This window comes from Brevibacterium linens ATCC 9172, from assembly GCF_900169165.1.
In the GTDB taxonomy this organism is placed as follows: domain Bacteria; phylum Actinomycetota; class Actinomycetes; order Actinomycetales; family Brevibacteriaceae; genus Brevibacterium; species Brevibacterium linens.
This window is the reverse complement of record NZ_FXYY01000010.1, coordinates 1-57,671: the sequence shown is the minus strand read 5'-3', so window position 1 is coordinate 57,671 and position 57,671 is coordinate 1. Positions and strand designations below refer to the sequence as shown.

At 63.2% G+C, this 57,671-nt stretch carries 46 protein-coding genes (1 of these 46 running past the window's edge); 19 read left to right on the top strand and 27 right to left on the bottom strand.

The genetic code is table 11. The features are described from left to right. From dnaB to BLIN9172_RS09555, 5 genes are all read right to left on the bottom strand, one after another. Nucleotides 1-1,283 carry the 5' portion of a replicative DNA helicase gene (gene dnaB / locus BLIN9172_RS09575; RefSeq protein ID WP_025779630.1) on the bottom strand. Its footprint begins 55 nt before the window's first position, so the window shows 1,283 of its 1,338 coding nt (coding positions 1-1,283); the start codon lies at nt 1,281-1,283; the stop codon falls past the left edge of the window. A 131-nt stretch (nt 1,284-1,414) separates the two neighbouring features. Further along, entirely contained in the window at nt 1,415-2,797 is a 1,383-nt protein-coding gene (locus tag BLIN9172_RS09570; RefSeq protein ID WP_101554863.1) for an FtsX-like permease family protein, read from the bottom strand. Nucleotides 2,798-2,808: 11 nt separating this feature from the next. After that, entirely contained in the window at nt 2,809-4,227 is a 1,419-nt protein-coding gene (locus BLIN9172_RS09565; protein ID WP_101554862.1) for an FtsX-like permease family protein, read from the bottom strand. Further along, on the bottom strand, nt 4,227-4,958 hold the full coding sequence (locus tag BLIN9172_RS09560; RefSeq protein WP_101554936.1) for an ABC transporter ATP-binding protein: 732 nt from the start codon (nt 4,956-4,958) through the stop codon (nt 4,227-4,229). Before BLIN9172_RS09560 ends, BLIN9172_RS09565 begins: the two co-directional genes overlap by 1 nt. A gap of 214 nt (nt 4,959-5,172) precedes the next feature. Then, nucleotides 5,173-6,489 carry a DUF445 domain-containing protein gene (locus BLIN9172_RS09555; protein WP_101554861.1) on the bottom strand — a complete coding sequence of 439 codons (1,317 nt, stop codon included), beginning with the start codon at nt 6,487-6,489 and terminating at the stop codon, nt 5,173-5,175. A 228-nt stretch (nt 6,490-6,717) separates the two neighbouring features. Between BLIN9172_RS09555 and BLIN9172_RS09550 the strand changes: the two genes are divergently transcribed. The 3 genes from BLIN9172_RS09550 to argE all read left to right on the top strand — a co-directional run bounded on the left by BLIN9172_RS09550 (nt 6,718) and on the right by argE (nt 9,620). Further along, nucleotides 6,718-7,158 carry a hypothetical protein gene (locus BLIN9172_RS09550; RefSeq protein ID WP_101554860.1) on the top strand — a complete coding sequence of 147 codons (441 nt, stop codon included), beginning with the start codon at nt 6,718-6,720 and terminating at the stop codon, nt 7,156-7,158. 59 nt (nt 7,159-7,217) lie between these two features. Next, nucleotides 7,218-8,078: a class I SAM-dependent DNA methyltransferase gene (locus BLIN9172_RS09545; RefSeq protein ID WP_101554859.1), complete on the top strand. Its 861-nt coding sequence runs from the start codon at nt 7,218-7,220 to the stop codon at nt 8,076-8,078. 366 nt (nt 8,079-8,444) lie between these two features. Continuing rightward, nucleotides 8,445-9,620, top strand: a complete 1,176-nt coding sequence (gene argE / locus BLIN9172_RS09540) for an acetylornithine deacetylase (RefSeq protein WP_240812035.1) — start codon at nt 8,445-8,447, stop codon at nt 9,618-9,620. A gap of 23 nt (nt 9,621-9,643) precedes the next feature. Here the strand turns inward: argE and BLIN9172_RS09535 are convergent, their stop codons facing one another. Then, nucleotides 9,644-10,279, bottom strand: coding sequence for a DUF1345 domain-containing protein (locus BLIN9172_RS09535; protein ID WP_101554857.1), 636 nt, complete (start codon nt 10,277-10,279; stop codon nt 9,644-9,646). Between the two features lie 216 nt (nt 10,280-10,495). On the opposite strand from BLIN9172_RS09535, the gene BLIN9172_RS09530 reads away from it, so the two are divergent. Beyond that, nucleotides 10,496-11,047 (top strand): DUF488 domain-containing protein, encoded by a 552-nt coding sequence (locus BLIN9172_RS09530; protein WP_240812034.1) that lies wholly within the window; start codon nt 10,496-10,498, stop codon nt 11,045-11,047. A gap of 40 nt (nt 11,048-11,087) precedes the next feature. Here the strand turns inward: BLIN9172_RS09530 and BLIN9172_RS09525 are convergent, their stop codons facing one another. From BLIN9172_RS09525 to BLIN9172_RS09465, 13 genes are all read right to left on the bottom strand, one after another. Beyond that, on the bottom strand, nt 11,088-12,893 hold the full coding sequence (locus BLIN9172_RS09525; protein ID WP_101554935.1) for an ABC transporter family substrate-binding protein: 1,806 nt from the start codon (nt 12,891-12,893) through the stop codon (nt 11,088-11,090). Between the two features lie 52 nt (nt 12,894-12,945). Beyond that, nucleotides 12,946-13,803 carry a PfkB family carbohydrate kinase gene (locus BLIN9172_RS09520; RefSeq protein WP_101554855.1) on the bottom strand — a complete coding sequence of 286 codons (858 nt, stop codon included), beginning with the start codon at nt 13,801-13,803 and terminating at the stop codon, nt 12,946-12,948. A gap of 93 nt (nt 13,804-13,896) precedes the next feature. Beyond that, nucleotides 13,897-14,901 carry an SIS domain-containing protein gene (locus BLIN9172_RS09515; RefSeq protein ID WP_170286884.1) on the bottom strand — a complete coding sequence of 335 codons (1,005 nt, stop codon included), beginning with the start codon at nt 14,899-14,901 and terminating at the stop codon, nt 13,897-13,899. A 231-nt stretch (nt 14,902-15,132) separates the two neighbouring features. Beyond that, entirely contained in the window at nt 15,133-15,846 is a 714-nt protein-coding gene (locus tag BLIN9172_RS09510; RefSeq protein WP_170286883.1) for a GntR family transcriptional regulator, read from the bottom strand. Nucleotides 15,847-16,131: 285 nt separating this feature from the next. Continuing rightward, nucleotides 16,132-16,590: a 50S ribosomal protein L9 gene (rplI, locus tag BLIN9172_RS09505; RefSeq protein WP_025779605.1), complete on the bottom strand. Its 459-nt coding sequence runs from the start codon at nt 16,588-16,590 to the stop codon at nt 16,132-16,134. Between the two features lie 16 nt (nt 16,591-16,606). Next, complete coding sequence (gene rpsR / locus BLIN9172_RS09500) at nt 16,607-16,846, bottom strand: 30S ribosomal protein S18 (RefSeq protein WP_025779604.1); 240 nt, start codon at nt 16,844-16,846, stop codon at nt 16,607-16,609. Nucleotides 16,847-16,893: 47 nt separating this feature from the next. Continuing rightward, a complete protein-coding gene (locus BLIN9172_RS09495; protein WP_101554852.1) occupies nt 16,894-17,511 on the bottom strand; it encodes a single-stranded DNA-binding protein in 618 nt (205 codons plus the stop codon). Nucleotides 17,512-17,545: 34 nt separating this feature from the next. Then, nucleotides 17,546-17,836, bottom strand: coding sequence for a 30S ribosomal protein S6 (rpsF, locus tag BLIN9172_RS09490; RefSeq protein ID WP_025779601.1), 291 nt, complete (start codon nt 17,834-17,836; stop codon nt 17,546-17,548). 108 nt (nt 17,837-17,944) lie between these two features. After that, nucleotides 17,945-19,399 carry a glycosyltransferase family protein gene (locus BLIN9172_RS09485; protein WP_180956962.1) on the bottom strand — a complete coding sequence of 485 codons (1,455 nt, stop codon included), beginning with the start codon at nt 19,397-19,399 and terminating at the stop codon, nt 17,945-17,947. A gap of 12 nt (nt 19,400-19,411) precedes the next feature. Next, complete coding sequence (locus tag BLIN9172_RS09480; protein WP_240812032.1) at nt 19,412-21,775, bottom strand: transglycosylase domain-containing protein; 2,364 nt, start codon at nt 21,773-21,775, stop codon at nt 19,412-19,414. 281 nt (nt 21,776-22,056) lie between these two features. Continuing rightward, on the bottom strand, nt 22,057-23,763 hold the full coding sequence (locus tag BLIN9172_RS09475) for an AMP-binding protein (RefSeq protein ID WP_101554851.1): 1,707 nt from the start codon (nt 23,761-23,763) through the stop codon (nt 22,057-22,059). Between the two features lie 232 nt (nt 23,764-23,995). Continuing rightward, nucleotides 23,996-25,357 carry a choice-of-anchor L domain-containing protein gene (locus BLIN9172_RS09470; protein WP_101554850.1) on the bottom strand — a complete coding sequence of 454 codons (1,362 nt, stop codon included), beginning with the start codon at nt 25,355-25,357 and terminating at the stop codon, nt 23,996-23,998. A gap of 242 nt (nt 25,358-25,599) precedes the next feature. Next, nucleotides 25,600-27,075 carry a CCA tRNA nucleotidyltransferase gene (locus BLIN9172_RS09465; protein WP_101554849.1) on the bottom strand — a complete coding sequence of 492 codons (1,476 nt, stop codon included), beginning with the start codon at nt 27,073-27,075 and terminating at the stop codon, nt 25,600-25,602. A 140-nt stretch (nt 27,076-27,215) separates the two neighbouring features. Between BLIN9172_RS09465 and BLIN9172_RS09460 the strand changes: the two genes are divergently transcribed. The 7 genes from BLIN9172_RS09460 to BLIN9172_RS09430 all read left to right on the top strand — a co-directional run bounded on the left by BLIN9172_RS09460 (nt 27,216) and on the right by BLIN9172_RS09430 (nt 36,946). After that, a complete protein-coding gene (locus BLIN9172_RS09460) occupies nt 27,216-27,704 on the top strand; it encodes an NUDIX domain-containing protein (protein ID WP_101554848.1) in 489 nt (162 codons plus the stop codon). Then, nucleotides 27,701-29,995: a DUF6049 family protein gene (locus tag BLIN9172_RS09455; protein WP_240812031.1), complete on the top strand. Its 2,295-nt coding sequence runs from the start codon at nt 27,701-27,703 to the stop codon at nt 29,993-29,995. The genes BLIN9172_RS09460 and BLIN9172_RS09455 overlap by 4 nt, the downstream gene beginning before the upstream one ends. 3 nt (nt 29,996-29,998) lie before the next feature. Continuing rightward, nucleotides 29,999-31,618 (top strand): murein biosynthesis integral membrane protein MurJ, encoded by a 1,620-nt coding sequence (gene murJ, locus BLIN9172_RS09450; RefSeq protein ID WP_101554847.1) that lies wholly within the window; start codon nt 29,999-30,001, stop codon nt 31,616-31,618. Nucleotides 31,619-31,640: 22 nt separating this feature from the next. Continuing rightward, a complete protein-coding gene (locus BLIN9172_RS18110; RefSeq protein ID WP_170286882.1) occupies nt 31,641-34,163 on the top strand; it encodes a protein kinase family protein in 2,523 nt (840 codons plus the stop codon). Between the two features lie 113 nt (nt 34,164-34,276). After that, entirely contained in the window at nt 34,277-35,263 is a 987-nt protein-coding gene (gene trxB, locus BLIN9172_RS09440; RefSeq protein ID WP_101554846.1) for a thioredoxin-disulfide reductase, read from the top strand. Nucleotides 35,264-35,387: 124 nt separating this feature from the next. Then, entirely contained in the window at nt 35,388-35,705 is a 318-nt protein-coding gene (trxA, locus tag BLIN9172_RS09435) for a thioredoxin (RefSeq protein WP_025779581.1), read from the top strand. A gap of 152 nt (nt 35,706-35,857) precedes the next feature. Then, nucleotides 35,858-36,946: an N-acetylmuramoyl-L-alanine amidase gene (locus tag BLIN9172_RS09430; protein ID WP_025779579.1), complete on the top strand. Its 1,089-nt coding sequence runs from the start codon at nt 35,858-35,860 to the stop codon at nt 36,944-36,946. Between the two features lie 3,117 nt (nt 36,947-40,063). On the opposite strand, the gene BLIN9172_RS09420 is transcribed toward BLIN9172_RS09430, so the two are convergent. Further along, nucleotides 40,064-41,350, bottom strand: a complete 1,287-nt coding sequence (locus BLIN9172_RS09420; protein ID WP_240812030.1) for a ParB/RepB/Spo0J family partition protein — start codon at nt 41,348-41,350, stop codon at nt 40,064-40,066. A gap of 52 nt (nt 41,351-41,402) precedes the next feature. Between BLIN9172_RS09420 and BLIN9172_RS18535 the strand changes: the two genes are divergently transcribed. Further along, the gene (locus BLIN9172_RS18535) at nt 41,403-42,077 is read left to right on the top strand and encodes a hypothetical protein (protein WP_240812029.1); all 675 of its coding nucleotides are present in this window, start codon (nt 41,403-41,405) and stop codon (nt 42,075-42,077) included. On the opposite strand, the gene BLIN9172_RS09415 is transcribed toward BLIN9172_RS18535, so the two are convergent. The 7 genes from BLIN9172_RS09415 to rpmH all read right to left on the bottom strand — a co-directional run bounded on the left by BLIN9172_RS09415 (nt 41,994) and on the right by rpmH (nt 46,147). Further along, complete coding sequence (locus BLIN9172_RS09415) at nt 41,994-42,890, bottom strand: ParA family protein (protein WP_025779575.1); 897 nt, start codon at nt 42,888-42,890, stop codon at nt 41,994-41,996. The two genes, BLIN9172_RS18535 and BLIN9172_RS09415, sit on opposite strands and share 84 nt — an antisense overlap. Nucleotides 42,891-42,957: 67 nt before the next feature. Next, nucleotides 42,958-43,656 (bottom strand): 16S rRNA (guanine(527)-N(7))-methyltransferase RsmG, encoded by a 699-nt coding sequence (gene rsmG, locus BLIN9172_RS09410; protein ID WP_101554844.1) that lies wholly within the window; start codon nt 43,654-43,656, stop codon nt 42,958-42,960. Next, on the bottom strand, nt 43,649-44,206 hold the full coding sequence (locus BLIN9172_RS09405; protein ID WP_025779572.1) for a Jag family protein: 558 nt from the start codon (nt 44,204-44,206) through the stop codon (nt 43,649-43,651). The genes rsmG and BLIN9172_RS09405 overlap by 8 nt, the downstream gene beginning before the upstream one ends. Before the next feature lie 8 nt (nt 44,207-44,214). Beyond that, the gene (gene yidC, locus BLIN9172_RS09400; RefSeq protein ID WP_101554843.1) at nt 44,215-45,168 is read right to left on the bottom strand and encodes a membrane protein insertase YidC; all 954 of its coding nucleotides are present in this window, start codon (nt 45,166-45,168) and stop codon (nt 44,215-44,217) included. Nucleotides 45,169-45,301: 133 nt separating this feature from the next. Further along, nucleotides 45,302-45,658 (bottom strand): membrane protein insertion efficiency factor YidD, encoded by a 357-nt coding sequence (gene yidD, locus BLIN9172_RS09395; RefSeq protein WP_240812028.1) that lies wholly within the window; start codon nt 45,656-45,658, stop codon nt 45,302-45,304. Continuing rightward, nucleotides 45,642-46,007 (bottom strand): ribonuclease P protein component, encoded by a 366-nt coding sequence (gene rnpA, locus BLIN9172_RS09390; RefSeq protein ID WP_101554842.1) that lies wholly within the window; start codon nt 46,005-46,007, stop codon nt 45,642-45,644. The genes yidD and rnpA overlap by 17 nt, the downstream gene beginning before the upstream one ends. A 2-nt stretch (nt 46,008-46,009) precedes the next feature. Further along, nucleotides 46,010-46,147 carry a 50S ribosomal protein L34 gene (gene rpmH / locus BLIN9172_RS09385; protein ID WP_039211706.1) on the bottom strand — a complete coding sequence of 46 codons (138 nt, stop codon included), beginning with the start codon at nt 46,145-46,147 and terminating at the stop codon, nt 46,010-46,012. 415 nt (nt 46,148-46,562) lie between these two features. Here rpmH and dnaA point away from each other — a divergent pair, with 415 nt between their 5' ends. The 7 genes from dnaA to BLIN9172_RS18530 all read left to right on the top strand — a co-directional run bounded on the left by dnaA (nt 46,563) and on the right by BLIN9172_RS18530 (nt 57,437). After that, entirely contained in the window at nt 46,563-48,266 is a 1,704-nt protein-coding gene (gene dnaA, locus BLIN9172_RS09380) for a chromosomal replication initiator protein DnaA (protein WP_101554930.1), read from the top strand. Nucleotides 48,267-48,823: 557 nt separating this feature from the next. After that, a complete protein-coding gene (gene dnaN, locus BLIN9172_RS09375) occupies nt 48,824-49,963 on the top strand; it encodes a DNA polymerase III subunit beta (RefSeq protein ID WP_180956961.1) in 1,140 nt (379 codons plus the stop codon). Next, a complete protein-coding gene (gene recF, locus BLIN9172_RS09370; RefSeq protein WP_101554841.1) occupies nt 49,964-51,100 on the top strand; it encodes a DNA replication/repair protein RecF in 1,137 nt (378 codons plus the stop codon). After that, on the top strand, nt 51,097-51,609 hold the full coding sequence (locus BLIN9172_RS09365) for a DciA family protein (protein ID WP_101554840.1): 513 nt from the start codon (nt 51,097-51,099) through the stop codon (nt 51,607-51,609). The genes recF and BLIN9172_RS09365 overlap by 4 nt, the downstream gene beginning before the upstream one ends. 241 nt (nt 51,610-51,850) lie before the next feature. Continuing rightward, entirely contained in the window at nt 51,851-53,848 is a 1,998-nt protein-coding gene (gyrB, locus tag BLIN9172_RS09360; RefSeq protein WP_101554839.1) for a DNA topoisomerase (ATP-hydrolyzing) subunit B, read from the top strand. A 140-nt stretch (nt 53,849-53,988) separates the two neighbouring features. After that, nucleotides 53,989-56,556: a DNA gyrase subunit A gene (gene gyrA / locus BLIN9172_RS09355; RefSeq protein ID WP_101554838.1), complete on the top strand. Its 2,568-nt coding sequence runs from the start codon at nt 53,989-53,991 to the stop codon at nt 56,554-56,556. After that, nucleotides 56,553-57,437, top strand: coding sequence for a DUF3566 domain-containing protein (locus tag BLIN9172_RS18530; protein ID WP_240812027.1), 885 nt, complete (start codon nt 56,553-56,555; stop codon nt 57,435-57,437). Before gyrA ends, BLIN9172_RS18530 begins: the two co-directional genes overlap by 4 nt. Nucleotides 57,438-57,671: the final 234 nt, after the last annotated feature.

Here is a 57,671-nt window from a genome sequence, read left to right as displayed (position 1 = left end):
TCCATCGTCGGACCGGCACGGTGCTTGGCGACGATGATGTCGGCCTCACCGGCGCGTTCGTGTTCCTTGTCGTACATGTCCTCACGGTGGATGAGGAGGACCATATCCGCGTCCTGCTCGATCGAACCGGACTCACGCAGATCCGAGATCATCGGCCGCTTGTCCGTGCGCTGCTCGCTGCCGCGGTTGAGCTGAGACAGTGCGATGACCGGAACCTCGAGCTCCTTGGCCAGCAGCTTGAGCGAACGGGAGAACTCAGAGACCTCCTGCTGACGGGACTCGACGCGCTTACCCGAGGACATCAGCTGCAGGTAGTCGACGCAGACCATCTGCAGATTGTGCTGCTGCTTGAGCCGTCGGCACTTCGCGCGGATCTCGGTCAGCGCCATGTTCGGCGAATCGTCGACGAACAGCGGCGCATTGTTGATCCGGGCCTCCGTCGCGGCCAGCGTCGTCCAGTCGTGCGGACTGAGCTCGCCGCGGCGCAGGTTCTGCAGCGGAATCTCCGACTCGGCCGAGAGCAGACGCATGACGAGTTCGTTCTTGCCCATCTCGAGCGAGAAGAACACAGCGGCCGCATCATTGTGGATCGCAGCCGAACGGATGAAGTCGAGCGCCAGAGTCGACTTGCCGACACCGGGACGCGCGGCGATGACGATCATCGTGCCCGGATGCAGACCGTTGGTGAGGTTGTCGAACTCGGTGAAACCGGTGGGCACACCCGCGGTCTGCCCATCGGTGTTGCCGTTGCGTTCGATCTCCTGGGCCACCTCGCCGAGGATGTCGGAGAGGATGACGTAATCCTCTGTCGTATGGCGTTCGGTGACCTTGTAGATCTCCGCCTGAGCGGAGTTCACGACGTCATCGGTGTCGCCTTCGGCGTCGTAGCCCATCTGCACGATGCGGGTGCCGGCCTCGACGAGGCGGCGCAGCACGGCCTGTTCGCTGACGATCGCGGCATAGTATCCGGCGTTGGCGGCGGTCGGGACCGACGAGATGAGGGTGTGCAGGTAGGCGGCACCGCCGACGCGGGCGAGGTCGCCGGTCTTCGTCAGGTAGTTCGCCACCGTCACCGAGTCCGCGGGCTCACCCCGGGAATAGAGGTCGAGGACCGCCTCGTAGATGGTTTCGTGAGCGGGCTTGTAGAAGTCATCGCCATTCATCGTCTCGACGCAGTCGGCGATGGCGTCCTTCGACAGAAGCATCGCACCGAGCACGCTCTGCTCGGCCTCGACGTCCTGCGGAGGGGTCCTCAGACCGTCATAGCCCTGGTCGTTGCTCACTCGATTTCCACTTCCTCACAGCATCGGATCGCCCACCCTCATGTGGTGCGCTCCAACTGTACCCGGAGACCCGGGGAGGGTCCCATCGGCTCGACACCTGCCATCGTAGAATGCGGCACTGACACCGAATCTCAGTCCCGAGACCTCCCGGCCGTGGCCACGGAGTGCAGAATCGGCTTCGTCAGCTGCAGTCCACCGCGGATGATTCCGATGCCGACGACCACGGTGAGCAGGATCGTGAGGAAGGTGACCGGCTTGAACACGAGCGCGGCTCCGGCCAGGGGCAGGACTAGCAGCAGCCCGAGGCCTCCGGCCAGCAGGGACACCCAGATCGCCGGGGCCATGACGGCGCGGACCAGCGCACGGTGCAGAAGCCTGGGATCGGCGCCGGCGGCATAGAGATCGGAGAAGGTGTCGGCTCGGTCGTAGATGTCGGCGACCTGGTTGATCACCGCCGAGACACCGATGAGCACGATCGCGATGCCCATGACGAGCAGCACCCCGGTGAACATGTCGTGGAAGAGGTGGGTCTCGGCCTCGCTCACTCCCACTTCAGAGTCCTCGGCGGCGTCGATTCCGAGCTGGGACAGGGCGACCCCGGACCCGCAGACGGCTGCGGTGAAGGCCGCCATCGCCAGGCCGGAGACCCGGCGCCAGAACCGTTTCGGTTCGTCGGAGACCAGGCGGGCCGCGATGAGGCGCTCCGGGGTGGCGGCCCGCCGACCGGACAGGTGGGCGAACCAGCGGACGAGGAGCCCGCCCAGGAGGTCGACGACGACCAGCCCGAGAGCGAAGAATCCGACCATCGCGCCGAGCACGATCCCCACGCCGAGACCGCCGCTCTGGGTGAGCGCGTACACGACTGGCAGCAGGCAGATCACGAGCACCGTGACGATGACCTTGGCCACGGGGAACTTCCGCTCCAGACTCTTCGTCCGCACCCCCAACGGAGAGACCGCGACCTTGCGCAGACCCAGCAGGGCCGAGCCCGCGCAGACCAGGGCGAGGAAGACGACCACGACGAGGATGAGCCACGCGGGCATGAGCATGTTCTGGTACCCGATGGGTTCACCCATGAAGTGGATGAAGCTGACCGGCAGGGCCAGCCCCAGGTAGCCGAGAACCCCGAGGACGATGCCGGCCAGGGCCGGGATGAGCGGTTCGGTCACGGCGAGCGCAGTGATCTGGGAGCGTCGGGCCCCGAGCAGCGACATCGTCGACAGCCGTTCGTCCTGGCGACGTGCCGACAGGGTCGCCGAGGCCGATGCCAGGGTGGAGGCGGGGATGATCAGCAGAGCCGTGGACAGGGCCGCGAGGGTCTTGTACATGATGTCGAGACCCTCGTCCGCGGGATCGGGACTCGGTGGGATCTGGAAGAACATCCAGGTCCCGGCCGCCACGGTGAGGAACAGCGTGGCACACGCGAAGAACGCGGCGGCCACGAGCACGGAGCTCGCCGAAGTCAGCGATCTCCGGCCGAGGACGAGGGGAACGGCTGTCAACGACGTGGACATCGGGTCTCCTCTCAGGCCATGGTCGCCTCGGCGGTGGCCCGGTTCTCGGGTGCCGCCTCGGCGAGGGTGCGGTTGTCGGGATCGATCTCGGTGACCCGGCGGACGAGCGGGCGGGTGACCTGCAGCCCCAGCCACACCATCGCAACCCCGGCCACGAGGACGGCGGCGACGGTTCCGATGGTGAAGGGATCGCCGAGGTCGCTCACCGAAGCCATGAGCCAGGCGAGGATTCCGCCGAGGAACAGGGAGACGACGGTGACCAGCAGGATCGGCGACATCACGGCGTTGACGGTCACTCGGTGCATCATCTGCTGGGTCATTCCGGCGGCGTGGAGCTCGCGGTAGGTCTGAGCACGGTCGAGGATGTCTGCGGCCTGGTTGATTGTGGCCGAGACGATGACGAGGACGAAGGCGATGACCAGGGTGAGGATGAGTCCGGTGAAGATATCGTCGCCGAGGTGGACGTACGGACCCATGACCGCGCGGTCCTCGGCGGAGAAGTCCTCCTGACCGCTGCGCATCATCGCCGTTCCCGCCCCGCCGACGACGGCGATGAAGGTGATCATCGCCAGCCCGGCGACCCGGCGCCAGTACTGTCCGGGAGCGTCGGCGATCATTCCCGCCGCCATCACCGAGGCGGGACCGCGGGCGATTCTGCCGGCGATGCCGGCGTGGACGCGGATGCACAGGACGCCGAGGACGCTGATGAGCAGGAGGGTGATGCCGATCGTGGCGATGCTGTACATGATCGTCACCGCCATCGGCAGCTCCATCTGGGTGGAGACATAGGTCGCGATGGCCACGATGAGGATGAGCACGATGACCGTGATGATGCGGGCCAGGGGGAATCTCCGGGGCAGCGACCGGGTGCGCACGCCCAGCGGGGAGACCTGGATCTTGCGCAGGCCGATGAGCGAGGCGATCAGACAGACGGCAAGGAGGCCGGCGACGACCGCGGCGAGCAGCCAGACCGGCATGAGCAGTGCCTGGTAGCCCAAAGGTTCGCCGACGAACGTGATGAAGCTCAGCGGCCACGCCACCAGCAGGTAGCCGCCGATTCCGGCGAGGATGCCCGCCGAGGCGGGGATGAAGGGTTCGGCGACGGCGACGAGGCGGATCGTGCTGCGTTGCGCCCCGAGCAGGGACAGGGTCGAGAGTCGTTCGTCCTGACGGCGGGCGCTCAGTTTCGCCGAGGCGGCCCCGAGGCTGGTCGCGGGCACGATGAGGAAGACCGTGGCGAGGACGGCGAGGAGCTGGTAGAGCTCGGCCACCTCGGCGTATCCGGTGACCTCGGGGCGGTCGATGAACGCCCAGGCGCCGGCGGCCACGGTGAGGAAGATCGTCGAGCAGGAGAAGAACGCGATCCCGACGAGCCGCGACGTCGTCGAGGTCAGGGACTGCTTGGACAGGAGGAGGGGAAGGAGATTCATCACTGTGCGGCTTCCTGCAGTGCGGAGTCGGCGACAATGCGACCGTCGGCGAGTCGGACGACACGGGAGCAGCGGGCGGCGACGTTCTCATCGTGGGTGACGACAACGAGAGTGGATCCGCGTCCGACGGTGGAGCCCAGCAGCTCGGTGAGGACTTCATTCGAGGTGCGGGAGTCGAGGGCACCGGTCGGTTCGTCGGCGAAGGTGACGACGGGCTGGGTGACCTGGGCGCGGGCGATCGCCACTCTCTGTGCCTGACCGCCGGAGAGCTGTCCGATCCGTTTGTGTCCGTGCTCGCTCAGACCGAGACGGTCGAGCCAGGCCCGGGCGTGCTGGGTGGCGTCCGAGCGGTTCATGCCTGCGAGCATGGCGGCGAGCGCGACGTTGTCGATGGCGGTGAGTTCGGGCAGGAGCAGCCCTTGCTGGAAGACGAAGCCGAAGACCTCGCGGCGCAGAGCGGTGCGGCCGGATTCTTTGAGGGAGGTGATCTCGGCGGCGGCGCTGCGGTCGGTCGGCGAGAGTCGGATGCGGCCGCTGTCGGGACTGATGATGCCGGCCAGGCAGTGCAGAAGAGTCGTCTTGCCGGAACCGGAGGGTCCCATGATCGCCAGGGATTCGCCGAGGCCGATCGTCAGATCGACTCCGGCGAGAGCATACGTCTGGTTGAAGTGCTTCGTGACGGTGCCGGCTGTGATGATGGCGGGGTGCTGGGGCGAAGAGTTCTGGGTCATCGGGTGCTGAGATGCTGACTGCTGCGCTGCGGCAGGATGCTGTGAAGAAGTCATGTCTCCATGGTTTCTCGCAGTCTGCGCTCCGGCCATGAAGTCAGCCCACAGGTGGGGAGAGGAAAACCCAACTTCTGTTGCGGGAAAGCCGCGGTTCGGCAGTGATCTTGATCGTCTCCGCCGCAGAGGACCGGGCAACCTCGGTGCGGGTCTGCCGATCTCACCCCGGCAGGAGCACGATGACGGTGTGGATCACGAGGCCGACCAGCGCGCCGATGACGGTGCCGTTGATGCGGATGTACTGGAGGTCGCGGCCGACGTAGAGTTCGATGCGCTCGGCGGCTTCCTTCGCGTCCCAGCGTTCGATGGTGTCGGAGATGACGCTGGCGATCTCTGGGCCGAAGCTCTCGGCCAGGTCACCGGCAGTGGTGGCGATCCGGTCATCGATGCGGCGGGAGAAGTCCGAGTCCGCCTGCAGCCGTTCGGCGAATTCGCCGATGAGCTGCCAGATGCGGGCACGGACTTCGCCGCTTTCGTCGATGATGGCTTCGCGCAGCAGCTGTTTGAGTGATACCCAGATCTCGAGCACCGAATCGACGACCCCGTCCTGACTGAGCAGGTCGTTGATGATCTCCTCGGCACGCTGGGACAGAGATGAGTCGGATTCGAGGTCGTCGGAGAGGTCGACCAGCCAGGCGTCGAGGGCCTGACGGGCCTTGTGGTATTCGTTGTCGCGGACGTCGGCGACCCAGCCGAGGACTTCGCGCTGCAGCCGGTTCGCAAGCTGTTCGTTGACGAAATCGGGCACCCAGGACGGGGCCCGATTGTGGACGATCTCGTCGATCACCTGCGGGTTGTCACGCAGCCAGGAATAGGCCTCGGCGACGATGAGGTCGACGAGCTTGTGGTGGGCACCGTCGAGCACGATCTGGCGCAGCAGCTGCGCGAGCACGGGCGTCTTCCTTGTGGCTACGAGCCGCGGGATGATGACGTTCCTGGTCAGCGCCTTGATGGAATCGTCATCGATGCGCGCGAGCACATATTCGAGGCCTCCTGCGGCACGGTCGACGACGATGTCTCGGTTGGCGGGTTTGGCCAGCCAACTCCCGGCTCGGTGGGAGATCTCGGCGGATCGGATCTTCGTCGACACCGCCTCGGCGTGGAGGAAGTTCGCGGCCACGAAGGCCGACAGACTCGCACCGAGCGTGTCCTTCTTGCGCGGGATGATCGCGGTGTGCGGGATCGGCAGCCCGAGAGGGTGCCGGAAGAGGGCGGTGACGGCGAACCAGTCGGCGATCGCGCCGATCATCGCCGCCTCCGAGGCGCGGGAGACGAACCCCCAGACGCCGGTGTTGTCGGTGAACAGGTGGGTGGAGAGGAAGATGAGGGTGGCGAGGATGAGCAGTGAGAGCGCGAGCGTGCGCATCTTCTTCAGCCCGCGAGCGCGTTCTTGATCCTCCGGCGTCAGCTCGGCCGGCCCGCCGGTTCCGCCGCCGGCGCCGAAGCGCGGCACGGATGGTGTCTTCTCGATCGACATCGTTACCCCCTGCTCCACGACTTTAGCGAAACCCTGCGGCTGCACACGCATCCGCAGACGGGTTCGCACCTGGGAATTCGGCGGGGAGTCCGAGCGCCGGCCACATAACGCACCGTTGACCGCACAACGCCCCGTTACCGACATAGCGCCCCGTTGCACCGGGTGGTTGAGCCGCTGCCTGTAGGAGAAGAGCTCCCCGCGCGCCGTCAATCGGGTTAAAGTGCCACCATGGCCCGCCCCTTGACCGCCCGAGAACACAGTGTCGCGCTGTTCATCATCCGTTGTGCCACGACCTCTCCCGACGAATCGGACTACGCGAACTTCACTTCTCAGCAGCGAGACGCCTGGGACCCGCCGGTGCCGATCACGGCCGAACAGAGACGGACCTGGGAGAACAGTCTCGGCGAGGTGCTGGTGACGAGTGAATGTGGTTGCGGCATCTGCCCGAGCATCGGCATGCGCCCCAGACATCGCACCGACGATGACAAACGCAACGACCAAGGCGGCGACGGGGACTGGTCGGATCGCATCGTCCTCACTGCCGGTGTATCCGGGGCGATGCTCCTGCTCTTCATCGACGACGACATTCCCAGCTATCTCGAGTTGGCCCCGATCGATGACGATGCGAGCTTCGCGGAGTTCCCCGAGCCTGAGTCGATCAGTATCTGATCAGAATCTCCAACTCGCCGAGGCGGCTCCGAGCCGCCGATGAACGCTAGGCTCGGTGGATGGAGTATTTCGAGGATCGTGAGCGGGCGGAATCCTTCGGCGAGGTGGCCCGAGACTACGACGCCTACCGGCCGAAGTATCCTGCCCCACTCATCACGGAGATCATGCAGGCGGCCAGGGCGACCGCCGAGTCTCGCACGGGCGACCCGCGCATCCTCGACGTCGGTTCGGGCACCGGCATCCTCGCCTCTCAGCTCAGGGACGCAGGGGCTGAGATCCTCGCGGTCGAACCGGTCACCGCGATGGCACAGGTCGCCAGGTCCAAGGGCCTCGAAGTGGAGATCTCGACGTTCGAGGAGTGGGAGGCACACGGCCGCATGTTCGACCTCATCAGCTTCGGACAGTCCTTCCACTGGGTGGACCCGATTGCTGCTCTACCGCGAATCCGCACCTTGCTCGAACCCGCGGGAAAACTGGCCCTGGCCTGGAACGATATCGAACCGAAGGGTGAGTTCCGCGACCGGCTCGATGCGATCTCCGCTCGTTTCCACGCCGAGGGCACGACCGCGAGTCTGGGTGCTGCACCGAATCCGAGGACTGCTGCGGACCCGAGCACGCCAGCGGATCCGAGCACGCCAGCGGGCCCGGGCACGGCAGAGACCGCGGGCAACTTCGAAGCTGTCGAGCATCCGGCCCTCACACAGCTGCGCGCCTCCGGTTTCACGCCGCACGAATCCGTTTTCGCCGAAGACCTCTGGTATTCGAGGCACAATTGGCTGTCGATGCTGTTCACCTACTCGGCTCAGCTGACGATGGATCCGGTGAAGCGAGCGGTCATGCGCGAAGAGCTGTCGGCCGAAATCCCTGACGACGGACTCGAAGCACGAAATGAAGCCCTGGTGATCCTCGCTGGGGTCTGAAGGTCTCCCGCTCGCACGCCCGACACACCCCCTGCCAGGGGCTGAGCATCCCTCACCGTTCCCGCCACGCCGGACTCTTACCGCCACAACGCACCGGTGCAACGGGAGGCTGTGCGGCTGCCGAGGCGTTGTGGGGCTGGCGGGAGGTTGTGACGCTGGCGGTCCAGCATGCTCCGCGTCCAGGCACCGGGCCGGGGTGCTCCGCGTCCAGGCACTGGGCCGGTGGCGCGGTGGCGAAGCCCGACCCGTAGAGTGAGAGGGGTCTGGTCACCGCTGTCCTGCGCCGGGGGCCGCACGGGCTCTGCGCCACAGACTCAGCGAGACGACCGGATCGACGCCATCAGCATCCGACCGTCAGGAGCAGTCGTGCCAGCTCAGCCCGCCGAGGCCACCATCTCCGAGATCACCGATCTCATCACGTTCGACACGACGAGCCGGGACTCGAACCTCCCGCTCATCGAGCACGTCGAAGCCCGCCTCGAAGCCGCCGGCATCACCTTCCTGCGGATCCCGAATCCCGAGGGCACGAAGGCCAACCTGCTCGCCACCATCCCGGCGGGCGACGGCACGAAGACCGGCGGAGTCGTCCTCTCCGGTCACACCGATGTCGTCCCCGTCGACGGCCAGGACTGGTCGAGCGATCCCTTCACCCCTGAGATCCGCGACGGGAAGCTCTATGCGCGCGGCAGTGCGGACATGAAGTCCTTCGTCGGCGTCATCCTCTCCCGCCTCGAGACCCTGGCGGCCGCGAAGCTGCGCGAACCAATCCACCTCGCCTTCTCCTATGACGAAGAGATCGGATGCGTCGGTGCGGTGTCCCTCGTCGAAGCGATCACCGAGGCGCAGCTGGCACCTCGCGGCTGCGTCGTCGGCGAACCCACGAGCATGCGCGTCATCCGCGGTCACAAGTCGATGAACGTCTTCCGCGTCGACTTCCACGGTGTGGCCGCTCACTCCTCGCTCACTCCCGAAGGCGTCAACGCCATCGCCTACGCCTCCGAGTTCGTCGCCTTCGTCCACGCGGTCGCCGCCGAATTCCGCACCGAGGGACCCTTCGACGAGGCCTATGTCGTGCCGTTCACCTCGATCACGGCGAACACGTTCAGCGGCGGCATCGCCGTCAATACGATCCCCGCCGAGGCGAGCGTGCAGTTCGAGTTCAGATCCCTGGGCTCGGTCGATCGGGAAGAGCTCATCACCCGTTTCCGCGCCGAAGCCGAGCGCCTGGGTCGCCAGATGGCGGCCGAGAACGACACCGCCGGCGTCGACTTCACCATCGAAGCCGGTGCCCCCGGCTGCGAGACCCCCGCCGATGCCGACATCGTCGACCTCGCCGCGAACTGGGGCGGCATCGCCACCGATGACAAGGTCACCTACGGCACCGAGGCGGGGCTGTTCTCGAACGCGGGCATCCCGACCGTCGTCTGCGGGCCCGGAGACATCGCCCAGGCGCACGCTCCCGATGAGTTCATCGAACTCGAGCAGATCGCCGCCTGCGAATCCTTCATCGACGCCCTCATCGCCGATCTCAGCACCGACTGAGCTCCCCGACGCCTCCCGCGGACTCAGTCGATGAACACTCCCACGACGAGGTTGATCGCCGTGGCGAGGATGACGGCGTTGAAGATGTAGGACAGGAGGCTGTGGCGCAGCACCACGGCCCGGATCTCGGTGGTCGACACACTCGTATCGGGCACTCCGAGGGACATGCCCACGGAGAACCCGAAGTAGAGGAAGTCCTGATATCTCGGCGGGACATCCGTGTTGAAGTCGATGCCCGCCGGCTCGTCACCGTCGAAGTATAAGAAGGCGTACCGGGCGGAGTAGAGCAGCTGCAGGCCGGCCCAGGACATGAACACACCGAGGAGGGCGATCGCCGCCGGCAGGGGTCCGGCATCGGATCCTCCCATGATGAGCAGACCGACGATGCCGCCGATGCCCAGCAGCTGGGCGACGGTGACGACGACCTCGTCGATGATGGGCCGGAAGTCCTCCCGCTTCGCATTCGCTTGAGTCGCCTCGGCGTCCATGGGCCACAGCACTGCCGTGCCCGGGATGACGAAGGTCGTGGTGACAACGGTGATCCCGACGAGTGTCGCGAATGCGGCGGCTTCGACCAGCGCGATGACGACGCCGACGACGAGACCGAGGACGATCGAGGCGACCAATCGGTTGCCAGCGCTGATGAACAGCCTGTTCATGGACTCTCCGTTCGCTCATGCCGGTGATCGGCGGGCCACCCTTCCACTGTTGCACACCGGCCCGTCGGTCGGAAGCGAGGACCCCGAGGTACCTGGTTCCCTTCGGTCGACCTTCGTGTTTGGATGGGAACACAGCCATCGAAGTCGAGGAGGCAGCATGGGATCCGAATTCAACGTCGGTGATCACGTGGGATGGAACTCGGAAGCGGGCAAGAAGTGACGGTCGAGCCCAAGGCCGCGCAGTTCCTCACCATCGGGCATTCCAACCGTTCACTGAACGAGTTCACCGAGCTGCTCGACGAGGCCGGAGCCGAGGTCGTCGTCGACGTCCGCAAACTGCCAGGGTCGAACAGGAACCCCCAGTTCAACGCGGATGCCCTGGCCACTGAACTCTTTGAAGCAGGTATCGACCTGCGTCGCCTCGAGAACCTGACGGGACGTCGACCGGTCAGCCGCACCGTGCCCTTCGAGGTCAACGGGTGGTGGCAGAACCGCAGCTTCCATAACTATGCCGATCACTGCCTCTCACCCGGCTTCCACACCGATGTCGAGACACTCATCGGCTGGGGCGAGTCCGCGCGCTGCGTGCTCATGTGCTCCGAGGCGGTCTGGTGGCGCTGCCATCGCCGGATCATCGCCGACCATCTGCTCGCCCGCGGGCTCGAGGTTGCCCATGTGCTCGGCCCGGGCCACATTGATGAAGCGAGGCTCAGTGCGGGGGCGGTGGTCGATGAGGATGCGCGCGTGACCTACCCGAGCAGCGGTTAAGAGGCCGCGTCCAAGCGGTGATCCTCACTTCGCCTTGAGGCTACTGAACCGTCCAGTCCCAATAGTTCCAGAACATCGTCGGCGAGACCGCTGTGTTCTCCACCCCGCTCACCCGATCGGAGTAGATCGTCATCTCCGGATGCTGGAACAGCGGAAGCCCGAAACCGTCGTCGAGCAGCTGTCGCTCGACCTGGCCCAGGATCTCCTCCTGTTTCGCCGGATCGAGTTCGGCCTGGAGACTGTCGAGCAGAGAGTCGATCCGCGGACTGCTGTAGTGCCCGTAGTTGTTCTGTTGACCCGTGCGATAGTTCTGATCGGGGTCGGTGACGCCCTTGGTCGTCGGCTGCCAGGCGAAGATGGCAGTATCGTAGCTGCCGTCGCCCATCCGTGTTCCCCAGTTGGCATCCGCCTCGTCGATGATCTCGAATCCGGCCTTCTCCGCCTGTTCCTTGATCAGCGTGAACTCCTGCTCGCGGCGCTGGTTGACTTCATCGTAGAGGATCCGCACCTTCGGTGAGGAGACGCCGGCCTCATCGAGCAGCTTCTTGGCGGACTCGATATCAGCACCGGAGTACTCATCACTGCCGTTGGCTGCGGCGACGCCCTCGTACATCGGGGAGCCCGGCACCTGGGTGTAGGAGTTGCGGACCACGGCGGACTCCTGCTGCGGCTTGATGATCGTGTCGACGATCTGCTGTCGCGGCACCGTTTTGAGGAAGGCCTGTCGCACCTTGAGTGCTGTGTCCTCGTCACCGCCGTAGGAGGCCGGGTCGAAGGCACCATTGTTGCCATAGCTCAGGTCAATGTGTTCGTCGGAGGCACCGTCTCCCATGTCGACCGTGACACCGTCGAGTGCCTCAGCCGCCTTGCGCACGTCCGTTGTGGCCTGCGGCTGTATGACATCGACTTCGCCGTTCTCGACTCCCTGCACCGCCCCCATCGCGTCGGCGATATAGCGGACGGTCACCCGATCGACTCCCACCTCGGTCGGACCGGTGTAGTTCTCATCCTTCTCCAGGGTGAGGAACTGCCCCTCGGTGTAGTCGGTCATCGCATAGGGCCCGTTGTGGACGAGCAGATCCTCGTCCTCGGGCATCGAGGTGAAGTCGAAGCCGGTGTTGTAGACGTTGGAGATCTTCGACAGTGCGGCCGTGTCCTCTGACTTCAACGCCGCCAGGAGAGCCTGCTTCGCCTCTTGGGGATCCTCGATCCCCAGGGCCTTCTTCGCGGTGATATGGGCGGGCACGCCGACGCCTTCGGTTCCGAAGCCGAGTTCCAATCGCCAATCGGCGTACTGCTTCGAATAGGTGAAGGTCACTTCCTTCCCGTCGTCGGAGATCTCCGGAAAGTCTTCGATGAGAGCGGCCCCCGGGCGCGCTGCGTCGAAATAGACGGTGGACTCGTCGTTCTCGGCGACCTCGCCCTCTTCGTTCGCGTTCTCATCGACCGTGTTGAAGTGGGTGGATTTCGCCGCCCACTGCAGGACGAGATCGGCGGCATCGACCGGAGTCCCATCCGACCAGTCGGCATCCTCACTGAACGTGTACTTGACCTTGAGCGGATCATCGGAGATCTTCTCGACCGTTCCGAGGTGTCCGTCCTGGACGGCGAGTTCGTCGTCGTAGTATCCGAAATTGTCATTCATCATGTAGATGATGATCGAGTTGGCCACGGCGGCTCCATTGGCCGTGGAGTTGTTCATGCTTCTCAGCGGCTCATTCCACCCGATGTTGAGCATGCTCTGCTCGGAAGCGCTGTCGCCGCCACCGCCGGGAGGCGTGCACGCAGTGAGGACGATCGCCAGCGCTGTGGCTGCGGCACCGATCGCCGGGACTCGTCTGTTCATGTTGATCACCTGGTTCTCCATTAAAGTCGTCGGTCAACGTCGTGCTGAGGTTTCAGACGGGGTTGCGCAGGAGTGCGGCCATCTCGTCTCGGGTCGCCGGCAGTGGATGGCCGAAGGCACCGCGGAAGCCGCACGCCTCGGCGCCCGACCGAGCGCCCGAACGCAGTGCCGTCCGAAGGTCCGATTCGCGCTGCCAGGAATGGAGGAATCCGGAGATGAATCCGTCACCGGCACCGAGGGCGTCGACCAGTTCCGCTTCATCGCTCGGCTGATGATGCGCCTCCTCCCTGGTATAGCCGTAGGCCCCTTCGACCCCGGCAGTGAGGATGACTGTCGTCGCACCGAAGTCGAAGCACGTCCGGACGAACTCCTCGCGCTGGGGCTCCGACATGTCACTGGCGGAGAAGAATGCGCATTCGATGTGTTCGAGGATGGACAGGTCGACGTCACGGGTGCCGGGCGCAGAGAAGTCGTAGGCCACTCGCGTCCGCGCCGCCAGGGCCGGAATCTGAGGATCCAGTCCTGCGTAGACCGAGGTGTGGACGAAGTCGTAGTCATCGACGAGTTCGAGATCATCCTCGTTGAGGCGAAGACTCACCTCGGCCTGGACGCCTCCCCGGTTCGTCGCCGCGAACACGCGATCTCCGTCCGCGGAAATATCGACCAGGGTCCGTCCGGTCTCTCCGACGACTCGGCGTGACCGAGAGACGTCCACGCCCAGTGCCGAAGAGACATCGGTGATGTGATCGCTGTAGCGATCGGTACCCAGCAGTCCGATGAATCCCGCCGGCGAAGAGTGCAGCAGCCGGTGGTAGACGGCCACATTGAGCGCATTTCCACCCGGATACGCCAGCAGGTCATCTCGGTAGACGTCGACGACCACATTGCCTATTCCCAGTAGTCCCGGCATGATTGGCTGCTCCTCTTCCCGGCGATGACGGCGGACTCGCCGTGGTTCGCCTGATGTGTCCGGCGCCGAACCTCTGCCCGGCCCCTCAAGGGTTCAGTATTCGGTCCTCCACATATAGCGGCGCACCGTCATCGGGTGCCCCCGGTGGTCGGACAGGGCGTCGGCATACACCCTCAGCAGCGGCCCGAAGACCAATTGCGTGTAGGAGGGTCGGAGTGCTGCGTCGATTCGCGACAGATCCCACTCCTCGGCGTCGAGGGTGAGCACGTGCTCGGAGGTCCGAGTCACGAAGTCGTGTGCCCGCTGATCGATCTCACGGCTGGGCCCCAGACCCAGAAGTTCGATGAAGGGCACGTCGTCTTCGGTGATCTCGAACGGTCCATGGAAGTATTCGGCCGAATGGATGGCCTGGGAGTGCACCCACAGCATCTCCTGCAGGAAGCAGATGGCGAAAGCATAGGACTGGCCGTAGTTCGGCCCTGAGCCGAGGGTGTAGATGAGCGCTTCTCGACGATGGGCCTTGGCCCAGACATCTGCCGGTCCGCCGTGTTCCTTCTGGAGCTGCGCGACGATCCCGTCGAGTTCGGCGGCTGCCGCGGAGGCACGGGCAGACCATTCTGTTCCTTCCAGCTCATCGATGATCGCCCAGGACAGTCGGTAGAGCAGCGGGGAGGCCGAATACGCGTACAGCCTGCCCTCCCCGTGCTGATAGTAGATGGCGAATTCGGCCGCCTCGTCGAGTGGGGACCCGCCGAGGTTCGTCAGGGCGATCGTCGTCGCCCCCGCTTCTCGCGCAACCGATGTGGCCCTCACCGTCTCCGGAGTATCGCCCGAATGGGAGCAGGAGATCACCAGGCTGTGTTCGCCGAGCGCCTTCGGCATCCGGGTGGTGAACTCCCGCGCGTTGAGTGCGTGGACGGCCACCCGACCGGTCTCGGTCTCCAACAGGTGTTCGATCGGAAGCATGTTCGCAAAGGATCCCCCACATGCCACGAGATAGACGTTGGCGAAACGGTCCTTGGCCTTCACAGCCTCGATGGCGCTGGCGAGCTGAGCTTCGATCGTATCGACACTGTTCCTGTTGACGTCGGCCGTCATGTGATCCTCATTCGTTGTTGACATCCGTGATGCGTTTAAAACTACCACCTCTCTATGACGTCTGCATACGTCTCTATGATGTTTGTGACCGTTTCGTGACCTAATGAGGTTTCTGGGCTCGCGGTTCTCAGGTTCTGCGCGACGTCGGCATGGCGGTGGGCGCCGCGGATGGACGTGAAGGAGCTTGAAAGTGCTCATGGGAATCTCCCGATGGGAGGCTCGATTCGGAAGTCAGTCCGTGCTGAAGGAGATGTGGACGAGGGAGGGATCGACCAACAGAGTCGACAGCGCGATCGGCGTTCCGGCCTCGGCGAGGATGACCTTGTCGATCACGATCAGCGGGTCACCGGGCGACACCTTGAGGATCCGTGCCTCCTCCGTCGCCGCGCTCCGAGCGCTGATGGTTCCGGTCGACGTGATCGGACCGTGGCCATAGACCTCCTGCAGTACGCCGAAGGTGGAGACATCATCGTCGATGTGGTCGAGAAATCCTGGAAGCAGGTCCAGCGGATACCGTGTCGTGTCATAGGCGATGGCCGTATCCCCATCGAGGAGAAGCCTGCGCAGACCGATGATGGGGCCTCCGGGACCGATCCGCAGCTGTTCGGCCACCTCAGCTGTGGCGTCCTCGGAGAACTTCTCCAACACTCTGCGACGCGGGGCATCCTTGAACTTGCCGGCATCGGATCCGAAACTGCCCAGGGTCATCAGCGTTGCGTCGTACGCCGTGCGAGTGACGAAGGTCCCACGCCCGGGCACCTTGGTCACGAATCCCGACTGAGCCAGCTCTTCGACTGCCCGTCGCAGGGTGATGCGGGAGACCTCGTATTCCGTCTGCAGCTCCGGTTCGGGCGGCAGAGGCTCACCATCCGTGAACTCACCGGACTGGATTCGCGAGCGAAGGTCGTTGCGGACCTTCGCATACAGCGGAAGCGACGATCTCACCCACATACCTCCGTGACTCGATTCCGCCGTGCGCCGACTTCGGCGCCACCGATCAGTATATCGACACGAACCGATTCTTCACCGAGGTCGGATCACACCGAGCCGAACGGTTCGACGTCGATGAGCGGTTCTCTCATCCGCTCCTCGCGACCGACCTCGCGAATCTCAGGTCCTGACAGACGCCTCGAGGCGGCACCTGTCTCAGGTACCGCCTCGGCGGTGGTGTGCTGTTGCGGTCCCTCAGGGTCCGCTCAGCACGTCCGAATCATCCGGACAAGGCGTGGATCAGGCCTTGCCGATGACCTCGAACTTGATCTTCGCGGTGATCTCGTCGCCGACGCGCACAACAGCGTTGTAGCTGCCGGGGGTCTTGACGTGACCGGTCAGGGCGACCTGACGGCGATCGAAGTCGCGTCCGGTCGCGGTCTGCAGGGCCTCGGCCACGAGGGCGGGGGTGACGGCGCCGAAGAGGCGACCGTTCTTACCGGCCTTCATGTCGATGCGAGCCGTGGTCGACTCGAGTTCGCCCTTGACCTTGATGGCTTCATCGTGATCAGCGATCTGCTTGGCCTGACGGGCCTTGCGCAGAGACTCGATGTGCTTCTCAGCGCCGGCGGACCAGGCCGAAGCCCAGCCACGAGGCAGAAGCAGGTTGCGTGCGTATCCGGCACGAACCTCGACGACATCGCCGGCGGCACCGAGTCCGTCGACTTCCTGGTTCAGAATCACTTTGCGGTTAGGCATTATTCTTTCCCTCCGATCAGCGAGCTGAGCTCGAGTAGGGCAGAAGTGCCATCTCGCGGGCGTTCTTGACGGCCTTTGCGATGACGCGCTGTTCCTGCACGGTCACACCGGTGACGCGACGTGCACGGATCTTGCCGCGGTCGGAAATGAACTTACGGAGCGTAGCGGTGTCCTTGTAGTGGATGTTCGCCGCTTCGCCCTTCTTGAGCGGATTAGCCTTCTTCTTGATAGGCTTCCGGATCTCTGGCTTTGCCATGAGTATCTCCTGTTGACGATTGTCTCGAAATGTCTTGACGACGTGGATCAGAACGGTGGTTCATCGGCGCCGGGGTTGCCCCAGCCGCCGTTCCCGCTCTGCGGGTTCGATGATGCCCACGGGTCATTGGCGGGTGCGTTGTTGCCGCCCTGGCTGTAACCGCCCTGGCGCTGTCCACCCTGCTGAGGGTTGTTGCCCCAACCGGAGGACTGCTGGTTGCCGAAGCCGCCCTGCTGGCCGCCTCCGCCCTGGCCTCCTCCACCGAAGCCGCCGCCACCGCCGAAATTTCCTCCGCCGCTGGGGTTGTTCTTCGTCACCTGAGCGGTGGCGCGTCGCAGGCTGGGGCCGACTTCGTCGACGTCCAGCTCCATGACCGTGCGCTTCTCGCCTTCCTTGGTTTCGAAGGACCGGGACTTCAGTCGGCCCTGAACGATGACCCGCGTACCGCGCTGCAGAGATTCGGCGACGTTCTCTCCCATTTCACGCCATACCGAGCAGCGCAGGAACAGGGTCTCCCCGTCCTTGAACTCGTTGGCCTGACGGTCGAAGATACGCGGCGTCGAGGCCACGGTGAAGTTAGCGACTGCCGCACCGTTAGGTGTGAAGCGCAGTTCGGGATCGCTGGTGAGGTTCCCGACGACCGTGATGACTGTTTCGCCTGCCATTGAATCTCCTAGAAGCGAGGTAGCTTAAGATGCCTTACTTGGCGTCCGGGCGGAGGATCTTCGTGCGCAGAACGGACTCGTTGAGTCCGAGCTGACGATCGAGTTCCTTGGTCGTTGCAGGCTCGGCGTGGAAATCAACCACGACGTAGTAGCCTTCGGACTTCTTCTGGATCTCGTACGCGAAGCGACGACGTCCCCAGATATCCACGTTGTCGACGGTGCCGTTCTCAGCCGGGACAACCTTGATCAGGTTGTTCACGGTGTCAGCCAGCGTCCGCTCTTCGAGGTCGTTATCAAGAATGAGCATGAGCTCGTACTTGCGCATAGGTCACCCACCTCCTCTGGTCTTTGCGGCCATGGTCGGTCCATGGCAGGAGGGTATATGCATGTCCGTCCCGAATACGTGATGGTCACGAAATGGGAACAGACCTCACTAGTCTAATCGACCGGTGCGCTGGCTGTCATGTCCGAATCCGTGCTCTTCCTTACGTCCCACGGCCTGATCATCCGGGTACCCCACATTGGAACCATCCGTGGCCGAGTTCCCGGGTTCGTCCCCTCGCCGAGGGAGCTGTCCCCAATCGTCGACAGCGCCGTCGTCGACTGCGCCGTCGTCGCCTCGCCGGGGCGGCGCTGCAGTGACCGTGACACCGCGGATACCACGGCGGTAGAGGTTCTCACCGGCCATGATCACGACGAGGACGAGGGCCAGCAGCCGCAGCAGGGTGAACAGGGCGACGAAAGTGGAGTCGAGCCCCTCGTCGGCTTCGAACCCGGACACATCACCGAGTTGGATGGCGATGGCGAAGACCGCCTCGGCCAGGGTCCAGACGATGAGCACCCACCAGCGGCGGACCGACAGGGCGATGAAGGGCAGCAGCCACAGACTGTCCCAAGGCATGAGGCCCGGTGCCAGCAGCAGGCAGCCGCCGATGAGCAGGCAGGCGGCCACTGCCGGGTCGAGGCCGGTGCGGCGGACCATGTAGAGGGAGACGGTGACGGCGAGGACCACTCCGGCGCTGACGATGATCCACAGCGGTGCCCAGACGGAGCCGTCGCCGAGTTCGGCCATGACCAGGATCGAGGCGAAGGATCCGCCGTCGACGGCATCGGAGTACCAATGGATGATCCGGTCGATCGCGGTCAGGTCGACAACGAGCAGCAGCGCCGAGGTGATCGTGGCCGCGGCGAGCATCATCCGCGGATTGCGGGATTTGAGTCCCCGGGCCGGATTCGGTCCGGCCAGGGTCAGCGCCAGGAGGACGAGGAGGGCGAGCGGATTGATGAACGTCGGGATGCCCAGCAGCACACCGGCCAACCACCCGCGCGGGCGCAGCGGAGGCGTTCCGACGAAGAGGACCACAGCCCACACCGCCAGGGCCAGGGCGAGCGGGTCGAGAGTCGAGCCGAGCGTGAAGAGGATGAGCGGGGAAGCGAAGACCGCGACCAGCCACCCGCGGAAGCGGGCGAGAACGAGGAGTCCGGCGCCGAGTGCCGCGATGCCTGCGGTATTGAGCAGGAGCACGCCGACCATGAACACGGAGACGTCGTCGGTGAACAGGTGGAACAGGTCGACCAGGCGAGCTTCCAGCGGGGCCAAGGCCGCCGCTCCGCCGTGTGCCCGGCCGAGCACCTCGGGGTTGGTGTCACCGAGGAACGCCGTGGACAGGGGTCCTGCGCACATCCTCGCCGAGGCGGACGGCTGTTCGTATCCCGAGCTCAGACACGGGCCCTGCAGCGCCAGGGCGAGGAAGGTGGTGATGCCCAGGACCGCAGCCAGCGCTGTGGCCTGCGCACTGGCGAACCGGCGGCCGGCGGCACCGAGGTGAATGCCGACCGGACCGCCGAGCAGAGGCTTGGCGATCCGGGTGCTGGACTTCGAGGGCATGACTCGAGATTACTAGCCGTTGTCACCAGGCGACTTCGTTGGCTTGACGGGGACGTTAGGAGTGTCCTCGTCTTTCGAGTCTTCATTGTCGTTGTCAGTGCTGTTGTCATCATCGGGGTTCGAGCTTCCCGAAACACCGGGAGTTTCGTCGTCTCCGGAGCCGCTGTCATCAGCGTCGGCTTCAGACTCGGTGCCGTCGGTGTCGGCCTCGGCGTCCTCTTCCTTGCCCTTGTCGGCTTCGTCGTCCGGTTCCTTGGTCGGCTCCTCGATCGGAGCCTTGGTCTTCGGAGACTCGTCCTCACCATCGCTGCCGTCGTTGCTGCCCGACGGTGCCTTCGGTTCGGGCTTCGGAGCGACCGGCTCGTTCGTGTTCGTCGGCTTGGGCTTGTCAGGCAGCTCACCGCGGGCCGGGAACTGCTCGACCTCCTCGCCCTGAAGAGCACTCTGCATGTAGTTCGTCCAGACCTGCACGGGGAACGAACCACCCGTGACTTCGCCGCGGCCGCCGTAGGGCCCGATGGCAACAGATTTGCCATCGACCTCACGGTAGAGGACTACCGAGGTCGCGAGGTTCGGCGTGTAGCCGGAGAACCAGGCCGCCTTGTTGTTGTCAGTGGTTCCCGTCTTTCCCGCCGCAGGACGACCGAGGTTCTGCGCATAGCTGCCTGAACCGCCGTTGACGACCTGCTGCAGAGCGTATGAGGTCTCTGCGGCAACTGCCTTGTCGAAGACGCGCTTGCCCTTGTTCTCGGCTTTGTACACCTCCTCGTCATCTGAACCCTGAGTGATCTTCTTGATCGAATGAGATTCGTGATGCACACCGTTGGAGGCGAAGGTCGCGTAGGCGTTGGCCATGTCCAAAGGTTTGACACTGGCCGTTCCGAGCACGATAGAGGGGTGAGCCTCATCAAGTCCCAATGAACACTGACCAGTGTTCCCGGAATTCTTCTGCTCGTCCGTGCAGTTCTGACTCACACCTGCTCGCGTCGCCACGTCGATGACCTTGTCATTGCCGACCTGCAGATCGAGCGCGGCATAGGCCGTGTTGATCGACGACTGTGTGGCCTTGAGCAGGTTGACCGGCCCGTAACTGGTGTTGGCGAAGTTATGCACGTTCCATGGCGAACCGTTGTTGTCCAGAGTCGTGGGACTCGATCCCGGATATGTATCGGTCAGCCGCACTCCGTTCTCCAGCCCGGCGACGAGTGCGAAGGGCTTGAAGGTCGATCCGGGCTGGACGTGGCTCTGCGTCGAGGCATTGAACGCCTGGTCCAGGTAGTTCTTGCCCCCGTAGAAGGCTTCGATTCCGCCGTTGTCCGGATCGATCGAGACAAGCCCGGCCTGCATGCCTTCGGGCTGATCCTGCGGGAGGGTCTTGATGGCCTGCTCGGCCGCCTTCATCCGGTCTTTGTCGAAGGTGGTGACGATGTTGTAGCCACCGCGGTCGAGCTGAGCCTCATCGATGTCGAGCTTCGACAGCGCCTCACGGCGGACGAAGTCCCACATGTAGCCCTTCTGGCCCGACAGCGAAGACTCCTTGTTCTGCTTCTGCACCTTCGGCATCTCGACCTTGGCGGCCTGCTCCTCGGTGATGAAGCCCTCGTCGACCATCGACTTGACCACGTAGTCGAAGCGGTCCTCGTAAGCCTCGGGGTTCTCCGAGGGATCGGCGGCACCGGGACGCTGGATCATCGCGGCCAGCAGAGCGGATTCGCTGACGTTGAGTTCCGAGGCCGGCTTGTCGAAGTAGTTCTGCGCTGCCACTTCGACACCGTAGGAACGACGGCCGAGATAGATCGTGTTGAGGTAGTTCGCGAGGATCTCGTCCTTCGACTGCTGCTGGTCGATCTTGAGCGAGATGAACATCTCCTTGATCTTGCGATCAAGCGAGTGCTCGTTCGTGAGATAGAAGTTCTTCACGTACTGCTGGGTGATCGTCGAACCGCCACCCGCGTACTGGTTCGTGACCACACCGACGACGGCGCGGGAGAGACCCTTGATCGAGATGCCGCGGTTCTCGTAGAACGAGGTGTCCTCGGCGGCGATCGCGGCCTTCTGCATCGGTTCGGAGATCTCGTCGATGTCCACGGACTTGCGGTCCTCGACCTTGTACTGGCCGATCGGCGTCTTGCCGTCGCTGTAGTAGATCGTCGAGGTCTGACCGGTGGCCTCGAGGTTGGGCTCGGGGATGTCCGTTGCGGCATACCCGACGGCGAATGCCACGCACAGGGCGATGACGAGGCTGAGCCCGCCGACGACGAGTATGCGAATGCTCGGCAGGAAGCGAGTCCATCCGCTCACACCCGCTCTGGGGTAGTTGAGCAGATTCTTCGTATTCCTGCCGATGTTCTTGGCTGTGTGTTGTCCCTTAGCCACCCAAGGTCCTCCAGGTCAGTCAGCCTGCCGCAATGCGTGGCGACGAGGTCCGAAAAAGGTCAAAGACGCCAATCAGTCTCGCACGCATTCATTAGTAGAGGTTGAAAAAGTGCTGAGCCTGAGGCCCTGCAGACTTGCCGGGTTACCGAATAGTTCTCCGACTAACCCTGCATTCGGCATCTCACCAGGAATTTTAATTCACGACTTGAGAATCAACTATGACGGATGCGTGTTTGCTCACATTCAACAGTCCACCGGCTTGAACGAGCGCAGCCTCGCCCTCAGCCCTTGAGGTCGAAGTCCGTATCGGCGTACTCGTTGCCCTCGACGACGGGTTTGCCGCTGAACGGATGCAGCTGGTCTTCGCGGGCCCGCAGCTCGACGCGACGGATCTTGCCGGAGATCGTCTTCGGCAGCTCGGCGAACTCTAGGCGTCGGATGCGCTTGTACGGTGCCAGGTGCTCACGGCAGTAGGCGAGGATCGACCGTGCAGTATCGGCATCGGCAGCGAACTTGCTCGACACGACGACATACGCCTTGGGCACAGCCAGTCGCACCGGATCCGGCGAGGGCACAACAGCCGCCTCGGCGACGGCCTCGTGTTCGATGAGCACGCTTTCGAGCTCGAAGGGGGAGAGTCGGTAGTCGCTGGCCTTGAACACATCGTCGGCGCGACCGACATACGTGATGTAGCCGTCCTCATCGCGGGAAGCCACGTCGCCGGTGTGGTAGACACCGCCTTCGAAGGCCTCGGCGGTCTTCTCCGGATTGCTCCAGTACCCGGTGGTCAGACCGATGGGCCGAGGATCGAGGCGCAGGCAGATCTCACCCTCGTCGCCTTCCTCACCGGTCGCCGGGTCGATGAGCACGACATCGAAACCGGGCAGCACCTTGCCCATCGAACCGTATTTGAGCTCCTGATCGGGAGAGTTGCCGATCTGCAGCGTCGACTCGGTCTGGCCGAACCCGTCGCGGATGAGCACGCCCCACTCGCTGTGGACGCGATCGATGATCTCGGGGTTGAGGGGTTCGCCGGCACCGAGGGCCTTCGACGGGGGATTCTTCAAATGGCCCAGGTCGGCCTGGATGAGCATGCGCCACACGGTCGGCGGGGCGCAGAAGCTCGTCACTCCCACGCGGTCCATCGTCTCCATGAGAGCGTTGGCGTCGAAGCGCGAGTAGTTGTACAGGAAGACGCAGGCCTCGGCGATCCACGGGGTGAAGATGTTCGACCAGGCGTGCTTGGCCCACCCGGGCGAGGCGACGTTGAGGTGGACGTCGCCGGGCGTCAGGCCCATCCAGTACATCGTCGAGAGGTGACCCACCGGGTAGGAGACATGCGTGTGGGCGACCATCTTCGCCTTCGAGGTGGTGCCCGAGGTGAAGTAGAGGAGCATCAGGTCATCGGCGCGCGAGCTGCCCTGGGGGTCGAATTCGGTGCTCTCGTCATCGGCGTCGGCATAGCTGTAGTCCTGCTGGCGGGTGGGCTCCCCGCCGACGACGATGCGGACGACTTCGACATCGACGTCATCGAACTTCGCGGCATCCTCGGCGCCGGCGACGACGAACTCGGCCCGACCGCGCTCGGCCCGGTCGGTGAGGTCGATGGGGCCCAGCTGTGTCGTGGCGGGCATGAGCACGGCACCGAGCTTGATGCCGGCGAGCATCGTCTCCCACAGCTCGACCTGGTTGTTCAGCATGACCATGACGTGGTCGCCGCGCTTGACCCCGGCTCGACGGAGATGATTCGCCACCTGGTTCGACCGGGCGGACAGTTCTGCGAAGCTCCACTTGCCCTCGGTTCCGTCCTGCTCGACGATCCACAGGGCGGGCTTGTCGTTGTTCACGGCGATCTTGTCGAACCAGTCGAGCGCGAAGTTGAAGTGCGTGAGACGCGGCCATTCGAACTGTTCGCGGGCGGCATCGTAGTCGCTGCGGAGCTCGATCAGCTGATCTCGGGCTGCCCTGAACTCGTCGGTCACTGTCATTGTGATCTCCTCACGTCATCGGCCACGCCACCGACTGTGTCGTCATGTGATGTCTGGCACATTCGTCTGTGGTGTCGAATCTACCAGTCGGTCTGATCCGACTTCCGCCGGGGTGGGATTTCTTCGGCCGCACACAGATGACAAGGGCATCGGCTCCCGGATTCGTCCGGGGCCGATGCCCTTGTCAGTGACCGTAATGGAGGTCGCTCAGTTCGCTGCCGAGGTCACTCGGTCAGCTCCGACGGTTCCTGCGGGTGAGGAACACTGCAGCACCGCCGAGGAGCAGCAGCAGGCCGGCCGCTCCCATCGTCACCGCGGCGTCCACACCGGTGCGCGGGAGCTCACCGCCGGGAGTCGGTTCGTCCGTGGGCTCATCGCTGGGCTCGTCACTCGGAGTCTCGGTCGGCTCATCGCTGGGTTCATCGCTCGGAGCTTCGGTGGGTTCGTCGGTGGGTTCATCCGTCGGAGCCTCGGTGGGCTCCTCGGCGACCGTGACCGTGACCGTGGCCAGGTTCGAATCGGCGGCTCCATCATTGGCCCGGAAGGTGAAACTCGTCTCGCCGAGGAAGCCCGAGTCGGGGGTGAAGGTGAGATCGGCCCCGGTGCCGGTGAGCGTGCCGTTCGCAGGTTCATCGACGACGGTGTAGCTCAGGGCGTCGCCGTCGACGTCACTGGCATCCAGCGGCGTTTCCACGGGAGTGTCGAGCGTCGTCGTGAAGTCGCTGTCCTCGGCCACCGGAGCAGTGTTCGCCTTGAACGTGCCCTGTTCGATCACGACAGCGGAGTCAAGGATCTCGTCGGAGGTATCGGCGATGGCGAGCTTGATGTGGTTGGCTTCACCGGCCGTGACCGCAGCTGCGCAGACGAGCGGATCGGTGAATCCGTCGAACTCGGTGTCGAACGGGGTGTCGGCCTCCTGGGAATTGTCATTGTAGAGGCCAGCGTTGGATTCGTTGTTGATGGTGTTGACCGTGACCGGGTCACCTGAATCGGTCACGGCGCAGTTCTCACCGTTGACGAAGAAGCCGAAGACATCGTTGAACGAGCTGTCGACGTATTCGTTGTACTCCTCGGAGCCGAACACATAGGTGAAGGCGATCTGATCGGTCTCGGGCACGAAGTCGAATTCGAGCACCGCCGCGTCGTTCGTCGAATTGGGTGAGACGATCGCATCGAGATCGGCATCTCCGGCGGTGCCTGAGATGGTCGACATCGAATCATCGGAATTCGGGCCCAGCAGTGAGGAGTACTCCCCGCTCACGGCTCCCGACGACAGCGCCACACCCGATTCGATGCCGAGGTCGGTGACACCTGAGACCGTGCCGGCAGCAGTATCGGCACCGGTGTAGGTCACGTTCGAAACGTCGACTCCGGAGCCGACGATCTGTTCGACGAGCCCTTCAGCGGTGAGGCCGCCTGTGAGATCGGCGGCGCTCTGGCCCGGGGAGGCCTGGCTGCCGACCTGCTGCTGAGCCGACTGTTCGCGCAGGTCGGCAGGAGCGGCCTGGGCGAAAGAGGCACTCATACCGACGAGAGCCAGAGCGGCTGCCCCCGCGGTGATGGCGACGCGTCCGCGTCTGAATGGTACGTCCATGTACTCTCTCCAAAACGATCAGCGGGGAGACAGAGGTCCCCCCAGTCAACTGGTCATTGCAAAAGGGAAGTTCTCAATTACTACAGCGACAATGCCCATTGTCATCGGCAGATTACCGCCGAATACAGATTACTACGGAAGTACTTTCAGTAACAATTCAGGAACGGCTCTCCACCCCGGTTGACCCTCATCTGAGGCCAACGGCACCGCTCATCTGAGGCCAACGGCCCAGCGAGGGCCCATCACTGTCCGTGGGCTTCCCACCATTCCCGCAGTTCCGCCTCGGCGCGTTCGGGACCGAGCGGTCCGTGCTCCATCCGCAGCTCGAGCAGGTGTTTGTACGCCTTGCCCACCAGCGGCGATGGTTCGATGTCGAGGATCGCCATGATCTGCTTGCCGTCGAGATCCGGACGGATCGCATCGAGCTCCTCCTGTTTCGCCAGGGCTTCGATGCGCTCTTCCAGATCGTCATAGGCGAACGCCAGCCTGTCGGCTTTGCGTTTGTTGCGGGTGGTCACGTCCGCGCGGGTGAGGATGTGCAGCCGCGAGAGCAGCCGCCCGGCATCCGTGACATAGCGGCGCACCGCCGAATCGGACCACCCGGCGTCGCCGTAGCCGTAGAAGCGCAGATGCAGTTCGACGAGGCGACCGACCGCCTTCGTCGTGTCCTTGTCGAAGCGCAGCGCCTTCATCCGCTTGGCCGTGAGCTTCGCACCCACCGCATCGTGATGGTAGAAGGTCACAGCACCACCGGGCTGGAAGCGCCGAGTGGCGGGTTTGCCGACATCGTGCATGAGCGCCGCGAAGCGAACGACGAAGTCCGGCACCCGCAGGCGCTGCGGATCGTCGTCGGCCATTCCGGCCTCCTCTTGGGCCGCGGCATACCGGCCCTCGAGTTCGACGGCCTGACGCAGCACGGTCAGCGAATGCTGGTAGACGTCCTTGTGCCGATGATGCTCGTCGGTCTCGAGCTGCAGTCCGGACACCTCGGGGAGCACATGATCGGCGATGCCGGTGCGCACCAGCAGGTCGATTCCGGCCACCGGGTCGATGCCGGTGATGAGCTTGACGAGTTCGACCTGGACGCGTTCGGCGGAGATGATCTCGATCCGATCGGCCATCGCCGTCATCGCCTCTTCGACCTCAGCCACGGGATCGAGCCCGAGCTGGGAGGTGAACCGAGCCGCGCGCATCATCCGCAGCGGATCATCGGAGAACGAGTCCGCGGCTGCCCCCGGAGTGCGGATGCGACCGGCGATGAGGTCGTCGAATCCCTGATGCGGGTCGACGAAGGTCTTCGAGGGCAGACGGATCGCCATCGCCCCGATCGTGAAGTCGCGGCGGACGAGGTCGGCGTCGAGGTCAGTGCCGAAGGCGACCACCGGTTTGCGCGAATCCTCTTCGTAGGCTTCGGCACGGTAGGTCGTGATCTCGATCTGCACCCCGGACTTCACGGCCCCGATGGTGCCGAATTCGCGCCCGATGTCCCAGTGCGTGTCGACCCAGTCGGCGATCAGGGCCAGGATGTCATCGGGATGCGCGTCGGTGGTGAAATCGAGGTCGGGCATGGACCGGCCGAGCAGCGCGTCGCGGACGGAACCGCCGACGAGGGCGAGTTCGAAACCGGCTGAGGAGAACCTCTGACCCAGCGGGCCGAGGATGTGCTCGAGTTCGTCGAGCTTGTCGTGCAGTCGGTTGTGCGCGGTCTGCGGATCCACCGAGCTCCTTCGGTTCTTCAGATTTCTGCTCTTGCCCAGGGGAACTCACCTCCCGCATCCAGGCGCGAGTTCCGGTCTCCATAAGACTACCGGGAGCAGATGACACGAAACTTCCAAGCTTCGCCTACTAAGGTAGGAGAATGACCACACCGATGCCCAAGCCGGGACCCCGCACGTCCCGCCGCACCACAGTGGAGGAGATCTCCGCCGGTGGCATCGTTGTCGACTTCTCTCACCCGTTGCTGACCGTGGCCGTCATCGCCCGGATCAATCGCGCCGGACGGATCGAATGGTGCCTGCCCAAGGGACATCTCGAGGGAACGGAGACCCCCGCCGAGGCGGCCCGCCGTGAGGTCGAAGAGGAGACCGGGATCACCGGGCAGATCATCTGCCCGCTGGGAACCGTCGACTACTGGTTCACCGTGACCGGAATCCGGATCCACAAACTCGTCCACCATTTCCTGCTGCGCGCACAGTCGGGGACTCTGACCGTGGATAATGATCCTGACCAAGAAGCGATCGATGCGGCGTGGGTGCCCTTCAATGACCTGCGCTCACGACTCTCCTTCGCCAATGAGCGCCGAATCGTCGCCGCCGCCCGACCGATGGTGTCCCGACTGGAGCAGTGAAACCCATTCCCATCCGCCGACTGCGATTCCTCACCGCCCTGCTGAGCACGCTCCTGCTGCTCGCAGGGCCGGTTTTCGCGTACTCGCTGATCACAGCCGCCCCGGCCGCTGCCAGCACCGAGGCGAGCACCGATGCGAACAAGGACGAGGTTTCGATCACCCTCGATGAGGTGACTCCCTGGGTCGATGACAAAGGCACGCTGACCGTGCGGGGAAAGATCTCGAACACGACGACGAAGGCAGTCGAGAAGCCGAGCCTGAGTCTGCAGATGTCGACCCGCAAGCTCGATTCCGAATCCGACTTGAGTTCCTGGAAGCAGGGTCAGGCACGGCACCGCACCGTCGCCGATCTCGACCATGATGGCCCCGAGGCGAGGAAGAAGGCGCAGAAGGACAACGACACCGATGACTCTTCGGGAAGCACCCTCGACACCTCGTTCGACGACACCATCGATCCCGGCGCCACCGCAGAGTTCACGTTCCGTGTGCCCGCCGACGACCTCGATCTGAGCACGTCCTCACCCGTGAGCACGTGGGGGCCACGGGGGCTGGCGGTCCAGCTCGGCGACGACACCGGACTGCGAGCCTCTGCCCTCGGCTTCACCACGTGGTACCCGGAGCCGCAGTTCGATCAGACGAAGATCAGCCTGCTCGCTCCCGTCACCCTGCCCGGCCACTCCGAAGGCGGACTCATCCCCGCCGACAGGCTCGATGCCGCCATCGCCGAAGGCGGCTCGCTCGACATGATCGCGAAGCTGCTGGAACACGAAGAGCTCGCTCTGGCGATCGATCCGCGGGTCATCGTCTCCTTCGAAGCCGCGATTGCCGAATCTCCGTCCGCCGACTCACCGGTCGAGACCGAGGGCCCCGACACGGGCGACGGTGAAGAGACCCAGTCGCCGCCGATCGGGGCGCCCGAGAACGACGACGCCGATTCCAGCGACGCCGAGCTCGAAGCCGCAGAAGACCAGCGCAAGCGTCTCGACTCCTGGTACCAGGACTTCGTGGACTTGGCACAGAAGCACACGGTCGTCGCTCTGCCCTATGGCGATCCCGACCTCAGTGCGCTGCGCGGGACGAAGATCGACCGACTGAGCACCTTCGCTCAGAAGCAGCGCACGATCGTCACAGATGTCTTCCCCGATGCCCGCACGGACATCGCTTGGCCAGTAGCAGGAAGCGCGACGAAGAACGGGCTGCGAGCGCTGAAGAAGTCGGGCAATTCCACCGCGATCATCAGCGATGCTCAGCAGCCCTCGATCACCGGCATCCACGATGATGCGCATTCGCAGACGACGATCACCGATGACGGGGAGTCGACGATCGACACCCTCATCTCCGATTCGAAGCTCACGGACATGAGCGCCGAGGTCATCGCCGAGGACAACCCCGCCGGGCTTCTGTCCGAACTCGTCGCCGAGTCCGCGGTCATCCAATCCGAGGCCCCCTACCGTTCCCGGAGCCTGTTCGTTCCGCTCCCACGCGCGGCCGCCTCGGCGAATTGGGAGCAGACCGTCGAGGAACTGAGCTCGGCACCGTGGATCGCCCCCACCGGGGTCGATGAGATCCTCGACTCCGACTCCGAGGAGCGCGGACTGCTGCGGACGGATTCCGACGCTCCGCACATCCGGAAGAAGGCCGTGAAGTCACTGGCCGAGACCCGGGCGAATCAAGAGGACTTCAACAGCGTCTTCAGCGACCGTGACAGCGCCGATATCCGACTCGACCGCGAGCTTCTCACCTGCACCTCGGCGGCGTGGACCCTGGGCCGGAATGCGAACATCTGCGCCGGTCAGGCCCGTGAGCAGAGCGAGAAGCTCATGGACAGCCTCCGTCTGCGCAAGGGATCGTCCGTCCTCCTCGTCACCGGGGAGAAGACGACGATTCCGGTGACGATCGTCAATGATTCCCCCGCCGAGGCGACCCTGCGGATCAGGATGAAGCCGAAGACCCCGCAGCTGCGAGCGCAGGAGACGGAGACCGTGAAGGTGCCCGCCGCGGAGACGATGCGTGTGGATGTGCCCGTCGAAGGCCTCGCCAACGCCGATGTGCCGACGACGATCGAGATGGTCACCGCCGACGAGGTGGTCCTGCCCGAACAGGAATCACTCATGGTTCGGGTGCGCGCCGATTGGGAGAACATCGGCACCGCTGTGATCGGGTTGGGCCTGGCCGTCGTGTTCGTGATCGGCTTGATCAAGACCATTTCGCGCGGGCGACCGAAGATCCCCGAACAACAGCTGGCCGACGCGATGGCTCGCGCCACGACCGACGAGAACGAAAAGAGGTAGAGCGTGTCCAGCTTCTCATCCCTGGCCCGGTCCTCGGCGATCATGACCGCCGGCACCATGACCTCGCGTGTGCTCGGATTCGTCAAGGCCTCGATGCTGGCCACCGCGATCGGTGTCACCGCAGTCCAGGCCGATGCCTTCGATATCGCGAACAAGGTGCCGAACACGCTGTACATGCTGCTGGCCGGCGGTGTCGTCAACGCCGTGCTCGTCCCGCAGATCGTGCGTGCCTCCAAACGGGACGACGGCGGCGCCGACTTCACGAACCGGCTGCTGACCCTGTCGTTCCTGCTGCTGGCGGGCGTGAGCATCATCGCCACCGCTGCGGCACCGCTGCTCGTCTGGCTCTACTCATCGGGGTGGAGCCACGAACAGCTGGCCCTGGCCACCGCCTTCGCCTTCTGGTGCCTGCCGCAGCTGTTCTTCTACGGTCTCTACACGCTGCTGGGCCAGGTGCTCAATGCGAAGTCGTCGTTCGGCCCCTATATGTGGGCGCCCGTGCTCAACAACGTCGTGGCGATCGCCGGTCTTGCCGCCTTCATCCTCATCTTCGGCACGAACAACGCCTCACCGCACGATCTCGACACATGGACCCCGGACAAGATCGCGCTCATCGCAGGCACGGCCACTCTCGGTGTCGCGGCCCAGGCTCTCATCCTCATCTGGCCACTCAAGCGGATCGGATTCAAGTACAAGCCGACATTCGGGTTCCGCGGGGTCGGTCTCGGCTCGGCCGGCAAGGTCGCGTTCTGGACGTTCTCGGCCATGCTCATCGGCCAGATCGGCTTCCTCGTCGTCTCCCGTGTCGCCTCGGGGGCGTCGATCCCCGGCGACGGAAACGCCTCGAACGCCGCATATACGACCGCCTACCTCGTGTTCATGCTCCCGCATTCGCTCATTGCGGTCTCTCTGGCCACGGCTCTGTTCACCTCCTTGGCCAAGGACGCGGCGAACGATGACACCGAAGCCGTCGTCAACGACTTCTCCATGGGTGTGCGGATGGTCGGGTTCGTCAATTCCTTCGCCGCAGTGGCCTTCATCGTCCTCGCCACCCCGGTCGCGATGATCATCGCCGGTGAGGGTCGGGAACAGGCCACAGCCATCGGTCTGGTCATCATCACAATGGTCTTCGGGCTCATTCCCTTCAGCGCGAACTATCTCGCGCAGAGGGTCTTCTATGCCTACGAGGACGCGAAGACTCCGTTCCTCATCCAGCTGCCGCAGATCATCTTCCAGTCCCTGGCGGTGCTCTCGGCCACGATCTTCCCGAAGTCGGTGACGGTGGCGATCATCGGGCTCGTCATGAGCCTCGGATACCTCATGGCCATGATCATCTCGTTCGCGGTCCTGAAGAAGCGCCTCGGCGCCATCGATCTGCGTGAGATCCTCACGTCGCATCTCAAGTTCCTCCTCGCCGCGATCATTGCCGGTGGGGCAGGTTTCGGTCTGCTCTACTTCTTCCCGGACTTCGCCTTGGCAGGACGCTGGCAGGCGTTCATCACCACGGCCGTCGTCGGCACCGTGATGCTCCTGTTCTTCATCGGAGCTTGTTATTTGCTCAGAGTCAGAGAGTTGCATTCGATAATTGGCGTGGTTGCTGGAAAACTAAGAAAAACAGCCTGAGCCCCGTCAATCCCCACCGGAGGTGGTCGCCCTGATCGATATCGAACCCGGCATGGTGGTGGCCGGCCGTTATGTCGTATCGACCGTCGACCGTCGGTGGCTTCCCGAGAAACCCGAGGTCGGCGCCGTCTGCACAGGTCTCGATGCGATCCTCGACGAGCCCGTGCTCATCCTCGTCGCCGATGCCGATGGCTCCAACGACGTTCTCGAAGCCGCCCGTCGCGTATCGATCCTCGGTGACCCGCGCATCGCACCGACGCTCGACGTCGGTCATTCCAACGGGCTGGACTACATCGTCATCAAACGTATCGCGGTGACGCCGTTCAACCAGATCCTGCCGCGTTCGCCGCTGCCCGTCGATGCCGCGTGCGCGCTCATCGGGGAAGTCGGCACGGCCCTCGTGACCTCGGCCAGGCGAGGCCTGTTCCATATGTTCCTGCGGCCGAGCGTGGTCGGTCTGACCTCGAAGGGTGCGGTGGTCATCGCGGGCATCGGCATCGATGCGGCACTGGCGCTGGACACCGGGCTCGTCGAGCAGAAGGACTACACGCCGACGAAGGCATCACGGCGGGACGCCCTCGCTCTCGTTCAGCTCTTCTATGCGGCTCTGACCGGGTTCTGGCCAGGTGAGGAGCCATTCGACGGCATTCCTCCTGCGGAGAGGGAGAATGCCCGGATCGCCCGGGCGCAGGCGCTCAATCCCGACGTCCCTGACAAACTCGATGATTTCGTCAGCGGAATCATCACGGGTGCGGATCCCGGCCCGGGTTCGGTCGCCGAGGTCCTCGGCTACATCGACTCCTGGGATGCCCAACTGCTGCGCTACGTCAATCGTGCTCCTGCGGCGGAGAACGAGCATCTGTTCGAGCAGTCGCCGCGCAGCTTCGACGAAGCCACCAGCCTGCCCGCACCACGATCGAAGTCCATCGGGCCCGGTCCTGACGGTTCGGCCAGCGCGAGCGAAGATCAGGTGCAGGCCGCGCTCGTGCGTATCGGCATCACCCGACCGGGCACTCGGGGACTGGCTGCCGGTGTGATCGGACACACCACGGGCCGGTATGCCGACCGGATGCAGATGCGCGAAGCCTCGAGTTTCCCCATCGCCAAGGAACAGCTCGACAGCGCCGCCCAGGACTGGGAGGAATGGCAGCCGGAGCAGACGTATTCGCAGTATTCGGAATACGCAGAGCACGAATACGACGAGAACCTCACGACCCCGATCATGAGTCGCGACGACGATTCGGATCCCGATACTCAGGCACTCGAGATCATCCCCGACAACGACGACGAGGGTGATGAGAACGATACGCGCGTGATCATGGACAACGACGAGGACGAGGACGACGGTTCCTGGTTCCTCGGCGGCATGTTCGAAACCAACGAACAGCAGCGCGAGCATCAGCGACGTGAGTATGAACGCGAACGTCGGATCGCGAAGGCCAAGGAGGACGAGGCGCGCAGGCGCCTCGCTGCCTTCGAAGCGAGTTCGGGCACACGAGCGCAGGACGCCGATGCTGCCGCCCCACCGAAGGAGATGCGTCGACTGTCCCCGGATTCCGTGGATGATCGCAGTGCAGCGGACGATCAGCACTCCGTCGGTGAGCCCAGCGCCGAGGCGGCCGGGGCCTCCTCGTCGGTCCGCCCGGCCGAGCGGAAGGCCGGGAAACCCCGCCAGCAGCACAGCGATTCCACCGATGCAGCACAGGCTGCGTCTGCGAAGAACCGGAACAAGGCCGCCGGGGCAGTCGGTGCTGCGGCAGCAGCAGGCGTTGCCGGTGCAGGCAGCGGTGCAGCGAAGTCGTCGAGTTCAGCGGGCGCGAGCTCCGCAGCCGCTGCTGCTTCGACGGCAGGAGGTGCCGGCGCCGGTGGTTCCGGCGGCAGTCCTGCTTCTGGCGGTGCAAGCGGCGGTTCGGGAGGAACAGATCCCGACGAGCGTGATCCCGCGGCCACTCGGAAGCCTTTCCTGTGGTTGGTTCTCGGCCTCGCGGTCGTCGCCGCAATCGTGCTCGGCATCGTCATCATCGGGTACAACTCCGGAGACGAGGAGCCCACCCCGGTCTCCGAAACTTCGGCTCCGAGCGAGCAGCCGACGAAGAAGGAAGAGAAGACGACTCCGGAGGCCGATCCGCCGAAGATCGAATCTGTCGAATCCCTCGACCCCGAGGGCGATGGATCGGAACACGACAGCGAAACCGACAACGTCATTCCCAAGACCGAGGGGTCGTGGAACACGGACCGGTACAACTCTGCGAACTTCGGCAATCTCAAGTCGGGTCTCGGCCTGCTCTTCGAGTTCGAGGACACGACCACCATCAGCAAGATGAAGGTGGCATCGGCGAACTCCGGAGGCAAGTTCGAGATCCGCGACGGGGACGACCCGGAGAACGCAGAAGTCATCGGCGAAGGCGTCTTCGATGCCGATGGGGCTGTCACCGTCGAGTTCGATGATGAGGTCGAGACCGACAAGCTCATCCTCTGGATCACAGAACTGCCGCAGACGGACGGCGGCTTCAGGGCCACCATCAGTTCCGTGAGATTCTTCTGAGCCGACCGGTGCGGAATAGTCCTCGGCACCGTACCGTTATAGATACGAACGTCGTTGCGTGCGCCACTCCGCGGCGCGCCGAGCACAGCAGATAGAAGCAGGGAACTTTTCACATGACTGATACTCAACTGGTGATCATCGGATCGGGGCCGGCCGGTTATACCGCAGCCGTCTATGCGGCCCGCGCGAACCTCTCGCCGGTCGTCATCGCGGGATCGGTGACCGCAGGCGGCGAGCTGATGAACACCACCGATGTCGAGAACTTCCCCGGATTCCCCGCCGGTGTACAGGGGCCCGAACTCATGGAGAGCATGCGAGAGCAGGCCGAGAAGTTCGGCGCCGAGGTGATCTACGACGACGTCGAGACCCTCAAGCTCAATCCGGGCGCTCATGAGATCGAGACCGCTCTGGGCTCGCGCTACACGGCGAAGGCCGTCATCCTTGCCACGGGTTCGGCGTACCGCGAGCTCGGCCTGCCCAACGAGAAGAAGCTGTCCGGTCACGGAGTCAGCTGGTGCGCCACCTGTGACGGATTCTTCTTCCGCGATCAGCATATCGCTGTCATCGGCGGTGGCGACTCCGCGCTCGAGGAGGCGACCTTCCTCACCCGCTTCGCGTCCAAGGTCACTCTGGTGCACCGCCGGCAGGAGTTGCGTGCTTCGCAGGCCATGCAGGATCGTGCGAACGCCGATGAGAAGCTCGAGTTCCTGCTCGACTCCGAAGTCGCCGAAGTCCATGGTGAGGACTCACTCACCGGGCTGACCATCCGGAACACCGTCACAGGGCAGACCTCCGAGCTGCCCGTGACCGGCATGTTCGTGGCCATCGGCTCCGACCCGCGCACCAGTCTGTTCGCCGATCAGCTCGAGATGCGCGCCGACGGATACCTCAGCGTCGATGGGCGCACCTCGAAGACGTCGGTCGAAGGTGTCTTCGCGGCCGGCGATGTCATCGATTCCGTCTACCGGCAGGCGATCACTGCGGCCGGCTCGGGGTGCTCGGCGGCGCTCGACGCCGAACACTACCTCGGTGATCTCGAAGCGGCGTCCAAGCCTGCTGTGGCCGAAGCTGCACCAGCGGAAACAGTCGTCGCATCCTGATCTCGGATCGACCGCTCGTATCGATGCTCTCCCGGGCATGACCGCACCGTGCAGATTCACCGGGGAATGAAAGACCCAGTTCCACTGTTCCGCTAGAGACATTCGTTGTGAAGGAAGGTAACTCATGTCGACAGAAGTCACTGACGCAACGTTCGAAGAGAACGTACTGAAGTCCGACAAGCCCGTGCTCGTCGATTTCTGGGCTCCCTGGTGCGGCCCCTGCCGTATGGTCAGCCCCATCGTTGACCAGATCGCTGAAGAACACGCAGACAAGCTCAACGTCGTCAAGGTCAACACCGACGAGAACCTCGAGACCGCCAGCACGTATGGAATCACGTCGATTCCGGCCCTGTACGTCTTCAAGGACGGCGAGGTCGCCAAGACTATCATCGGCGCACGTCCGAAACCGGCCCTCGAGGATGAGCTCTCCGACTTCATCTGATCGAGTTCTAAGGCGCCTGTTGTACTATCAACAGGCGCCTTAGGCATTTCCGGGCGCCGCCCGACACCGACCCTCGAACCGCATCACCGAAGATTGGCACCGCATTGACGAACACGAACTTACCGCGCTACACGCGCGGCGACATTTCCGAGATGCTGCCGAATATCAAAGCTCAGATGGCCCGGCTCGGCCTCCATGTCGGAGATGCCGAAACCGCGGATTTCGATCGAGCCTTTGAGCTCGGGGTCAGACAGTTCCAACAGGATCGTGGGATCCTCTGCGACGGTGTATTGGGCCCTGAGACGTTTTCAGAGCTCGAACAGGCTCGATATCAGCTCGGCGACCGTGTGCTCCGATTCGACCCTGTCAGGGTGCTGACGGGCGATGACGTCGTCAACCTCCAGACCAAGCTCGCGGGATTGGGCTTCTATCCGGGTCGCATCGACGCACAGTACGCAGCTCTCACCGAAACGGCCGTCAAAGAACTCCAGATGAGCCTGGGCACGAAAGTCGATGGGGTCACCGGTCCGCAGACCCTGCGCGGACTGAATGCGATCGACCGCAATCAGGACACCGGCAATCTCTTTGCGCTCCAAGAGCGAGCGCGCGTAGCCGCTTCGGGTACATCGCTCGTCGGACGCACCTTTGTCATCGAAGCCGCCACTACAGTTGTAGATTTCCAGAACCTGCCGATGACCGATGAGCAGTCTGCTCTCGAACGTCAGATCACTCTTGATATAGCAAGCCGGCTTGTTGGTCGACTTGAGGCGGTCGGTGCCGGAGCACTTCTACTCGAAGGCGATGCGGTCGAGGTCAACCGGGCAGATACGCTCGACGCTTCGGCGGTGATCACCGTGACCGCGGATGTCAGCAAGTCCAAGGACGCCAACGGGATCGCTACTTTCTTCTTCGGGCACGAACGCCAGTCAGATCTGAACTCACCGACCGGACAGAAGCTCGCCGAGCTCATCCAAGGCGAGGTGGTCGCGCGAACAGGAATGCTGGACTGCCGGACCCATGCACGCACCTGGTCATCGCTCAAACGACTGAGGACTCCGAAGGTCCATGTCGTCAGCGGTTACCTCACTAATCACGACGACCTTGAGAGCCTGCAAGATCCACATGTCCGCGATGCCATTGCGGATGGAATCGCAGCTGCCCTCCAGCGACTTTACATCCGCGAGGACAAGGATCCGCAGACGGGAACACTCAGCCTCGATGCCATCAAAGCTCTCAACTGAATTGCACAACCACGACTGACTCATCTGCGCCGTGCTCCCTCAGAGGAGCACGGCGCATTGAAGTTTCTGGGATGATCGGTGTCCTATCGGACAACCCGGGGTGATCGCTGCCCAATCGAACAGCCTGGGGTGATCGGTGCCCAATTGGACAACACCTTACGGCCATCATCAATCGGTCCCGAACAGCCATCATTTTTGACCGACTGCAGAGAGTTCAGCTTCATCCTCGCTCACATAAGCCGACAACTCAGCGACAGGACGGTCGACCGGATGCAATTGGCCCTGGCGACAGAACGCAACGCAATTGATCCTGGCATCAAAGAGATCGGTGGACCAATCACGAACAGGACACGCAAAGACGAGTCGGCGGCGCAACCCACCTCGAAGCGACTAGTGCTCTGTAACGATGGCTATTGGTTTCACGTGAAACGCCGGCGCCCTGTCCCTGAGTCCCCACCGACAACTGTCTCTGAGTCCCGACCGAGAAGTTGCCTCCCCATCCACTATCCCGCCCGTTCCATTGTGTTTCACGTGAAACGACTCCAACAGGCAGCAGACTCCAGTTCTCCGATCGGACGGAATCGTATCTGAGTGTGAATTGCATACCGATAAGTAAGCTTCGCCATGTGCAAGTACCGTCCGCCTCACGGGCGGAAGCGCTAGCGCCGAAGTACACCCGAAGCAGTCGCCGTAGCTACCAGCCTCATCCTCGCCGCAGCTCCCAGCGTTGCGAGCCGACGGCAGCGTACACCTTTCCTACCAATGCAGAGAGCCCGTTTCGGTTTCACGTGAAACAATAACCGCGGCGATCGGCGAAGTGTATGGGCGTTGCAACCTTGGATAGCACAGCTCATGCAGGGTTGACTGTCCAATGTGGCCCGCGGGCCAACACGAGACGTCGCGCTGCCCGGGAACCAACCGCACAATACATCGCCCAAGACGAAGTGCGTCCACGATTCTCTTGCGGTCGATGACTGGCATCAGGCCCCACTACGTGTTCGCAAACAAGTCATACACACTCCGTAGATCCAAGACGGGATTGCGCACTACGGGCGCCACGTCGGTCCAGGACCGTCTGACCGCATCGAGGGGCACAACAATGACTGTTTCACATGAAACGCAATAATAGACGGAACTCAGGGTCGCTGAGCCAGAAATGATGAGACGCAGTAGTAGCCGCGATCCTGGAAACACAGTAGCCCAAGCGCCTTTCAACATACAGCCGGCTATACTCGCGTACACCAACTTCACCCTACGGCCGGATACATCCTGGTCGGAGCGGCGACGAGAAGGACTGACACCTCCGTGCCTGACCAGCCGGAGTTTCACGTGAAACGGTTCCGATGCGAACCATGTATAGAGTCCCATCAGACAGGTCTTCAGAGGAATTCATACTCAGTTATCAACGTTCCCGACGACCGCCACTAATACGCAATCCCTCTGAGCAGCACCATTAGTACTGGCGCATTCGGCAATGTGGATCGGAATGCCGAACGCAGGAGGGGCAGTACAAATGGCCAGAACTATGAACCAGCAACTCGGTACCAGTACTACATAGAGAACCCAATGCCGGAGGAAGCAATCTCAACGCGCAAAAGCCAAGATCCCCGAATACCCCAAGTGACTAACCAGCCTTACCAACTGGACATACAACCATTGACCCGCAGGAACCCAGACCTTTCATCAACAAGTCGGTAGTTCACCGAACTGCTTTTCCCTGCTGGGCTGCAGGACTGCAAATGGCCTGCACAAATAGGCCGTTTCACGTGGAACAATGGGGCACATCCGATGATCTGAACGCGGAGATCACCGTGACGAATAGGGCCAGATGCGAGAACGCCCCCACCATTGACACTCGATCGGGCGATCCGGTCATCCGGACTCCGAATAGGTCAATATGAAAGTGCCAAGCGATGGCACAATCATTTTGTCTCAGCGGCTCCAATCGGTCACAGAGCTCGAAGTGTCCTACTTCAAGCGCTACGGACATCCAGACATGCGGAACTCACAGTGGACAGATGCCGATCAGTTGCACTCCGAAGTGTTTCACGTGAAACAATTCGGCCCACAGCGAGTCTTGGGGTCGCGGATCTCAGACACCTGGCGCGTCTATGCCATAGTCTCTCTGCTTCCGACGCTCGCGCCATGCACCGAAAATGTCTCTGGCCCGCCCTTGCCATGCCTCGGATACCAACCAAACGATGCAAACAAGGTGACTACGGAGTCCATTGACAGCACGATGAGAAGGATCGTCACCAGAATTTCTGCGGGTCTCCAGGGGAAGCTTTGCAAGATCGCTGATCGAGCAGTAGGCGCGTAGCTGAATTCGTATCTCTCGCCGGAATCTCTACCAGCTGCTGGACACAGTCGGAGTGATCGCTGTCCGGACCCACCAAACCGCCGTTTCACGTGAAACGGCGGCATGTATCGAAGGCATCGCAGAAGGTGCTAGCGGTCTTGTGACGGTCTCAGGCGACTCGTCTATCGGAAGAGAACCCAGATGCCCCTAAGCTCAGTTTCACGTGAAACGCCAGAACTCACTTCCATCAGACCGTCGAATCGACTCTTCGCCCAACTCTCGAACTGGCCACCGATCGAACCACTGGTGTCTATATCGTGTCGCACAGTCTCGACCTCCGCTCCTCGGAGCACTTCGCACGTAGCCGTAAGAACACTCGAAACGTCACGGACGACATCGCTCACACACACGATCAACGTCCCCACCGCCGCAATCTCGAGTCTGCCGGACATGACAATCGCCGCAAGAGACAAATGACAGATCAGCAGCGAAGACCCGCTGCACGCGAATAACTCGAGCGGGGAGATTCTCCGGCGGCACTCTTGGATCACCCGGGCACTGACAACTTCCACCTGGCAAGTCCGCCCGATACGAATGGCGACTCAGCGTTTCACGTGAAACTCCTGGCGGCCCATAGCAGACCAGGACGGATTCCATCTCTCCGGTACAGCCGCCGACCGCGCGATCCCACTACCGGGGGATTCGACCGACATCACAACGCCACACGGACAATTCACCGAATGACGTCACACCAGACGACAGTAGAATGGCCCCCGCGAGCATACCCGCGGGGGCCATCTCTTCTCGTAGTGCTATGTTCAGATCGCATCCTCATTTGAGATTCCCAGGAGACTGAGAATGCGATCGAGATCCTCGTGGTTCGCGAACTCTACGCTCAGTTTGCCCTTGCGTTTGCCGACGGAAATGTTCACCTTGGTGTCGAGTCGATCGCCCAGGCGTTCAGCGACAGCAAGAAATTCCGGCGCCACCTTCGTGGTTGCACGTGAAACATTGATCGAATCTCCGCGATTGAGCAGTACGACTGCCTCCTCCGAAGCCCTGACTGACAGGCCCTCGGCAACGATGCGCTGCGCCAGCACCTCCATATGTTCCGGATCCCGTAGTCCCAGAATGGCCCGAGCATGGCCGGCGGAAATGACCCCGGCCGCTACGCGACGCTGCACCAAAGGAGGCAAGCGGAGGAGACGCAAGGTGTTGGAGATCTGAGGACGCGAACGGCCGATGCGCTCCGAGAGTTCCTCCTGTGTACACCCGAAATCCTCGAGCAGCTGTCCGTAAGCCGCAGCCTCTTCAAGCGGGTTGAGCTCCGCACGGTGCAGGTTCTCCAGAAGTGCGTCACGGAGGAGATCCGTATCCTCGACGTACCGGATGATTGCCGGAATCGTCGACAGGCCCGCATCCTTCGTCGCTCGAAGACGACGCTCGCCCATAATGAGCTCGAACCGCGAACGGTCGCTGGGCTTCTGCCTGACGACGACAGGCTGAAGGACACCGATCTCACGAATGCTGTGGACGAGTTCGGCCAACAGATCTTCGTCGAAGACAGTACGCGGCTGCCGTGGGTTCGCATCGATGAGATCAACATCGATCTCACCGAACTCGGTATCCGGAATGGACTCAACGCCGTCATACTCGTCGGCATCGCCGCCATCAGCGACTTCCGCCGTGTGGGACTCACCGGACTTTTCAGTCGTGCCGGAGGAACTCGACTGCTCATTCGATTCCGCAGGCGCTGAGGACGAGGAATCCGTTGCCCCCGAAGTCACGGGCTCGCGCTCGTCTTGAGCGGCGGTTGGCTCAGCGGCTGGGTCACCATTCACTACATCAGTAGTCTCTACATCGTTGTCACCGCCCGTGTCTGCTGACGGTGTTTTCTCATCAACCCCGGCGTCGTCGCTGCTGCGACCAGAAGACGTGTACACGCCGGGATGAGTCTCCCGGACATCATCCTCGGGCGACGGAGCCGCCGCGGCCGCCGTTGCGGATTCAGTCTCCTGCGCATCAGTACGCTCGGCTGGGACGAAGTCAGCCGATACGTTGTTGTCTGCGTCAGTCGAATCGGACTGTGCAGCAGTCCTCGACACTGTTGTTCCGGCATCGCTGTCGCCCCTTGTCGAGTCGGAAACCGAAGCAGGGGTGGAAGTCTTCCGTGTACTCGATTTCGCGACTGCAGGAGCCTTCTCTGCGTTCTCAGCTGGTGCCGCGGCAGCGGATGAGCCTGACTTCGTCTTCGGTGTGGTCGTTTTGCCAGCAGAAGTTGCTTTGGAGCCACTGCCCCCGCTGGCCTTCGCGGCACCCGTCTTGGCCGTCGATGTCTTCGACGTGCTCGACTTGGAGGTCGTCGACTTCGTGCCTCTGGTCTTCGAGGCGGTGGACTTCGACCCTGCAGAGGTGGACGCAGACGTCCTGGCAGACGACGATTTCGACGCTGATGTCGAACCGGTCGACGTCGTGTCAGCCGTCTTCGTATCGGCCGATGTGGACTGGGAAGCATTGGACGATGCGGTGTTGGAGGTCGAAGTCTTGGCCGGCCCGGACTTCGGCTTGCGCCGCCGAGATGACTGCATCGACGCAGCGGGGTCGGTCCGCGCAGAGCGTGGCGTCTTCGTCTCGGCCTGGCCGTCTTCCGTGCTCCCACCGGAGAAGAAGACATCGACCGGACGGTCGTTGGAGTTCGCGTCGGGGATCAATGCTCCGAGCCCGCGTCCGAGGCCCCTCTTCTTGCGTTCAGCCACGACTTACTCCTCGATTCGCAATTTCTTCAGCGGCTTCCCGATACGACAGGGCACCGCTGGAATGTGGGTCGTATGAGATCACGGTCTGTCCATAGCTCGGTGCCTCGGAGATCCTCACCGATCTCGGAATAGCAGTGCCGAGCACCTGCTCCGGGAAGTGGGTGCGCACATCCTCGGCGACCTGAGCGCTGAGGTTCGTGCGGCCGTCATACATCGTCAGCAGAATCGTGGAGATCGCGAGCTCAGGATTGAGATGCTTCTGGATGAGCTGGATGTTCTTCAGCAGCTGGCTCAGCCCTTCGAGCGCATAGTATTCGCACTGGATCGGAATGAGCACCTCGCGAGCTGCCACGAAGGCATTCACTGTCAGCAGACCGAGGCTGGGCGGGCAGTCGATGATGATGTAGTCGACGCGGTCTCCGGCTGCTTCCTCCTCCTTGAGGTAGATGCCCAGGGCACGCTGCAGTCGCTGTTCACGCGCGACGAGGGACACGAGTTCGATCTCCGCGCCGGCGAGGTCGATGGTCGCCGGCACACACTTGAGAGTGTCGAAGTCCGGGCACTGTGCCACAGCCTCACGCATCGGAACATCGTCGATGAGGACGTCATAGATGCTCGTGACCTCGGAATAGTGGTCGATGCCCAGTGCGGTGCTCGCATTGCCCTGGGGATCGATGTCGATGAGCAGGACGTTGAGCCCCTGATTGGCCAGGGCCGCCGCGATGTTCACCGCCGTCGTGGTCTTTCCGACGCCGCCCTTCTGGTTCGCGATCGTGAAGATGCGGGTCGAGTCCGGCCGTGGAAAGGTTGTCTGCGACAGTCGATCCGCTCGCCGGTTGTCCCGTGCAATCGCGGCACCAATGGGAGACGACTCATCCATGATCGGCATAGGGCGCACTCCATCATCCATCGGTTTCACAAGGCTCTCATCCAGCCTAGACCAACTCTACTTCGTACTATTTCTTGACGATCTCGACGACACGACTCGGAACCTCGAGGATGCCGCCGCCATCGACGATATGGATCTCGGGCTGAGACAGTCGATACCGTGTGATCAGCTTCTTCGCCTTGGCAAGCTCCCCTTCGACCGAAGCTCCCTTGAGGGCGAGGATCCGTCCTCCGGGGCTGATGACCTCGCGAGTCCATTCGATGAGGGTCGTCATCGCCTTGACCGCACGTGCGGTCACGACCGTGAACATCTCCTCGTCGACGAGCTCCTCGACCCGTGCACGAACGATGCGCACATTCTTCAGTCCCAGATCATCGACGACCAGGTTCAGCCATTCGACGCGACGCTCCATCGGCTCGATGAGGACGATCTTCGCCTCCGGGCGCAGCAGTGCGATCGGAATTCCCGGCAGGCCGGCTCCGCTGCCGACATCGCCGACGACATCGTTCTCACCGATGTACTCCGCGACCACGGCGCAGTTGAGGATGTGCCGGGTCCACAGGCGATCGACCTCACGCGGACCGATGAGTCCCCACTCGATTCCGGTCGTGGCCAAATGCTCGGCATACCGCTGCGCGGCAGGATACGCCGCACCGAAGTACTCTTCGGTGCCGGTCGGAGGCGACTCGATCTCCACAGTCGCCGTTTCGGTCGAGAGCTCTGTTTCGTTCGAGAGCTCCGGGTCGTTCTCGGGCTGATCAGTCATCGGCGAGCCGGATGACGACATGACGACCGTCGCCCTCACCCTCGGACTCCGAGACCAAGCCGGCACGGGCCGCCTGGTCATGGATAATCTTGCGCTCGAAGCTGTTCATCGGCTTGAACGCGAACTCTTCGCCGCCGTCCTTGACGTCGTCGATGGCACGCTTGGCCTTCTTGATCAGCTCTTCGCGACGGCTGTTGCGGAACCCGTCGATATCGAGCATCAGCCACGACCGCTGACCGGTCTGCGTCTGCACGGCCAAACGGCTGAGTTCCTGCAGCGCGCCGAGTGTGCGGCCCTCTCGGCCGACGAGGGTACGCAGGTTCGAGTCCTCGTCGTCCTCGCAGACGATGGACAGCTGGGCACGGCCGTCAGCGACATCGATGTCGATATCGCCGTCGATGTCGGCCAGATCCATCAGCTCTTCGAGGTAGTCCGCGGCGATCTCGCCCTCTTCTTCGAGGAGTTCGGCACGGCTCGGCTTCGTCGAGGTCTCCTCCGGAGTCTCTTCCGGTGTCTGTTCGGAGGTCTCGTCGATCTTCTCTTCGGTCATGTCTGTCCTCAGCGCTTCTTGTTCTTCTTACGGTTCTTGCTCACGGGCTGCTGCCGCTGGCCGCTCTTCTTCGGGGCCTCCTCGGTGACGGTCGATCCCTTGAGCTCATCCTGCTTCACAGTCTTGCCCTTGCGAGCCTTGCGCTCAAGCATCTCTTTCTCGGCCTTCGAGCCGGGAGCGGGCATATTGCGGATGACCATGTGCTGCTGAGCCATCGTCCACGTGTTCGAGACCAGCCAGTAGATGAGGACACCGAGCGGGAAGTAGATGCCGCCGATGCCGAAGACGATAGGCATCACGTAAAGCAGCATCTTCTGCGACTGCATCATCGGGTTGGCCATCGCCGACTCCGACATGTTCTTCGCCATCATCTGCTTCTGCGTGATGAACATGGTGGCGGCCATGACGACGATGAGCACACCGGTCAGCAGCTTGACTGAAAAGCCTGGGTCGGTGAAGACGGCCGAAAGGCTGATGCCGAAGATCGAAGAGCTCTCGGCCTGAATCGCCAGCTGCTGAGTGAAGCCACCGATCGCGCCGACAGAGCCCTCGGCGACCTTCGGCATGTTGTGGATGACGCGGAAGAGCGAGAAGAAGATCGGCATCTGCACGAGCAGCGGCAGGCACGATGCCCAGGGGCTGGTCTTGTTGTCGCGGAACAGTGCCATCTGCTCTTCGGCCATGGCCTGGCGAGAGTACTGGTCCTTCTTGCCTTTGTACTTCGCCTGCAGACGCTGGATCTCCGGTTGCAGCAGCTGCATCTTGCGCTGCGACTTGATCTGGTAGACGAAGAGAGGGATGAGGAGAGCGCGGATGACGACGGTCAGGCCGGCGATCGAGAGCACCCAGGTCCACCCGCTGTCGGCAGGCAGGCCGATCGCGGTGAAGATCTCGTGGAAGATCGCGAGGATCCAAGCAACTACCCACTGCAGCGGGTAGAGCAGCTTGTCCATCCAGTCCATTCAGTTCTCCTCGTTACAACGATGCTGGCGCGTCGTTCATTTTGCCATTGTTCACAGGTCTGCGCGACACGACGTGTGCCCCGAGGCAGTCCGCTTGTTCGCGCTCGCGTGCGGACTGCGAGTTCAATATGTTCTAACTGTGTGCCTGACCGCGGTGGATGGTCTTCGACCTGGCCTCCCGCGCTGATCCCGGCACATGGTCGACGCCGCTGTGCGACCACGGGTTGCAGCGCAGTACGCGCCACCCAGTTAACACCACTCCCTTGAGAACTCCGTGTATCTCGAACGCCTCGAGACCGTACATGGAGCAGCTGGGATAGTAGCGGCACACTTGGCCGTAGAGAGGTGAGATCACGATCCGATAGGCGCGGATGAACCAGACGAACGGCATCCTCGGACCGACCAGGGCGATCCAGCCGAGTGTGGGCCAGAAGCCGGCCGGCCGACGGGGCACCTCGGAGACATGTTTCAGATCATGTTCGGCGTCCACGACGTTCCAGCTTCTTCTCTGCCTTGATCAGCAGCTCGTCGACTTCGGCGGACAGAACGGCGAAGTCGGCCTGTCCCGCATGCGGCAGCGCCCGGATGACGAACAGATCTCCTGCTCTCAGCTCACCGAGACGCGCACGCATGATCTCGCGCAGGCGACGCTTGGTGCGGTTGCGCACCACGGCGTTTCCGACGGCCTTGGATACGATGAAACCCACGCGCGCAGCGTGGGTATCATCGGTGTCTCTCAGGCTGTGCGCCATGAGATGCTCTGTGCGCACCCGGACCCCGGCTCTGAAGATTCGTCTGAAGTCTTCGCCGCTGCGGATCCGATGTGCCGCGTCAAGCATGCTCAGGCCGAAATGTCGGAACGTCCCTTGCGACGACGTGCAGCCAGGATCGAGCGGCCCGCGCGGGTGCGCATACGCAGACGGAAGCCGTGCTTCTTGGCGCGCTTACGGTTATTGGGCTGGAATGTACGCTTGCTCACTTCAGTCTCCGATTTCTAGGTTGCGGGTGAACGCCGGTGCGTTCTCACAAAAAACGGCGGTGCGAGTCTCGACCGCCGAGCACTCCTGTGCATAAGAGCCAAAAGATAATCAGGATAATCGGATGAAGCCCGGTACACAGGACACTCCATCTTAGCGAGGCGCAATCCGAGCGGTCAAACAGGATCCGCATGTTTCACGTCACGCTCGCCCGAAATTCACCGACGTTCGCGTTCCCGTCACCGAGGCTCGTCCACAAGTCACACCCATGTAGTTTTCCACAAGCTTATCCACGAGTGTGGAGATTCACTGGGCTGAGTCGGCAAGAGTCCACATTCTGTGGAAAACTATGTGGAAGTCATGCACAGGTGTGGATCACGCCAGAACGAATTTTTTGAAAGCTGAGGAAATGTGACGGTGTCGAATTCCAAAAATGAGCTCATCAGCCGTTGGCGCACGGTGGTCTCAAACCTGGAACAGGACCCGGACCTCTCGTCGCACCAGAAGGGATTCCTCTCCCTCGCCGTGCCGAAGGCCCTCGTCGACAATGCCCTCATCCTTCTCGCCGTGCGCGAAGAGCACACCCGCCGCACCATTGAAACCCGGCTGCTCGGCCCCCTGACCAGGGAGTTCTCCAAGGTTCTCGGGTTCGACGTGACCTTCGGCTTCGTCGTCGATCCGGAACTCGACGTGCCGATCCGCTTCGAAGACCTCATCGGGGAGCCGACCCCGGGAACCCAGGTTCCCGTCGATCCGGTCACCTCCACCTCGACGACGGGCACACCGGAACCCGCCCCCGCCGAGGCGGCCGAACCGGTGCGACCGACCCCCGCCGATCAGTCGACTCCTCAAATCCCCCAGCCGAACCAGGGCCAACCAGGTCAGGGCCGACCCGCCGCGCAGACCCCGAGTACTCAGATGCCGCAGGCGGAGACGTCGGCACCTCCGGCGAGGCAGATGCCCGCCCAGCAGCTGCCTCAGGACCCGGCCGAGTCGGGCATGACCGACCGTGAGATGAAGATCGCCGAGGCGACCGCCGCCCCGATGGGTCCGCCCGTCGATGCTCCCGGCGTCGCCCAGCTCAACCCGAAGTACACCTTCGACACCTTCGTCATCGGCGCGTCCAACAGGTTCGCCCACGCCGCGGCATTCGCCGTGGCCGAGGCTCCGGCCAAGGCGTACAACCCCCTGTTCATCTATGGGGACTCGGGACTGGGCAAGACTCACCTGCTCCATGCGATCGGCTACTACGCGACTCAGCTGTTCCCCGAGATCCGGGTGAAATACGTCTCCAGCGAAGAGTTCGTCAACGACTTCATCAACACGATCGGCTCGTCGAAGACGTCGAACGCCCTGCGGCCTGCCTTCCAGCGCCGTTACCGTGAGGTCGACATCCTCATGATCGACGACATCCAGTTCCTGCAGGGCAAGGATGCGACCGTCGAAGAGTTCTTCCATACCTTCAATGCTCTGCACAATGAGGCCAAACAGGTCGTCATCACCTCCGATCAGCCGCCGAAGATGCTCAAGGGCTTCGAGGAGCGGCTGCGTTCCCGATTCGAATGGGGTCTGCTTACGGACGTGCAGCCGCCGGATATGGAGACCCGGTTCGCCATTCTGCGCCGCAAGGCCGCGGCCGAACACCTCGACGTCCCCGATGACGTCCTCGAATACATCGCCTCCCGGGTGTCCTCGAATATCCGCGAACTCGAAGGCGCCCTCATCCGGGTGACGGCCTTCGCCAACCTCAACGATCAGCAGATCGACGTATCCTTGGCCGAGACCGTCCTCAAGGACTTCATCACCCCGGATGACACCCCCGCTGTCTCGGCCGCGGACATCATGGGCCAGACCGCTGCCTACTTCAGCCTCACCCTCGACGACCTGTGCGGGACCTCCCGGTCCCGGACGCTGACCACGGCCAGACAGATCGCCATGTATCTGTGCCGTGAGCTCACCGACCTGTCCCTGCCGAAGATCGGACAGGCCTTCGGTGGACGCGATCACACGACCGTGATGCACGCGAACAAGAAGATTCGAACTCAGATGGCCGAACGACGGGCCGTCTACACGCAGGTCACCGAACTCACAAACCGCATTAAACAACAGCACCGCCTATAGAAGACGTCATACACATCTGTGGATAACCCTGGGGACAATTGCTCACAGCTGGGGACAGACCGGTGGACAGAACTGCTGCACGGGTGGAAAGATGTGAACTACATGCTTGTGTTTACCCAAGCGCCCACCGGCGCCTCGGTCGCGGTGCACATGGCATCCACAAGTCCATAGTCGGTCAGAACCCTTGATTACTCTGGGGTAAGCGGCACTTGTCCACAGTCTCCACAGGTGCTGATACTTCTACCAAGTGAATTCAACTCTCAAGAGGGCGACCGCCACCGACTGCTGCGGTGGATGAGCTTCGAGCTCGGGACCTCGAGCTCACGTCGGTTGCAGAGTCGCCGAATATTCGAACACAGGATCTCGAGCGATTCTCGAATGCGAGATTCATCCGGCTGGCACCCCCTGGCAGCCCTTTTCGGCCGGCACTCCTGAGGTGGGCACAAATCGGATAGGCTGTGTAAAGTTTTCCGAGCAGTATCGAGCCTGTGACTCGCAACCCGGAATCTTGTGCCAGATGCCCAGTGCAGGTCGGGTGGCCACCCCGAAGGAGTAAAGTGAACGCGGAAGCATCCCCCTTGAAGTTCAAAGTCAATCGCGACGTTCTCGCTGACGCTGTTGCCTGGGCGACCAAGACTCTGCCCAACCGCCCTTCCGCTCCGGTGCTCACCGGCATCCTCATCACTGCCGAAACAGGCGGCACAGTGCGCCTGGCCGTCTTCGACTACGAAGTCTCCTCCCGCGTGGAGATCGTCGCCGATGTCGCCTCCGCGGGAACTGTGCTGGTCTCCGGTCGTCTGCTCGCCGACATCTCCAAGGCGCTGCCCAACCAGGAGGTCACGCTCGAGCAGATCGATGCGAAGGTCGACGTCACCTGCGGCTCGTCCCGCTTCTCGCTGATGACGATGCCCGTGGCTGAGTACCCGGCACTGCCGCAGATCCCCGACGACTCCGGCACCGTTTCGGCCGGAGAGTTCCAGAACGCCGTCTCACAGGTCACCATCGCGACCTCGAAGGACGACACCCTGCCGATCCTCACCAGCGTGCGCGTCGAGATCGAGGGTGAGAAGGTCACTATGCTCGCCACCGACCGCTACCGTCTGGCCGTTCGCGAATTCACCTGGACCCCGGGACGACCCGATGTCTCGGCCGTGGCACTGCTGCGTGGGCGCACACTCTCCGATGTCTCGAAGTCCCTCGGCGGTGATGTCACGATCGGTCTGAGCACCGATGCCGGCAAGGACCTCATCTCCTTCACCTCGGCCGGTCGAGTCACCACGTCGCTGCTCATCGAGGGCGAATACCCGAAGGTCCGGTCGCTGTTCCCGGATTCGGTTCCGATCCACGCCATCGTCGAGACAGCCGTGCTGCGTGAAGCCGTCCGCCGCGTCTCGCTCGTGGCCGAACGCAACACCCCGCTGCGCTTCGAGGTCACCGACGGCATGCTCACCCTGCACGCCGGCACCGGCGACGACGCTCAGGCCTCCGAAGCCCTCGAAGCCACCCTGCAGGGCGACGAGATCACCGTCGGATTCAACCCGCACTACATCGCCGAGGGCCTCGCCGCCGTCGAGAGCCCGTATGTGAACTTCTCATTCACCCAGCCGATGAAACCGGTCATCATCTCCGGGCAGAAGGAACTCGACGGCCCCGCCGACGAGTCCTATCGCTATCTGCTCATGCCCACGCGCATCTGAATGTGGATATCCCGACTCTCCCTGCGTGACTATCGGTCGTATCCCGAGCTCGACCTCGAGTTCTCACCCGGAGTCACCACATTCGTGGCCGACAACGGGACCGGGAAGACCAATATCGTCGAGGCGATCGGGTACCTGGCTCATCAGCGCTCGCACCGGGTCGCCTTCGACGCTCCGCTCGTCCACGAGGACAGACCGGCTGCGACCGTGTCCGCACTGGTCAACCGGGATCAGCGGCACGCCACCGTCGAGGTGACCATCCAGGCCAAAGGCGCCAACCGGGCCAGGGTCAACCGCAATGCGGTCAAGCTCAAAGACATCCTCGGCCTCGTCTCCTGCGTCGTCTTCGCTCCCGAGGACCTCAGCCTGGTGCGCGGGGAACCGGCCGAACGCCGGTCGTGGATCGACACCCTCGTCGTCGCGCGCAATCCGCGCTTCGCCTCGATCATCACGGACTTCGAACGAGCACTCAAACAGCGCAATGCTCTGCTCAAACGACTCCGTGAGGATCGCGATCCCGGCCTCGAGGCGACTCTCGACATCTGGAACATGGCCTATGCGGACTCCGCGGCCGAGCTCGTCTTCGGCAGGCAGCGGATCCTCGCCGACATCGTCGAGCCGCTGCAGACGAACTTCGCCTATATCGCCGCCGACGCCCGACTCGAGCGGCAAGGTGCCCATATCGCCTATGACTCGCGCATCGACTACTCGCAGGCCGAATCCGCCGCCGACTGCAGGGAACTGCTTCTTGCGGCCCTCGACCGCCGCCGGACGACGGAGATCGAGCGCGGACTGACCCTGCACGGACCCGGTCGCGACGATCTGTCGCTGATGATCGGAGACCATCCGGCGAAGGGGTACGCCTCTCATGGTGAGACCTGGTCTCTGGCGCTGGCCATGCAGCTGGCCGGCTGGGATCTGCTCTCCGCGGATGCCGGAAGCGCCGCCGAACAGCCGATCCTCGTCCTCGACGACGTCTTCGCCGAACTGGACACCGGTCGGCGACAGCGTCTGGCCTCACGAGTGGCCTCGGCCGAACAGGTATTCATCACCGCAGCCGTCGACTCCGATCTGCCCGATGGACTCGAGGGAATCCGGATCGACCAGTCCCGACTCCTGCAGAGCAGCGCATCATGAGCGGCATCGCCCGGGACTACTCCACTCCCGTCGCCTCCCTCGAAGCCCTCGACCGAGTACGGCGGATGGAAGTCACCGAAGCGAAGTTCGTCCGCAGCCGTCGACGCTCCCGCCTGCGCGGCGAAGTCGTCTACTCCGGATCGGGCAGAGACGGCCGTGACCCGAAGACGGTGTCATCCGTGCTCGGCTCGCTCATCACCGCCCGCGGCTGGTCGTCGTCTCTCGACATCGGCAAGGTGCTCGGCCGGTGGCCCGACCTCGTCGGACCCCAAGTGGCCCAGCACGCGACTCCCATCGACTTCTCTCCTCCGCTGCTCGTCATCGCCGCGGACTCGACGACCTGGGCGACCCAGCTGCGGGTGCTCAGACCCACGATCCTGCGCAGACTGGAAGAGGGACTGGGCTCGGCGACGATCACCGAGATCGAGATCAAGGGGCCACAGGGCCGCAGCTTCAAACGCGGCCGACGATCGGTGGCCGGCCGCGGACCCAGGGACACATTCGGATGAAGCGGACAGCCGCCTCGGCGAGATTCCGGGAAGCGGCTCTGCATTTCTGAGGAGAACCCTCTGCATTTCTGAGAAGAACACAGAAGGCCTTAAACGGCCATAGGCGCTCCCCGACCTGTCCGGGGGTACATCTGCGGCACGAAAATTCGGGAAATACGCCTTCACAGGCCGCTTACGGGCATTTCAGCGTCGGGCGCGGTAGAATGGGGAGCTGATAGCGACCATCCGAACAAGGAGTCATATGACGACCGAGGATCAGCCTCATTATGATGCCGGCGACATCACTGTACTCGAGGGTCTCGAGGCAGTCCGGAAACGACCCGGCATGTACATCGGTTCGACCTCGGAACGCGGTCTCCACCACCTCGTCCAGGAGATCGTCGACAACTCCGTCGATGAGGCGATGGCCGGCTATTGCGATCATATCGAGGTCACCATCCTCGCCGACGGCGGCGTCCGCGTCTCCGATGACGGACGTGGAATGCCCGTGGCCATGCACCCCACCGAGGGCAAGCCGACCGTCGAGGTGATCCTCACGATCCTCCACGCCGGCGGCAAGTTCGGCGGCGGCGGATACGCCGTGGCCGGCGGTCTCCACGGTGTGGGTTCGACCGTCGTCAACGCACTGTCCGAACGACTCGCTGTCGAGGTCAGACGTGACGGGTACACGTGGACGATGGACTTCGTCCGCGGTGTGCCCACAGGCGAACTGCAGCGCGGCGAAGCCACCGACGAGACGGGCACGACCGTGACCTTCTGGCCCGACGGGTCGATCTTCGAGACCACGGACTTCTCCTACGAATACCTGCGTGCGCGCTTCCAGCAGATGGCCTTCCTCAACAAGGGCCTGAAGATCAGCCTCACCGATGAGCGCCACAACGAGGTCGATGACGACGAGGTCCAGATCGACGAGGACGAGGCGACCGAGTGGAAGCCGCGCACCGCCACCTACGAATACGAGCACGGTCTGCTCGACTACGTCGAGTACCTCAACTCGACGAAGAAGGCCGATCTCGTCCACCCCGACGTCATCGTCTTCGAAGCCGAAGAGGGCGAACAGACTCTTGCCCTCGAGATCGCGATGCAGTGGACGACGTCGTACAACGAATCCGTCCACACCTACGCCAACGTCATCAACACCCACGAGGGCGGCACTCACGAAGAGGGCTTCCGCACCGCACTGACCTCGCTGGTCAACGCGTATGCGAAGGAACAGAAGCTGCTGCGCGACAAGGATCCCAACCTCACCGGCGACGACATCCGCGAGGGTCTCACCGCCGTCATCTCCGTCAAGCTCGGCGATCCGCAGTTCGAAGGTCAGACGAAGACGAAACTCGGCAACTCCGAGGTCAAGGGCTTCGTCCAGCGCGTGGTCCGCGACGAACTCGGTCACTGGTTCGAGTCGAACCCGGCCCAGGCCAAGGACGTCGTGCGCAAGGCCCTGCAGGCCTCCCAAGCGCGGATGGCCGCCCGCAAGGCCCGCGAAGCCACCCGGCGCAAGGGGCTGCTCGAGTCCTCGGGCATGCCCGGCAAGCTCAAGGACTGCCAGTCGAAGGACCCGACGATCTCTGAGGTCTTCATCGTCGAGGGCGACTCGGCCGGCGGCTCGGCGACTCAGGGCCGCAACCCGAACACTCAGGCGATCCTGCCGCTGCGCGGGAAGATCCTCAACGTCGAGAAGGCACGACTCGACCGGGCACTGGGCAACAACGAAGTCCAGGCGATGATCACCGCCTTCGGCACCGGCATCGGCGAGGAATTCGATCTCGAGAAGCTGCGCTACCACAAGATCGTCCTCATGGCCGATGCCGACGTCGACGGTCAGCACATCACGACCCTGCTGCTGACGCTGATCTTCCGCTACATGAAGCCGCTCATCGAGCACGGCTACGTCTACCTCGCCACCCCGCCGCTCTACCGCCTCAAATGGTCGAACGCTCCACACCAGTTCGCGTACACGGACAAGGAACGTGACGGACTGCTCGAGACCGGGCGGGCCGCAGGCAAGCGACTGCCCAAGGACCTCGCGATCCAGCGCTACAAGGGTCTGGGCGAGATGAACTACGAGGAGCTGTGGGAGACGACGATGGATCCCGACCACCGACTGCTCAAGCAGGTGTCCCTCGACGATGCGATCGTCGCCGACGAGATCTTCACCGTCCTCATGGGCGATGACGTGGATTCGCGTCGTCGCTTCATCCAGGAGAACGCGAAGGACGTCCGCTTCCTCGACATCTGAGCATCCACCCTCACCGGGCAGCCGCCTCGGTGAGGGTGGGAGACCGGATGCACCGCACCCATTCTTTGCACGCACCAATCGCCGCCGCACACGGTTGAGATCCAACCGGACACGGTTCGAACACAAGGGAAGAGCCCACATTGGCCGACGAGAACGATATCGGAACAGACATCAACCGGATCGAACAGGTTGATCTCAACCTCGAAATGCAGAGGTCCTACCTCGACTACGCGATGAGCGTGATCGTCGGACGTGCCCTGCCGGACGTCCGCGACGGACTCAAACCCGTCCACCGTCGCGTCCTCTACGCGATGTTCGACGGCGGCTACCGTCCCGACCGGAACTTCTCCAAGTGCTCCCGCGTCGTCGGCGACGTCATGGGCCAGTACCACCCGCACGGCGACACGGCGATCTACGACGCCATGGTCCGCCTCGTGCAGCAGTGGACGATGCGCTACCCTCTCGTTTCCGGTCAGGGCAACTTCGGGTCCCCGGGCGACGACGGTGCGGCCGCCCCCCGTTATACCGAGTGCAAGATGGCGCCCCTGGCCATGGAGATGGTCCGGGACATCGAAGAAGGCACCGTCGACTTCCAGGACAACTATGACGGGCGCAACCAAGAACCCATGGTTCTGCCCTCCAGGTTCCCGAACCTCCTGGTCAACGGCTCGGCGGGAATTGCCGTGGGCATGGCCACGAACATACCTCCGCACAACCTCCGCGAGGTCGCCGCCGGCGCGCAGTGGCTGCTGTCCCACCCGGAGGCGAGCAAGGAAGAGGCGCTCGAGGCCCTTCTCGGCCTCATCAAGGGACCGGACTTCCCGATGGGCGCGACGGTCCTCGGCCGCAAGGGCATCGAGGACACCTACCGCACCGGCCGCGGATCGATCACCCAGCGCGCCGTCGTCGAGGTCGAAGAGATCCAGGGCCGCACCTGCCTCGTCGTCACCCAGCTGCCGTACATGGTCAACCCGGACACTCTGGCCGCGAAGATCGCCTCCTATGTCAAGGACGGCAAGGTCGCCGGCATCGCGGATCTGCGCGATGAGTCCTCGGGACGCACCGGTCAGCGCCTGGTCATCGTGCTCAAGCGCGATGCCGTGGCCAAGGTCGTGCTCAACAACCTGTACAAGCACACCTCGCTGCAGGAGAACTTCTCCGCGAACATGCTGGCCCTCGTCGACAGCGTGCCGCGCACGCTGAGCATCGACTCGTTCCTGCGCCTGTGGGTCAAGCACCAGATCGAAGTCATCGTCCGCCGCACTCAGTTCCGTCTGCGCAAGGCCGAGGAACGCGCCCATATCCTGCGCGGCTACCTCAAGGCCCTCGACGCCCTCGACGAGGTCATCGCCCTGATCCGCCGCTCCCCGTCCTCGGACGAGGCACGGACCGGTCTGATGGAGCTGCTCGAGGTCGACGAGATCCAGGCGAATGCGATCCTCGATCTGCAGCTGCGCCGTCTGGCCGCCCTGGAACGTCTGAAGATCCAGGAAGAGGCCGAGAAGATCGAGGCGCAGATCGCCGAATACAAGCACATCCTCGAAACCCCGTCTCGCCAACGTGAGATCGTGTCCGAGGAACTCGACGAGATCGTCGAACGCTACGGTGATGACCGCCGCACGAAGATCCTCGCCGGCTTCGACGGAGACGTCTCCATGGAGGACCTCATCCCCGAGGAGGAGGTCGTCGTCACGATCACTCGCGGCGGCTACGCGAAGCGGACCCAGACGCACCTCTACCGTGCCCAGCACCGAGGCGGCAAGGGCATCAAGGGTGCCGCGCTGCGCGGCGACGACGTCGTCGAACAGTTCTTCGTCACCTCCACCCACAACTGGCTGCTGTTCTTCACGAACACCGGACGCGTGTACCGGGCGAAGGCCTATGAGCTGCCCGAGGGCTCACGCGATGCCAAGGGCCAGCATGTGGCGAACCTGCTCGCCCTCCAGCCGGGCGAGTCGATCGCACAGGTGCTGTCGATCCGTGACTACGAGGTGGCCGACTTCCTCATCCTCGCCACCCGTTCCGGTGTGGTGAAGAAGACCCGTCTGAGTGAGTACGACTCGAACCGCACCGGCGGTGTCATCGCCATCAACCTGCGCGAATACAAGGGTCAGCCCGATGAACTGGTCTCGGCCCGCATCGTCGGCGCCGATGACCACCTGCTGCTGATCTCGCGCAAGGGCATGTCGATCCGCTTCGCCGCCGACGACGAGTCGATCCGTCCCCTGGGCCGGGTCACCGGGGGCGTGACCGGTATGAAGTTCAAGGACGACGACGAGCTGCTGACGATGGACGTCGTCCAGCCCGACACCTATGTCTTCGTCGTCACCGAGGCCGGATACGCCAAGCGCACCCCCGTCGACGAATACCGTCTGCAGGGCCGCGGCGGCCTGGGAATCCGGGTTGCGAAGATCACCGAACAGCGCGGAGACTTGGTAGGCGGACTCATCGTCGAAGACGGTGAGGAGGTCCTCGTGGTCATGGAGCGCGGTAAGATCGTTCGATCGAGCATCGATGAAGTTCCGGCGAAGGGACGCAACACCATGGGTGTGGTGTTCGCGAAACCGGACAAGAAAGATCGTATTATCGCAGTGACCCGTGGGCCCGAAGCCGAGGTCGACGACGAGATCGAAAGCGAAGACGATGCCGAAGTCCCGGAAGGTGAGGTCGCAGAGCCTCAGGCCGGCAACGAGGATGTGGAAGAGTGAGCGATAGCAAACAGCCAGGCTCAGGGAAGATCATACGCACGTCGAGCGGCTCGACCCGTCTGACGGCCGACTCGTCGAAGTCGGACGAGAAGTCGGCCGGAGCGAGTTCGAACTCCGGGTCGGGCTCGAACTCCGGGTCGGGAACCGGCTCGAAACAGGGATCCGATTCCGGTCGCGGTTCCTCGGGGCCCGACAGCCAGAACGCCACCGTCGTCGCACCTCCCGCACCGAAGGCTTCGCCGAAGCCCAACCGCGCGCCCTCGGCCGGGTCGACGCCGTCGGCACACACCGGCTCTCAGGGTTCGGGTGCTCAGACCGGGTCGCAGGGATCCGGCGCAACGACTGCCGGTTCCCAGGGATCGGGTTCCCAGGGATCGGGTTCCCAGGGATCGGGCGGCGGCAACCGCAGCGCCACCTCGGTGATGGGAAATGCCGCGAACACCGTCCGCGCCAGCTCCGGCAGCGTGAAGATGGGCGTGAAGAACATGGTCGACAGCGGGAAAGGCAGCAAGAAGAAGGGCCCCCGCACGGTTCGCCTCACCGTCTCCGCGGTCGACCCCTGGTCGGTCATGAAGATGTCGTTCCTCATGTCCGTGGCGATCGGCATCGCCACAATCGTCGCCTTCATCGTCCTCTGGGTCGTGCTGCAGGCGACCGGTGTGATGAGCGGCCTCGAATCGACGATGAGCGAGCTCGCCGGCGCGGAGTCGGCCGAGCGGATCATCGGGATCTTCGGCTTCGGCCGAGTCGTCGCGGCCGGCTTCATCATCGCGGTCATCAACATCGTGCTGATGACGGCGCTGTCGACTCTGGCGGCGTTCATCTACAACATCGGCTCCCTCATTGCCGGCGGATTCAGCCTCACCCTCACCGACGACTGACCCCTCCCTTATTGCTACCTGACGGCGGCCCAGCAACCTCGCGCGAGGTTGCTGGGCCGCCGTCAGGTAGCAATTGGCGGGTGTGAGAGGGGTCACGGTTCGCCGATCGAGGTGCCTCACTGAGGAGTGAGCGCGTGATCCGTGTTGGTGCCTCAGCATTTTTGAGCGTGAGGCTTACGGTTCACTAATTCGTTTGGAGTCGATTCATCGACGGTTTCAATGATGCCATGTCCA

Excerpts from the sequence above, each read along its gene's own strand:
- BLIN9172_RS09365 (WP_101554840.1), top strand. The coding sequence starts at position 51,097 with ATGAGCGGCATCGCCCGGGACTACTCCACTCCCGTCGCCTCCCTCGAA.
- BLIN9172_RS09475 (WP_101554851.1), bottom strand. The coding sequence starts at position 23,763 with ATGACAGTGACCGACGAGTTCAGGGCAGCCCGAGATCAGCTGATCGAG.
- BLIN9172_RS09460 (WP_101554848.1), top strand. The coding sequence starts at position 27,216 with ATGACCACACCGATGCCCAAGCCGGGACCCCGCACGTCCCGCCGCACC.
- BLIN9172_RS09470 (WP_101554850.1), bottom strand. The coding sequence starts at position 25,357 with ATGGACGTACCATTCAGACGCGGACGCGTCGCCATCACCGCGGGGGCA.
- BLIN9172_RS09565 (WP_101554862.1), bottom strand. The coding sequence starts at position 4,227 with ATGAATCTCCTTCCCCTCCTCCTGTCCAAGCAGTCCCTGACCTCGACG.
- gyrB (WP_101554839.1), top strand. The coding sequence starts at position 51,851 with ATGACGACCGAGGATCAGCCTCATTATGATGCCGGCGACATCACTGTA.
- yidC (WP_101554843.1), bottom strand. The coding sequence starts at position 45,168 with ATGGACTGGATGGACAAGCTGCTCTACCCGCTGCAGTGGGTAGTTGCT.
- rplI (WP_025779605.1), bottom strand. The coding sequence starts at position 16,590 with ATGCCTAACCGCAAAGTGATTCTGAACCAGGAAGTCGACGGACTCGGT.
- trxA (WP_025779581.1), top strand. The coding sequence starts at position 35,388 with ATGTCGACAGAAGTCACTGACGCAACGTTCGAAGAGAACGTACTGAAG.
- BLIN9172_RS09555 (WP_101554861.1), bottom strand. The coding sequence starts at position 6,489 with ATGTCGATCGAGAAGACACCATCCGTGCCGCGCTTCGGCGCCGGCGGC.
- BLIN9172_RS09550 (WP_101554860.1), top strand. The coding sequence starts at position 6,718 with ATGGCCCGCCCCTTGACCGCCCGAGAACACAGTGTCGCGCTGTTCATC.
- BLIN9172_RS09520 (WP_101554855.1), bottom strand. The coding sequence starts at position 13,803 with ATGCCGGGACTACTGGGAATAGGCAATGTGGTCGTCGACGTCTACCGA.
- rnpA (WP_101554842.1), bottom strand. The coding sequence starts at position 46,007 with ATGCTTGACGCGGCACATCGGATCCGCAGCGGCGAAGACTTCAGACGA.
- BLIN9172_RS09525 (WP_101554935.1), bottom strand. The coding sequence starts at position 12,893 with ATGAACAGACGAGTCCCGGCGATCGGTGCCGCAGCCACAGCGCTGGCG.
- rsmG (WP_101554844.1), bottom strand. The coding sequence starts at position 43,656 with ATGACTGATCAGCCCGAGAACGACCCGGAGCTCTCGAACGAAACAGAG.
- trxB (WP_101554846.1), top strand. The coding sequence starts at position 34,277 with ATGACTGATACTCAACTGGTGATCATCGGATCGGGGCCGGCCGGTTAT.
- BLIN9172_RS09495 (WP_101554852.1), bottom strand. The coding sequence starts at position 17,511 with ATGGCAGGCGAAACAGTCATCACGGTCGTCGGGAACCTCACCAGCGAT.
- rpsF (WP_025779601.1), bottom strand. The coding sequence starts at position 17,836 with ATGCGCAAGTACGAGCTCATGCTCATTCTTGATAACGACCTCGAAGAG.
- BLIN9172_RS09515 (WP_170286884.1), bottom strand. The coding sequence starts at position 14,901 with ATGACGGCCGACGTCAACAGGAACAGTGTCGATACGATCGAAGCTCAG.
- BLIN9172_RS09430 (WP_025779579.1), top strand. The coding sequence starts at position 35,858 with ATGCTGCCGAATATCAAAGCTCAGATGGCCCGGCTCGGCCTCCATGTC.
- rpsR (WP_025779604.1), bottom strand. The coding sequence starts at position 16,846 with ATGGCAAAGCCAGAGATCCGGAAGCCTATCAAGAAGAAGGCTAATCCG.
- BLIN9172_RS09405 (WP_025779572.1), bottom strand. The coding sequence starts at position 44,206 with ATGACCGAAGAGAAGATCGACGAGACCTCCGAACAGACACCGGAAGAG.
- BLIN9172_RS09560 (WP_101554936.1), bottom strand. The coding sequence starts at position 4,958 with ATGACCCAGAACTCTTCGCCCCAGCACCCCGCCATCATCACAGCCGGC.
- BLIN9172_RS09415 (WP_025779575.1), bottom strand. The coding sequence starts at position 42,890 with ATGCCGATCATGGATGAGTCGTCTCCCATTGGTGCCGCGATTGCACGG.
- BLIN9172_RS09570 (WP_101554863.1), bottom strand. The coding sequence starts at position 2,797 with ATGTCCACGTCGTTGACAGCCGTTCCCCTCGTCCTCGGCCGGAGATCG.
- BLIN9172_RS09535 (WP_101554857.1), bottom strand. The coding sequence starts at position 10,279 with ATGAACAGGCTGTTCATCAGCGCTGGCAACCGATTGGTCGCCTCGATC.
- BLIN9172_RS09545 (WP_101554859.1), top strand. The coding sequence starts at position 7,218 with ATGGAGTATTTCGAGGATCGTGAGCGGGCGGAATCCTTCGGCGAGGTG.
- recF (WP_101554841.1), top strand. The coding sequence starts at position 49,964 with ATGTGGATATCCCGACTCTCCCTGCGTGACTATCGGTCGTATCCCGAG.
- BLIN9172_RS09485 (WP_180956962.1), bottom strand. The coding sequence starts at position 19,399 with ATGCCCTCGAAGTCCAGCACCCGGATCGCCAAGCCTCTGCTCGGCGGT.